The sequence below is a fragment of the Streptomyces sp. NPDC126510 genome (assembly GCF_040302345.1).
Taxonomy (GTDB): Bacteria; Actinomycetota; Actinomycetes; order Streptomycetales; family Streptomycetaceae; genus Streptomyces.
This window is the reverse complement of record NZ_JBEORR010000014.1, coordinates 56,692-112,898: the sequence shown is the minus strand read 5'-3', so window position 1 is coordinate 112,898 and position 56,207 is coordinate 56,692. Positions and strand designations below refer to the sequence as shown.

Here is a 56,207-nt window from a genome sequence, read left to right as displayed (position 1 = left end):
GCCCGGCGACCTGCAGCCAGCCCGCGTAGCCGCCCTGCTCACGGGTGCCCCATTCGAGCCGCATCTGCTCCGGCCGGGCACGCAACACGGCGCTGGTGTCCTCGTCGGTGCGGTCCTCGTGGACGGTGACGGCCGGCAGCTCTCCGGCCTCCACGTGCAGGTCCGCCGGCAGCCAGCTGTCCAGCCGCCCGACGTTCGCTGCCTGGTCGAAGACGTGCTCGGGCTGCGCGGGCATCGTGCGGGAACGTTCGTACTCGGTCATCGCCTTACCGGCCTCGCCTCGGGGTCCTGGCGCGCACCGTGTTCCCGGTCTGCCCGGGCCCAACCGCGAAGGGCCCCGCCCGCACGATCGCGGACGGGGCCCTTCGACACCGGTCAGAACCTGGGCTGGGGGGACTGCGCCTGGACGAGTTCCTCCGCCTCCGCCTGCGTCTCCACGGACGGCGGGGAGCCGGCCAGGGGCTGGTTGGCGGTCTCGCGCATGCACAACACGGCGATGACACCGATGGCCGCGGCGCCCATGGCGTAGTACGCCGGCATCAGCGTCGAGCCGAAGGTGCCGATCAGAGCGGTGATCACCAGCGGAGTCGTACCACCGAAGATGGAGGTCGCCAGGTTGTAGGCCACCGAGAGCGAGCCGTAGCGCACCTGCGTGGGGAAGATCGCCGGGAGTGCCGCCGACATGGTGCCGAGCATCGCCACGAGCGAGAGCCCCATCAGCAGCAGCCCCAGGGTGATGAGGATGACGCTGCCCTGCCGGATGAGCAGGAACGACGGCAGGGAGAGGAACAGGAATCCGAGCATCCCCGCCATCAGCAGCGGCTTGCGCCCGAAGCGGTCCGAGAGCCGCCCCACCTGGTTGATCACGCACATCTGCAGCACCATCACGACGAGCAGGATCAGCAACCCGTGGTTGGTGCCGTAGCCCAGCTCCTCGGACAGGTAGGTCGGCATGTACGACAGCAGCATGTAGTCGGTGATGTTGTACGCCGCGACCAGCGCGAGGCACAGCAGCAGCGGCCGCCAGTACCGGGTGAAGATCTTGCCGAGGTCGGCGGCCGCCGAGGTCTCCACGGCGTCGGCCGCCTCGCTCGCCTTGGCCTGGCCGCCCTCCAGCTTCTGGAAGGCGGGCGTCTCGTCCAGCTTGAGGCGCAGGTAGAGGCCGATGAGGCCGAGCGGGGCCGCGACCAGGAACGGCACGCGCCAGCCCCACGACAGCATCTGGTCGTCGCTGAGGAGCATCTGCAGGACGACGACGAGACCGGAGGCCCCGACGTAGCCGGCGAGCGTGCCGAGCTCCAGGAAGCTGCCGAAGAAGCCGCGCCGCTTGTCGGGCGCGTACTCCGCGATGAACGTCGAGGCACCCCCGTACTCACCGCCGGTCGAGAAGCCCTGCACCAGCCGGAAGAAGATCAGCAGGGCCGGGGCCCACAGGCCGATCGCGGCGTGCGAGGGGACCAGGCCGATCGCGAAGGTCCCCACCGCCATCATGATCATGGTGAGGGAGAGGATGCGCTTGCGGCCGACCTTGTCCCCGAGCGGCCCGAAGACCATGCCGCCGAGCGGACGCACCAGGAAGGCCACCGCGAACGTCGCGAAGGAGCCGAGCAGCTGGGCGGTGTCGTTGGTGGACGGGAAGAAGACCCGCCCGATGGTCGACGCCAGATAGCTGTAGATGCCGAAGTCGTACCACTCCATCGCGTTGCCGAGGGCGGCGGCCTTGGTGGCGCGCTTGACCGCCGCGTCGTCGGTCACCGTGATGTCACTGCGGCGCAGCTTCGGGTTGCGTCGTTTCTCGATCGCCCGGAACAGCACCCGGTGCCGTCTCACCGCCGCGGGATCCACCGACTCGTCGTTGTCGGTCTCCGCCATCACGTGGTTCCTTTCGCCGTTCGCATTCCCAAACACCACGCCTGCACAGATCTTGCGCGCTCAAACAGACCTCTTCGCGCGGCGTCCGCTTGATCACGGAACGTGAGGCACGGGTGCTCAGGGCGAGAGGCGGGTCGCCGCGCCGTCCGGGAGGATCTCCGGGACGGGTGTGTGCCCGCGCCCCGGCGGGGGAACCTGAGTCGCCGGGTGCGTTCCTGGTGAGAGGAGCCCAAGTGACGGCGTCAGCGGCGGGCGGCCACGACCAGGGTGCGCGGGAGGACGGGTACGAGCTCGACCCCAAACGGTGGCGGGCCCTGTGGGTCACGCTGGTGGCCGGCTTCATGAGCCTGCTGGACGTGTCGATCGTGGCCGTCGCACTGCCCACGATCCAGCAGCAGCTGCACGCCTCCGCGGCCGAGGTCCAGTGGGTGGTGTCCGGCTACGCGCTCTCCTTCGGCCTCGCCCTCGTCACCGCGGGCCGCCTCGGCGACGCCCTGGACCGGCGCCGCATCTTCCTCATCGCCCTCGGCGGCTTCGTACTCTTCAGCGCGGCCTGCGGAGCGGCCCCGAACATCACCCTGCTGGTGGTGGCCCGGCTCGCCCAGGGCCTGGCCGCCGGTTTCATGGCCCCGCAGAACTCCGCGCTCATCCAGCAGATGTTCCGGGGCGGCGAACGCGGCCGGGCCTTCGGCTTCTTCGGCGCCACCGTCGGCATTTCCTCCGCCGTCGGCCCCCTGACCGGCGGCCTGATCCTCGCCCTGGCCGAAGGCGCCCAGGGCTGGCGGTGGATCTTCTACGTCAACGTGCCCATCGGCATCCTCGCGGTCCTCCTCGGCCGCAGCCTGCTGCCCCGCACCCCGCGCTCCGGCCGGGAACACCTCGACCTGCCCGGCGTCGTACTTCTCGGCCTCGGCGTCCTCGCGCTCATGTACCCACTGGTCCAGGCGGAGACCGGTGGCCTCGCCCGGCTGTGGTGGATGTTCCTCGCCGGTGCCGGGCTGCTTTTCGCCTTCATCCGGTGGCAGCGCCGGCTGCTGGACCGCGGTACCCAGCCGCTGCTCGATCCGCGGCTGTTCACCACCGTGCGCGGCTATGCCGTCGGCGCGGGCGTCGGCACGCTCTACTTCATCGGCTTCAGCGGCGTCTGGCTGGTCTTCGCCCTCTTCTACCAGCACGGCCTGGGCTTCTCCCCGCTCGAGTCGGGCCTCGCCGTGACCCCCTTCGCCCTCGGCTCGGCCCTCGCGGCCGCGGTGTCCGGGCGGCTGGTGGACCGGCTCGGCCGGCTGCTCACCGTGGGCGGACTCACGGGCGTGCTCCTCGGGCTGGGCGGCACCGCACTGCTGCTGCGCTTCGCGCCCCTCGACATCGCGCCTTGGCTCGCCGCCCCGGTCCTGTTCCTCGGCGGCGTGGGCGGCGGGTGCGTGATCTCCCCCAACATCACCATGACGTTGCGCGACGTACCGGTGCACATGGCGGGAGCGGCGGGCGGCGCCCTGCAGACCGGGCAGCGCCTCGGTGCCGCGGTGGGCACCGCCGCGCTGCCCGGTCTCTACTACCTGGTCCTCGGCAGCAGGAGCGACGACTACCGCGGCGCCCTCTTCCTCGCGATGGCCGCCGGGCTCGTCGGCATGGCCGCGTCCCTGGTCCTCGCCGCCTACGACTGGCGGCGTGACCGGCGGGCCCCGCAGCCGCACCGCCCGTGCCCCGACGATGTCGCGCACAGTCCGGTGCACGCCCGGCAGACCTGAACCTCACGCCCTCACGAGACATGCGGCTGCGGCTCCTGCGGGGCGGACGGGCCGTCCAGCTCGCCGCGCAGCGCGCCGAGGGCGAAGGCCGCCATGGACGCCAGGATCAGCAGTGCGAGCGGCCCCCAGATCGCCGGAACGGCCCACAGCGGCCAGCCGTTGGCCGCCTGCGCCCAGAGCGTCAGGATCGCCGTGCCGCCCAGGCCGACGCCGTGCCACCGCACCATCTTCGCCGCCGCCACGTGACGAGGCTCGCCCCGCGCGAAGAGCGGCCACACTCCGCCCACCAGGCCCGCCAGGCCGAAGGAGAGGCCGGCCAGCGCACCGCCCAGCCGGTCCTCGGGCCGGCCCTCCGGCCCGTCGGACGTCTGCTGCCGCCGGCCTTCGGCGTCCCGCACCTCGACGATCCGCCCGTGCCAGATCACACCGACGACCTTCTCGTCCGGCTCCATTTCGGACATCACCGGCTCGGTGCGCGGGAACGTCACCTCCCACGGCTCCCCGGACGGCAGCACCAGCTCCGCCTCGGGGGACTCGCTCCGCTCGCCGCGGTTCAGGGCGGCGCTCCGTACGGTGAACTCCTGCTCCCACACGCACCCGGACGCCCGCACGGGAGCAGCGGAGCACGCCGGCGCGCCGCGGTACTGCCTCTCGCGTTCCAGTGCCCCGCGGACCTCGTGGGCCGACGCCGCTCCGACGGCGAGCGCCACGAGAGCGACCAGCACCCACAGCACGGACCGCATGACTCCGTCCCCCGACGACCCCACCGCGCGTCATCCCCCTCCGTACGCAGCGTCCCCGGAGCATTGGACCACGTTCAGGCGCCGCCGTGGACCCGCCGGCCCTCGACGAAGGTCTCCAGGACCCGGGTGGCGGCGATCTCCTCGGGCGGACCCGCGAACGGATCGCGGTCGAGGACGACCAGGTCGGCCGCCTTGCCCACGGTGATGCTGCCGGTGATGTCGTCGAGGTGGTTCACATGGGCGCTGCCCGCCGTGCAAGCGGCGATCGCGGTACCCAGGTCGAGGCGCTGTTCCGGGAAGAAGGCCGGGGTGCCGTCCGGGGCCTCGGGGGAGACGCGGTTGACGGCGACATGGATGGCCTGGAGCGGGTCGGGGCTGCTGACGGGCCAGTCGCTGCCGGCGGCGAGGGTCGCACCGGCCCGCAGCAGATCCCCGAAGGGGTACTGCCACGCGCCGCGTTCGGCCCCCAGGAAGGGCAGGGTCAGTTCGTCCATCTGCGGTTCATGGGCGGCCCACAGCATCTGCAGGTTGGCGCTCGCGCCCAGCGCGCGAAAACGCGGCAGGTCGGCGGGGTGGACGACTTGGAGGTGCGCCAGGTGGTGCCGCGTGTCGCGGTTGCCGTTGGCGTCCCGGGCGGCCTCCACGGCGTCCAGCGCCTCCCGCACCGCCCGGTCTCCGAGCGCGTGAAAGTGGACCTGGAAGCCGTGCGCGTCCAGTTCGGTGACGTACTTCCGCAGCTCACCCGGCTCGACGAAACTGATGCCGCTGTTGTCCGAGGTGCAGCCGCAGCCGGTCAGGTAGGGGGACAGCATCGCGGCGGTGTGGTTCTCGGCGATGCCGTCCTGCATGATCTTCACGGTGCCGGCCTGGAACCGGTCCCGGCTCAGCTCCTCCCGCCGGGCTACGAGTTCGCCGATCTGCTCGGCGCCCCGCTCGCGGTCCCACCACAGGGCGCCGACGACCCGCGCGGTGAGCAGACCCCGTTCCAGGGCCGTCAGGTAGGCCGGGGCCGGGTCGGTCAGGTTGGCGTACGTGCCGACGATGGCGTCCTGCCAGGCGGTGACGCCGTGGGAGTGCAGCACGGCCTGGGCGCGCAGCAGGCCGGCGAGCTGCTCCTTGGGCGTGGGGTCCGGCACCAGCCGGCCCACCAGGTGGACGGCGCCCTCCTGCAGCATCCCGGTGGGGTTGCCCCCGGCGTCGCGCTCGATCCTGCCGTCGGCGGGATCGGGGGTCCGGGCGTCGATGCCCGCGCGCTCCAGGGCCCGGCTGTTGACCCAGGCGCCGTGGTGATCGCGGTTGGGCAGGAAGACGGGGCGGTCCGGGACGACCGCGTCGAGGGCGGCGGCCGTGGGGGAGCCGCCGGGGAACGCCTCCAGCGACCAGCCGCCCCCCGTGATCCATTCGACGTCCGGGTGCTCCCGCGCGTACACCGCGATCCTGCGCAGGTACGCGTCCGCGTCGGTGGTGTCGCCGAGATGGCACAGGCCGAGTTCGAGGCCCGCGCCCATCGGGTGGACGTGGGCGTCCTGGAAGCCCGGCAGCAGCAGCTTCCCGGCGAGGTCGACGACCTCGGTGCGCGGCCCGATCAGCTCGCGCACCTCGTCGTGGCCGACGGCGACGATCCGCCCGCCGCGCACGGCCACCGAGGTGGCGCGGCTGCGGGCCGGGTCGACGGTGTGCACGGGACCGCCGGTGAGGACGAGGTCGGCGGATCCCGGGGCAGGGGGGTGCGACATGGGGGTGAGCTCCATGGAGGTCAGACCGCCGTGCGGTCCATCGGCAGGGTGAGGGCCTCGGCATCGGTGCCGCGCCCGGTGGTGAAGTAGGGGGAGCGCCGGACGTACTTGGCGACGGCGGCCATGCCGAGGCCTGCGAGCACGATCACGGCGGGCAGCGAGAACATGAACCACCCGTTGTCCGGGCTCAGTTCGAAGTGGTCGCTCATGGTGAGGTACGAGTATCCGAGGTAGCCGCCCAGGCCCAGCAGCACCAGCCCGGACGCGGCGGGCACGCCGACGGCGAGCAGCGCCTCGCGCGCGCCCTCGTGCCGTGCGGAGCGGAAGCGCACGGCGCAGGCGAGCGCGGTGAGGCCGTAGTAGAGGGCCACGATCAGGCCGATCGCGTTGACGGCGGCGAGCAGCATGTCGCTGAGCTTGGGGATGGCGAAGGCGAGCACGGCGATCATCGCGGCGACGGACATCACGACGGCCGTTCCCGCGGCGGGTGTGCCGTAGTGCGGGTGCACCCGGGTCCACAGCGGGCCCATGGTGCGGTCGCGGCCCATGGCGAGCAGGCCTCGCGCGGTGGGGATCAGCGTGGCCTGCACGGAGGCGACGGCGGAGAACATCAGGGCGACCAGGGGCAGGGTGGCCCACGGCTCCGCGGCCAGCTTCTCCCCGAGGTAGGGGAGGGCCTGCGGGCCGTTGCGGACGAGTTCGGCCAGGCTCATCTCCCGCTGGAAGGCGACCGAGGCGAAGAGGAACAGGCCGAGCATCGCGAACAGGGCGATGAGGCCGCCGCGGGCGGAGTCGCCCGGGTTCTTGGTCTCCTCGTTGACGCTGAACGCCGCGTCCCAGCCCCAGAAGAAGAACACCGCCAGGACCATGCCCTGGGCGAAGTGGGTGCCGCTGGAGATCTCGAACGGGTTGAACCAGGAGAGGGAGACTGCGTGGTCACCGGTGATCAGGGCCCAGCCGCAGAAGCCGAGCAGCACCGCGTACTCGAACACCAGCAGGGCGAACTGGAACCGGGTCGCGCCCCGGACCCCGGTGATGGCCAGGACGGTGAGGGCGAGCAGGATCACCAGCCCGACCGTCGTGCAGACGCCCGTGGACGTCGGGTCGAGGGTGATGCCGGCGAGGCTGCGCAGGCCGGCCTTGTTGGCGAAGGCCAGCACGACCGAGCCCATGATCGCGCTGGTGTAGGCGCAGAAGATGACCGAGCCGACCAGCGTGACCCAGCCGGTCAGGAAGCCCGGCCAGGGGCCGAGGGATCTGCCGACCCAGGTGTAGCCGTTGCCGCAGTTGGGTTCGGAGCGGTTGAGCCGGGCGTAGGCGAGGGCGATGCCCAGCACCGGCAGGAACGCCAGCAGCAGCAGCGCGGGTGCCTGGAGGCCCACGATCGTGGCGATCGTGCCCATGCCGATGGCGATGCTGGTGGTGGCCGCTGTGCTGGACGCGGCGATGGCGACGCCGTCGACCACGCCGAGGGAACGGCGCAGCGCGGGGCGGGACGGGGGAGGTGCGGACGACATGAAGGGCTCCTCGGGGGACGGGGTGGGAAGAGCCGCGCGGGACTGTGATGGAACCGCCGGGGACCACATTGGGTCAACCCTGTTGACGTAAGGCGGTGGGGGTCGTTCACTGCGGTGGGCGAGGAAACGGCCGGCGAGCGCGAGCCGTCGGCATGCGAAGTCGTCGGCGGGCGAGACCGCCGGTGCGTCCGGCCCTCGGTGCGTGCGAACCGTGGTCCGCGAGACCGCCGGTGTGCCGGACCGTCGGTGCGCGAGGAGAGGAGTGCCGGTCATGGCCACCCGTGTTCCGCAGGAACGCCGACGTCGGAGACCGACCCGTTCGGGGGTCCTGCTGTCGGAGGACCTGATCGTGCAGACCGCGTTGCGGCTCATCGGCGAGCACGGACCCGAGGCGCTGAGCGTGCGCCGGCTCGGCACGGCCCTGGGCTGCGACCCGACCGCGCTGTACCGCTACTTCCACGGCACCGACGACCTGGTGCTCGCCATCGCCGACCGGATCATCGGCGACGCCATGGCCGGCTTCGACCCGGGAGACGACTGGGTGGCGTCGCTGCGCGAGATGGCCCTCAGGGTCCGCGCGGGATACCTCGCCCATCCGCGAGCGGCGGCCATGGCGGCCCACCGCGTGACCCGGCGCGGGAACGAGATCTGTGCCGTCGATACCGGCATCGGCCTGCTGCTCACCGCGGGCTTCCCGCCGGCCGACGCCGCACGGCTCTACCTGGCCTTCATCGACACCGTGCTGAGCCACGCCGCCGCGGAAGCGGCGTTCCAGGCCCTGCCTCCGCAGCAGCGCGAGGCCGACCGCCGGTCGTGGCGCGACGTCTACCAGGACCTCGATCCGGCCACGTACCCGTCCCTGACCGGGGTACGGCAGGAGCTGCCCGCCATGGCGGACAGCTCCTTCGAGCAGGCGGTGGATCTTCTGCTGGAGGCCCTGGCGGCCCGGGCACGGGCCCTCGGACGGAAGTGAGCGAGCCCGCGCGCTACAGCACCTCGGCCCGCCCGGAGGTGTCGTCGAGGAAGCCGCCCGACTGGTGCTGCCACAGCTTCGCGTAGGCGCCGTCGATCGCGAGCAACTCCTGGTGGGTGCCCTGCTCGACGATCCGGCCGCGGTCGAGGACGACGAGCTGGTCCATGCCGGCGACCGTGCTCAGCCGGTGCGCCACCACCAGCGCGGTCCGCCCGTCCATGAGCCGCCACAGCGCCTCCTGAACCAGCAGTTCGCTCTCGGAGTCCAGGGCGCTGGTCGCCTCGTCGAGCAGCAGGATCGGCGCGTCCCGCAGGATCGCCCGCGCGAGAGCGACCCGCTGGCGCTGCCCGCCGGACAGCTTGACGCCCCGCTCGCCCACCATGGTGTCGAAGCCGTTCGGCAGCCCGTCGGCGAACTCCGTGACATGGGCCGCCTCGGCCGCCCTGAGGATCTCGGCGTCGGTGGCGTCCGGCCGGGCGAAGGCGATGTTGTCCCGCAGGCTGCGGTGGAACATCGCCGGGTCCTGCGGCACGTACGCGATCCGCCCGCGCAGATCGGCCTGGCGCACCCGGCTGATGTCCTGGCCGCCGATCAGGATGCGGCCGCCGTCTATGTCGGTCATCCGCAACAGCAGCCGGGTGAGCGAGGTCTTGCCGCCGCCGGACCGGCCCACGAGGCCGATCTTCGCCCCGCTCGGCACGGCCAGGTCGAGTCCCTCGAACAGCGGCCGGGCGCCCCGGTGGGCGAAGGTCACCTTCTCGAAGCGGACGTCGGCGGCCCGGGACCGCAGCGGCTCCGGGTCCGGCGGGTCGAGCACGGTCGGCGGCGTCAGCAGCAGCTCGGTGAACTGCGCGGCCTCCGTCATCGAGCCCTCCAGCCGGCGGTATATCTGGTTGAACTCGAACATGATCCGCGTCGCGTTGTTGTAGTAGGCGAAGGCGACCACGACCGCCTCCACCCCGTGCGTGCCGCCGCCCAGCGTCACCGCGAGGAGCAGGCCCATCGCGTTGGTCAGCACGGACATCGGCGCGACCACCGTGTCGATGCGCAGGTTGCCGTAGTCCCACGACCGCATGGTGAGCCGGCGGGACGTCGCGACCCGGGAGCGGTGCTCGGCGGCCTCGCGCCGCTCCGCGGCGAACGCCCGCACCGTGTCCATGTTCACCAGGCTGTCGGCGACATGGCCCGACACCCGGGCGATCGCCTCCTCACGCTGGTCCACGAGCGCCTGGCGGCGCCGCACGAGCGGCACGACCAGCACCGCCGTCAACGCGATCATCACCAGCAGGCCGACGACGAGCAGCGGCTCGTAGCGCCACAGCACCACCGCCCCGAACACCAGCGGCACGAAGCTCCCCACGACCTGGAAGGTCAGCGTGTCGACGAACTGCTCGAACCGGGAGGCGAAGCTGAGGACACGTTTGGTCAGCGAACCGGCGAAGTTGTCGTGGAAGAACGCGGCGTCCTTGGCGAACAGTTCGTCCATCCCGATCACGTACAGGTGCTCGATGCCCAGGGCGTCGAGTCGGGTGAGGCAGTGCAGCGCGACGCGCCACAGTGTCTCCGCGGCCAGCAGGACACCCGCGAAGCCGAGCACGTACGGCAGTGCCGAGCCGGCCGTGACGTCCTTGTTCCCGGCGATGTCGGCGACGAGCTTGGCGACGATCAGCGGCGCGACGTAGTTGATTCCGATGTTGCCCAGCGCCGAGAGCAGCATCGTCGGTGCCGTCCACCGGCGCAGCCGGGACAACTCCCGTCCGTAGTAGCGAAGTGCGAGAAGCACCGAGCGCTTCCCCGGTAATACCCTGTGTGTTTCCGGCGTTTCCATCCCACCCCTGTGTCGTTCTGTGGCTGCCCGCCACGCCGCGCGTGCGGGCAGGGGCCATCGCAGCAACGGATGTGTGAGGTTTCGGGTCGAGTCCGGAAGTGTCCCGCGATGCCGGCCGCGCAGTCCAAGCGTTTTCCGGCCGGGCGGAGGTGTCCGGGGAGCGCCAGGAGGCGCGGCGGCCGGGTGCCCGTACGCCGGGGCGAGCCCGCGGAGCCCTCCGGGGTGTGGTGGAGTGACTGTTACGGGCTCCTGCGAAGCCGGGGCGGTCAGTCGGTGATCGCGCCGAGGATGAGTGCCTGGAGCTGGGCGGCCGTGTGGTCCATCGGCTGCGTACTGCGCTTGGCGCGGCACATGGCCACCGTTCCCTCGACCGCCGCGACGATCAGCGTCGCGAGCTGGGCCGCCTGCTCGGTCTCGACGCCGTGCTCGCGCAGTGAGCCGGCCAGCAGGCCCTCCCACTCCTCGAACACCTCGGCGGCCGCCGCCAGGGCGGTGGGCGTCTCGTCGGCCGGGGGCTCCTCGATCGAGACGGCGAGGACCGGGCAGCCCGCCCTGAAGTCGCTGTCCACCACGATCGCGCGCCACAGGGCGAGGAAGGCCCGCAGTCCGGCGACCGGCCCCGCCTCCAGCTCCCTGCGCAGGCTGCGCGCGGCCCAGGCCCCCGTGAAGCGCACCGCCTCGGTGGCCAGTTGCTGCTTGCCCTCGGGGAAGTAGTGGTACGTCGAGCCCAGCGGCGCCCGGGCGTGCTTGGCCGTCTCGCGGATGCTCGTCGCGTTCAGACCGCGCCGGCTGATCATGTCGGCCGCACCGGCCACGATCCGCTCGCGCGCCGTCGGACTGGACTTGGTCACGTGCACGGTCCCTTCTGACCCCACTGGCTATAACAGCCGTCATAGTCTAGCGTGGCCGTGCTTTATAACGACTGTCATAGAGCGGCGTCGGCCGAGACGACGCACGAAGAGAGAGGTCTGCCCATGCCGATGATCCGGCTCACCGCTCCCGCCGGTGCCCTGACCGAGGAGGGCCGCGGCAGCGTCCGGCGCGACCTCGCCGCGACGCTGCTGCGCTGGGAGGGCACACCCGACACGGCGTTCTTCCGTTCCCAGGCGTGGAGCTACCTCGTCGAACTACCCGAAGGCGCCCAGACGACCGCCGAGGACGACGCGCTGCGCTTTCTGGTGGAGGTCACCGTCCCGCAGGGCGCCCTGTCCGAGCGCCGCACGGCAGGCCTGGTCGAGGAGGTGACGAAGACCGTCCTGGCCGCCGCCGGACTCGCCCCGGACGACGCCCCGCGCGTGTGGGTCCTGGTGCACGAACAGCCCGACGGCACTTGGGGCGCCGGCGGCTCCGTCGTCCGCCACGCCGACCTCGTCGCCCTCGCGAAGGGACAGAGGGCCGATGCGTGAACTGACCTACATCGCCCGGCGCACCGTCGAATGGCGCGAAGTGCCCGACCCGAAGCTCCGGTCCGACGGCGAGGCGATCGTGGCCCCGGTGGCCGCCACCCCCTGTGACGTGGACTCCGCCATCCTCGCCGGTCACGCCACGCGGCGGAAGCCGCACATCGGATACAGCGTGGAACCACCCTTCGCCCTCGGCCACGAGTGCGTCGCCCGGGTCGTGGAGACCGGCGACGCCGTCACCGCCGTGGCCCCCGGCGATCTCGTCGTCGTCCCCTGGTCCATCAACTGCGGCACCTGCGACCGCTGCCGGACCGGGCTGACCGCGCACTGCACCACCGTGCCCTACATGGCCATGTACGGCGCGCCGATCGGCGGCAGCTGGGGCGGCCTCTTCTCCGACCTGGTCCGCGTGCCCTACGCCGACGCCATGCTGGTTCCGCTGCCCGACGGCCTCGACCCCGTCGCCCTGGCCTCCGCGAGCGACAACTGGTCCCTGGCCTGGCGCCTGGTCGCCCCGCACCTCACGGCGCGCCCCGGAGCCAGGGTCCTGGTCGTGGCCCGCGGCAGCATCGGCCTCTACGTCTGCGACATCGCCCGCGCGCTCGGCGCCTCCGACGTCCTCTACGTCGACCCCGACCCCGAACACCGCGCCCTCGCCCGGGCCTTCGGCGCCACCACCGCCGAGACCCTGGAGCCCCTGCCGCACAGCTGCGACATCGCCGTCGAGGCGACCGGCCGCGTCGACCAGCTCGGCCTCGCCGTCAGGTGCCTGACGCCCGAGGGGATCTGCGAGAGCGCGGGCAACCACTTCCGTCCCGGCGAGCTGCCCCTGCTCGACATGTATCTCACCGGCGTCACCCTGCGCGTCGCCCGCGACAGCGTGCGCGCCCACCTCCCCGACGCCCTGGCACTCGCCGCCTCCGGCACGGTCGATCCCGGGAAGGTGGTGTCCCACGTCATCGACTGGGAGGACCTCCCGGCCGCGCTGCCGGAGAAACACCTCAAGCCGGTGTTCGTCCGGCCCGCCCTCCGGCACGGGTCATGACGCGGCGCTGGAGTCCGGGCACAGGGTGAAGACCTGGTCGAGGCCGACGAGGGTGAGGACGCGTAGCAGGTTCGCCGGTACGGCGGCCAGGGCGATGTCGGCGTCGGCGGCCAGGGCGTGCTGGCGGGCCGCGAGCAGGGCGGTGATGCCCGAGGAGTCGCAGAACGAGAGGCCCGACAGGTCCAGGACCAGGCAATGCCCGGGCGACAGGGGCAGATGGTCGAGCCGGCCGCGCAGGACGGGAGCCTGGTCGTAGTCCAGGTCGCCGGCCACGTGCAGAACGGGCCCCGTCGTGGTGTCGAGCTGTCTGATGGTGAGCGGGTTCATGAGGTGTGACTCGTTGTAGGGGCTGTGACGGAAGGGGTGGCGGGAACGCCGAGGGCGAGCAGCGCGGTGTCGTCGTCGAGACCGTCGCCGAAGCCATCGAGCAACCCGGTGAGGGCGGTGATCACCTCGTGCGGTGCGGCGGGAGCGTGATCGGTGGCGAAGGCGTGCAGGGCGTCCTCGCCGTACAGGTCGTCGCGGCCGGGGCCGACGCGGGCCTCGGTGAGGCCGTCGGTGTACAGCACCAGCGTCTCACCGGGCTCCAGGACGGTCTCGGCCGTGCCGATCGGCGCGCCGGGGACGACGCCGATGAGCAGGCCGCCGGGGGTCGGCAGGAATTCGGCTCGGCCGTCCGCCCGCAGGACGAGGGCCGGCGGGTGGCCGCCGGAGGCGAGGCGCACCACGGCGCGTCCGTGTTCGCCGCCCGGCTCGACCGTCCCGAAGATGCAGGTGCAGTACCGGGGGTTGCCGTCGCCGGTGTACCGCTCGTGCAGGACGGCGTTCAGCGTGCTCAGCGCCGACGCCGGATCCGGGTCGTGGTGGGCGGCGGCACGCAGGGTGTAGCGGGTCAGCGAGGTGAGGGACGCGGCCTCGGGGCCCTTGCCGCACACGTCGCCGAGGAAGAACGCCCACCGGCCACCGGCCACGGGGAAGAGGTCGTAGAAGTCGCCGCCGAGCTGGTCCGGCGACGCCGTGTGGTAGTGCACGGCCGTCTCCAGGCCCGGTACGGCGGGCAGCGAGTCCGGCACGAGGGAACGCTGCAGGACGGCGAGGGCGTCGGCCAGCCTGGCCCGGTCGGCCTCGGCCTGGCGCCGGGCCTCGTCCGCCTCGGCGCGGGCCCGCTCGGCCTCCTGGCGCCGGCGCAGGAGCTCCTTCTCGTAGGCGCGGCGGTCCGAGGCGTCGAAGACGGTGATCCGGTTCAGCAGGGGCTCGCCCTCGGTGCCGTACTTGATCACCGCCGAGACCAGCACCGGCAGCGGGCCGCCCTCCTGGCGCCGTATCTCCAGGGCGATGCCCCGCACCTCGCCCTGCATGCGCAGCAGCGGAGCGAAGTGCGTCTCGTGGTACAGCTTCCCGCCGATGGTGAGCAGATCCGCGAAGCGCTTGCGACCCGCGACGGCCTCACGCTCCAGGCCGAGCCAGTCCAGCAGCGTGCTGTTGATCTTGGCGATGGTGCCGTCCATCATCGTGGACAGGTAGCCGCAGGGGGCGGACTCGTACAGGTCCTCCGCGCTGTCCTCCAGCAGCGCGGTGAACGCCGCGTCCGTGCTCGCCTCGCCCCCTGTCCCGGTGGGTTCCGGCACGCCGCCCGTGCGACACATCACTTCAGGGAGTCCAGGAAGTCGAGGACCGCCGCGGTGGTGGCCTGCGGCGCGCTGAGCTGCGGGCAGTGCCCGGTGGCATCGAGCGTGACCAGGCGGGAGGCGGGGATCGCCGCGTGCACGTAGGCACCGACCTCACGGGGTGCGATGGCGTCCTGCTCGCACTCCAGTACGAGGGTCGGCACGGCCACGCCCTTCAGGTCCTCGCGGCTGTCGGTGAGGAAGGTCGTACGGGCGAAGACCCGGGCGATGTCGGGGTCGGTGGCGCAGAAGCTGTTCGTGAGTTCCTGGCCCAGCTCCGGCCGCTCCGGGTTGCCCATGATCACCGGGGCCATCGCGGACGACCAGCCCAGGTAGTTCGCCTCCAGCGAGGCGAGCAGCTCGTCGATGTCCTCCGTGCTGAAGCCGCCGCGGTAGCCCTCGTCGTCGATGTAGCAGGGCGAGGGGGTCACCATCACGAGCGCCCCGATCCGCTCCGGCGCGGCCTGCGCCGCCAGCACTCCGACCATGGCACTGACCGAGTGCCCCACGAACACCGCCTGCCGCAGGTCCAGCTCCTCGCAGACGTCGACCACGTCGGCGGCGTACCCCTGGAGCGAGGAGTACCGCTCCTCGCTCCACGCCGCGAGGTCCGAGCCGCCGGAGCCGACGTAGTCGAACAGCACCACCCGGTAGCGCTCGGCCAGCGCCGGTACCACCAGCCGCCACATGTTCTGGTCGCAGCCGAACCCGTGTGCCAGGAGCAGCACCGGCGCGCCGTCGGGGCCGATGACGTTGACGTTGTTCCTGCGGCGGATGTCCATGCGGCCATGCTCCCACCCCGGCCGGAGCCGTCCGACGGCGGCCCTGCGCACCACCCCTTCGCGACCGCGAAGTCAGCCCAGGTAGAGCGGCACCCTGGAGGCCAGGTCACCGAGCCCGGCCTGCTCCGCCCCGGTCGGCACGCGCCGCCCGGTGCCGATCAGCAGTGCGTCCACATCGGTGAAGGAGTCCGGGAACGGGCTCCCCGCGATCCGCTCCAGCATCTCCCGGGACCGGACGAGCCCCTCCGCGGGCGGCGGCTGCGCGCCCGGCAGGTGGGCGATCAGGTCGAGGTGGTGCAGCGTCCACTCCAGGACATAGGTGGAGAGGAAGTCGCCCACGGTGAGGATCTCGTCACGGGTGCCGACCCGGCCGGCCGGGTCGGCGAGCAGGGCCGCACGCCCGGCGGCGGAGCCCACGTCGTCCAGGTGGAACTTCAGCAGACCCGGATCCTCGTACGCGGCGGCCAGCCGGACGGTCAGCGCGTCGAGCGGGTCGTCACCGGTCGGCGGGGTGCCGGAGACGTCCCAGTACGTCAGCGCGTCACGGGTCGGTTCCCGGTCGGAGGGGGTGGCCAGGGTGATCAGGACGTCCTGGGCGTCCACGATCAGGTGGCACACCAGGTCCCGCACCAGCCAGCCCGTGCAGCCGGAGGGCCGCCCGAAGTCCTCGTCGGAGAGGTCGGCCACCGCCGCGCGCAATGCCGTCCAGGTGCGGGAGAAGAGATCCACCTCGGCAACGTAGTGCCGCGCGGCGGCACCGGACAAGCGCGTTTCGGCCGGCGCCGCGCCACGGCGGGAGGCCTGCCCGCGCCGGGACGGGCCGTGCTCACCGCCGCGGGACTCTCACCCGCCCGACGCCCCCAACCACCCTCCCGCGAGCACGGCGAGCTCGTCCGGTGTACGCGGACCCCGCTCCGTTTCGGTCAACAGCCCCTGGGACCGCAGAAGTTCCGTCACCGCGGCGCCCCACGGCAGACGCAGCCCCGCCTCCCGCAGGAGATCCGTGCGGGCCAGTGCCGTGGCCGCGGGCCCGGTGCGGACACCGGACGGCGTGAGGAGCGCCGCGTCGTCGGCCCAGCGCAGGGCGAGATCGACGTCGTGGGTGGCCATCACGACCGTGGTGCCGGCGGCACGGAGCCCGTCGAGGGTGGTGAGGAGCCGCTCCTGGCCGTCGGGGTCGAGTCCGGCCGTGGGCTCGTCCAGGACGAGGACGCGCGGTCGCATGGCGACCGCACCCGCGATGGCCGTGCGTTTGCGCTGTCCGTAGGACAGCAGATGGGTCGGCCGGTCGGCCAGGGCCGCGATGTCCAGCGCGGCGAGCGCCTCCGCCACCCGCGCCCGTACCTGCGTGTCGTCCAGGCCGAGGTTCAGCGGCCCGAACGAGACGTCCTGCTCGACGGACGCGGCGAACAGCTGGTCGTCGGGGTCCTGCACCACCAGCTGCACGGTCGTCCGCAGCCGGGTCAGCCCCCTGCGGTCGTACGCCACGGGCTGACCCTCGACCGTCAGCCGCCCCTCGTGCGGCTTCAGCCCGCCGCTGAGCAGTCGCATCAGCGTGGTCTTGCCGCTGCCGTTGCGGCCGAGCAGCGCCAGCGCGCGGCCCTCGCGGATCTCGAAGTCGAGGCCGCTGAGCACGGTCGGGCCGTCCTCGTAGGCGAAGGACGCGCCCCGCAGGGCGACGAGGGCGGGCTCGCTCATGTCAGCGGCCTTTCCAGTACGAGGGTGAGGACGGCCAGCGCGACGAGCAGCGCGCAACTGGCCGCCGTGAAGCGGACGGAGACCCGGGCCTCGGGCACCAGGACCCGCAGGGTGCCGTCGTAGCCGCGTCCGGCGAGCCCGGCCTGGAGCCGGCCGGCCCGGTCGAAGGCCCGGACGAACGCGGTGGCGCCGAGCCCGGCCAGGGAACGCCACTGAGCGCCCCGGCCGGTGTGCCCGAGCCGGGCCGCCTGGGCCTCCCTGATGCGCCGCATCGAGTCCAGCAGCAGGAAGCTCATCCGGTACGTCACGAGCGCGACGTCGACGACCGCCGCGGGAATCCCGGCCCGGACCAGTCGGGGCAGCAGGTCGGACATGGGCGTGGTGAAGGCGAACAGCAGCACGCCCAGGGAGGCCGCCGAGGTCCGCAGCAGCAACTCCCCGGCCCGCACCGGCCCGTCGTCGGCGAGGGAGGCGAACCCGCCTGGCCCGCCCACCTGGACGAGCAGCGTCAGCGCGCCGGTCACACAGAAGCCCAGCGGCACCCGGTAGGCCCGCCACAACCGCCGTCCGGGCACACCGGCCGGCCCCAGCAGCACCGCCAGTGCCGTCAGGAGGACCAGGGCGGCGCCCGGCCAGGGCGGCAGGGAGATCGCGAGCACGGTGAGACCGAGCCCGAGCACGGCCTTGTCCACGGGATGGCGGCGGCGCCAGCGACTGCTGTGCGCCGCCGCGTCGATCGGCAGCACCCGGGCTCAGTCCCGTTCCGCGGTGGACTTCCCGGCGGCGCCGGGAAGCGCGCTGTCGGCCTCCCGCTCCAGCGCCCGCTGCTCGCCCTGCCTGCGGCCCCGGCGCAGGCCGAAGTAGTAGGCGAGGACACCGGCGCCGAGGGCCGCCTGGAGGGAGAACAGGGCCGACTCGATCTCGCCGGACGGTGGCTCGTACAGCGGTGAGAACCACGGCTCGTAGTCCGGCTTGAGTTCGGTGATCGCCGTCTCGGCCTGGCCGTCGGAGCCCGTGAACGGCTCCTTCTTGTGGTCGCCGAGGCCGAGGGCCAAGGGCAGCACCGCGAGCGCCACCACGACGAACAGCAGCACCAGGTTGATCTTCGTGTTCCTGCTCATCGGGCCACCGCCTCCGTCTCGGTCCTGGTCTGCCTCTCGGCGAGGAGCACGCCCAGCCGGGTCAGTTCGCCCTTGCTGGACTGCACCAGCAGGCGCATCACGAGCACGGTCAGCAGGCCCTCGCTCACCGCGAGCGGGATCTGCGTGACGGCGAAGATGGCACCGAACTTGCCGAGCGCGCCCAGGAATCCGCTGCCCGGGTCGGGAAACGCGAGGGCCAGCTGCACGCTGGTGACGCAGTACGTGGACAGGTCGGCGACGAACGCGCCGGAGAACACCGCCACCATCAGCGGCGCGTTGGCGCGCCGCAGCAGCTTGTAGACGGCGTATCCGGCCCAGGGGCCGGCGATCGCCATGGAGAAGACGTTGGCGCCGAGCGTGGTCAGGCCGCCGTGTGCGAGCAGCAGCGCCTGGAAGAGCAGGGTGATGGTGCCCAGCACCGCCATGATGGGCGGCCGGAACAGGATGGCTCCCAGGCCCGTGCCGGTGGGGTGCGAGCAACTGCCGGTCACGGACGGCAGTTTCAGGGCGGACAGGACGAACGTGAAGGCGCCGGAGGCACCGAGGAGCAGTGTGCTCTCGGGGTGCTCGCGCACTTCACGGGTGAGCGACCGGACCCCGTGGACGACGAACGGCGCCGACGCGACGCCCCAGGCGACCGCGTGCGCCGGAGGAAGGAAACCCTCGGCTATGTGCATGGCTCAGCAGACCCTCTCCAGCACCTCGTGGATGGTTGACGCGCCTTGGCCGGTCTCCTGGCTGACGGGTACCACCGCCCGGACTCCGCCTTCCCGGGTCGCAAGGACCCAGTGGCTGCCCGTGAGGGCCGGAGCCGGACTTCCCGATTCACAGTGGCGAGGGCCGCACCGGCATCACACCGGATTTCCCGTTCACCAAGGCCTGGTGACAATAAGGCCGGGATAAGGGCGATGACAAGCCACCCAAGGGGCGCGCGAGGGGGCGCCCGTTCGCATACCGGCGCATCCCCGGCTGGTCCAAGCGATCCGCGCACGTGCCGCCGCGCGACGTCCGGGCCGTGTCAGTCGTCGTCCCCGCCGTCGTCGCTCTCCCCGTCGTCCCCGGCCTGGCCCGGCTTCTCCGGCTCCGGCTGCTGCGGGCCGCCGTCGACCGCTTCCTCCGTCGGAGTGGCGGCACCCGGCGCGGAGGCGGACGGCGTCGGGGAAGGGGGCGGCGTTGACGGAGTGACATCGGCCACGGTGCCGGTGGCGGGCGTGTCGGCGGCACCCGGTCCGGCCGCCGGGTCGGCCTGCGGATCGGAGGAATCGGGCGTGGCGGATTCGGTGGACGGCGTGGCGGCGGGGCTGCTCGCGCTCGGGGACGCGTCGGGTTCCGTGCCCTCCGCGGTCGTGTCGGGCGAGAACCAGCGCATGCCGATGAGCATCGCGGCGACGAAGAGGGCCGCGGCGGCGGCCGTCGCGGCCAGCTTCGACCGGTTGCCATGACCGCCGCGCGAGCGGCCCGAACGCCCCGCCTGGGCCGCCCGGGCGGCGGTGCGGTGGCCCGTGGTGGCGGGCAGCGCGTAGGTGGTCGGGCTGCCGGTCTCGGCGGTCGCGTACGGTCCCGGCCCGGCGGGCATCGCGCGGGACGCGGTGTTCGGCCGCGGCGGCGGCGAGACCTCCGGCAGCGGCTCGGGCAGGCCCCGCCAGGCGCCCTGGGCGAACCACTCGGCGGCCTGCTGCGCGGTGGGACGGTCCTCGGGCTGTTTGGCGAGCAGACCGAGGAGATAGCTCTCGAACGCCGGCGGAAGATTGGCGACACCGAGCTCGCGCGGCGGCACCGGAGCCGAGTCGAGGTGCTGGTGGAGCAGGGCGACCGCGGTGTCGGCCTCGAACGGCGGGCGCCCGCTGAGGAGCTGGTAGAGCACGCAGCCCAGGGAGTACATGTCGGAGGCGGGCCCCGCGGGCTTGCCCAGGGCCCGCTCGGGCGCGAGGTAGAGGCCGGTGCCGATGATCTGGCCGGTGGCGGTGAGCGCCGCGCCGGGGTCGTCGAGGAACCGCGCGATGCCGAAGTCCCCGATCTTGAGCGTGCCGCCCGCGTCCAGCAGCAGGTTGGCCGGTTTGACGTCCCGGTGCACGATGCCCTGCGCGTGCGCGGCGGCGAGCCCCGCGGACGCCTGCGCGGCGAGCAGGGCCACCCGCTCGGCGGGCAGCGCGCCGGAGCCGGTCAGCACCCCGGCGAGACTGTCGCCCTCGACCAGTTCCATCACCAGATACAGCCGGTTGTCGAACTCACCGAAGTCCAGCACACCGACCACGTTGGGGTGGTTGAGCCGTCCGGCGGTCTGAGCCTCCAGACGGAACCGGGAGGCCGCCGTGGCGTCGGTGTCCTGGGGCAGCAGCAGCTTGAGGGCCACTGCTCTGGCGAGCGTCTCGTCGTACGCACGCCAGACCTCTCCCATTCCACCGCGCCCGATCTCCACATCCAGCCGGTAGCGGCCCGCTAGCAGCACTCGTCCTCGTCTCACGCATAGGGGAAGGTCGTCGCCGCAGGCCGAACTCCCCGCTGCTGCGCGGGGATTGATGGGGGTGCCGCAGCCGACCCAGGATACTGGCGCGGCATGACCGCCGATCTCCGCAGCGGTGTCCTCGCACGGTCCGGCAGGGAAATCCCGGAGCGAAAGAGTCGCACGCCGGGGTGACACTCACGGCGCCCGGTCGCCCCGGAAGGCCGGCACGGTGTCAGACCGCCGCGCCCGTCCCCTTCTCCCGGTGCGGCAACAGGGCCACCGCCAGGGCCGGTACGGCCGCCAGGGCCAGCCACGGCACGGCGGTCGGCAGGCCCAGGTCGAGCAGGAAGCCGGTGGCCGCGCTGCCGGCCAGGACGATCAGGCCCGAGACGGACGACAGCGCACCCGTGTAGAGCCCGAGCCGGCCCTCCTCGGCGAGGTCGGGCACCCAGGCGCGGGCGGCGGGCACGACCAGCATCTGCCCCACGGTGAGCAAGATCACGAAGCCCGCGGCCGGGAGCAGCCCGGCCGTGCCCGTCCAGCCGGCGGGCCGGGCCGCGGCCACCACCGCGAAGCCGGACGCGATCAGCAGCAGCCCCGCGGTCATGGAGCGGCGCAGATCCAGCCGGTCGCCCGCCCAGCGGGTCACCGGCAGCTGGGTGAACACCACCAGCACCGAGGACAGCGCGAAGAGCCAGGACAACGGCGCCTGGGAGCCCGCCGCGCGCTGCACCTCGTCCGGCAGGGCCAGATACAGCTGGTTGTAGGCGAGCAGATAGGTGCCGTACGCACAGCACAGGGCGAGGAAGCGGCGGTCGCGCAGCAGGGTGCGGACCCCGCCCCGCTCCCGGACGCGGACCCGGCCGGGGATGTGCTGCGGCATCAGCCACAGGTGCCCGGCGAGGACGAGCACGAAGACGCCGGCCCCGGCCAGACACGCGGTGCGGAAGTCGACGCCGAGCAGCAGCGCGCCGAGCAACGGCCCCACGAAAGCACCCACCTGGCCCGCCACGCTGAACAGGGCGAGGACCCGGGTGCGCGGGCCGTGCCCGTCCTCCTCCCACACGACCGCCTGGCGGGCCACCTCGGACTCCACGGCGGGGGAGAAGAGCGCCGCGGCGAAACCGATCACCAGCACCGCACCGATCACGGCCCCGCTCGTCTCCGCGAAGCCGAGCCACGCGAACCCGGCGATCCGCAGGACGCAGCCCGCCAGTACGACCGGCCGCACCCCGAACCGGTCGACGAGTAGGCCGCCGACCACGAACAGCCCCTGCTGGCTGAAGGTACGCAGCCCGAGCACGAACCCGACCAGCCACCCCGCCATGCCGATCGCGGTGCCGAGATGCTCGGCGAGGAACGGCAGGACGGCGTAGAAGCCGATGTTGAAGGCGAGCTGGGTGAGGATCAGCAGCCGCGGCAGCGGCGACAGGCGTCTGATGAGACGCCAGGTGCTGTCGCGGCTTCCGGCGTGGATCGTACGGGGGGCCTTGCGGGCGGGCACCCGGGAGACGGGGTCGGTCATCGTTCGACTGTCTGTGAGGCGGACACGGGCGTCAGAAGGTCGTCGGGGCGATCCGGGTGCCGTCGCGGGGCCGGCACGTCCCGGTCCACGGGTGGCGCGACGGGACTCGCGGGCCGTGTGCGCCGCCGCCGCAGCCGTACCCCGCCCGCGGCCGTCACCGCGAGCGCCCCGAGCAGGGCGAGTGCGGCGGCCGGGAAGAGGACGGCCCACGGGGCCCGTTCGGCGTAGGGCTGGTTCTCGGCGAGCAGCAGGCCCCACTCGGGGGAGGGCGGCTGGGCGCCCAGGCCGAGGAAGCCGAGCGCGGCGAGGCTCAGCGCGACGCCCGGGAGCCGGAGCAGGGCGTGCCGGGCGACCGGGGGCACGACGGCGGGCAGCAGCTCGTGCCGGAGCAGGTACCAGCGGCTTGCGCCCAGCGCCCGGGTGGCGACCAGATGGGTCGTCGCACGCTCCTGCCGCAGCAGCGAGGAGGTGTGCGTGGCGAGCGGGGTCCAGGCCACGACGGCCACGGCGAGCGCGGGCGTCCAGGGCCCGCTCCCGGCGATGCCCGTGACGAGCAGCCCGGCCAGTACGGGCGGTACGGCACTGAGCGTGTCGGCCAGCGGCCCGGACAGCCGCGGCAGCAGCCCCAGCAGCAGCCCGGCCACGAGGGCGGCGGCGCTCACCGCGAGGGCGGTGCCGAGGGTGGTCACCGCCCCGTGGGAGATCCGGGCGAGGACGTCCCGGCCGAGCGCGTCCGTGCCGAAGGGGTGCTCCGGGGAGGGGGCTTGAAGCCGGGCGAGTGTGTCCAGGGCGAGCGGGTCGCGGGGAAGACCGGCCCCGATGACGGCGGCCAGCAGCCCTCCGTACAGCAGCGGGAGCGTCCGGGCTGCGGGGGGCCGGGGCCGGTGCAGGGACTGCAGGGCGCCGTCGCGCAGCGCCGGTCCGATCAGCAGCCGGGTGGCGGTCCGGGCGAGGAGCCCCGCGGCCGCCGCGAGCAGGACGAGGGCGAGTGTGCCGGTCTGCAGGGCGGGCAGGTCCTGGGCGAGTGCGGCGTGCAGGGTGAGCCGGCCGAGGCCCGGGATGTCGAAGACCTGCTCGACGGCGACCGATCCACCGGTCAGCCCGACCACGAACAGCCCCAGGTTCGGCAGCAGTCCGGGCACGCAGCGACGCACCGCCTGCCGGGCCAGCGACCTGGGCGGAACACCGCGCGCCGCGGCCGCCATGGCCCAGGGTTCCGCGAAAGCGCCGGGCAGCAGGTCGTCGAGCATCCGGCCCAGGACCGCGCCGGCGGGCAGGCCGAGGGCGAGCGAGGGCAGCACCATCCACTGCGGGCCGTACCAGCCCAGCGCGGGCAGCCAGCCCAGCTGCACGGCGATCACCGAGGCCAGCACCGAGGCGACCAGGAACTCGGGCAGCGAGGCCAGCACGGCCGTCACCGTCCCGCCGGGACGACGCGCACCGAGACGGCCCCGCGCGCCCAGCCGGAGGGTGGGGGCGCAGACGGCGGCGGTGGTACCCGCGGCGACCACCAGGGCCCCCGACATCAGCAGCAGCGAGACGCCGAGCGCCTGCACGACGCCCGGCAGCACCGGGGCGCCGGACACCCAGGACGATCCCGCGTCTCCGCGCAGCAGGCCGCCCAGCCAGCGGCCGAGCAGGACCCACGGCCCGTCTACCAGGCCGAGTTCGGCGCGGATCGCGCGCAGGGTCTCCGGTGCCGGATCGCGCTCCGCGGAGCGGGCCTTGAGGACGGTCAGCGCCGGGTCGGTGCGCGCCAGCCACGGAAGCAGGCCGATCGCGCCCACCAGGGCGGCCGTCAGCACGGCCCGCCATGCCAGCGTCGGGCCACCGCCCCGCGCGAGGACGCGCAGGGCGGTCGGACCCCGGGTCGGGAGGGAGGTCTCGGTGTTCAGGGCCGCGTCCCCACGCCGACGAACTCACGCTCGTACGGGTCGAGTCGAGCGCCCCGCACGGACGCCCGGACCCCTGTGACGGCCTTCAGATGCACCAGCGGGATCACCGCGTCGGTACCCAGGATCGCGGCCTCCGCCTTCATGGCGGCGTCCTGCCGCTTCGCGGGGTCGGACTCGGCCCGGGCGGTCGCGACGAGCCGGTCGACGTCCCGGTCGCACAGGAACGCCAGGTTGTAGGAGCCGTCGCAGGTGAAGTCGCTGTCGAGCACGGTGACCGGGTCGCCGGTGTCCGTCATCATGTTGCGGGCGACGACGGCGGCGTCGAACTTCCCGTCCAGCAGATCCCCTTCGAGGCGCGCGTACGTCCGCACCTCCAGCTTCACCTCGAACCCGGCCTTCTCCAGCTGCTGTTGCAGCACCTGGGCGGTCTCCGCCAGTTCGGGCCGGTCGTTGTAGCTGGCGATGGTGATGCTCTTGCCGTCGGGGTCGGTGGCCGCGGCCCGCCCGGACGGCTGGAGGCGCTTGCCCGCGGCCCAGGTCAGGGCCGGACCGTAGATGCCCTGCGCGGGTTCGGCCGACCCCTCGTAGACACCCTTGGCGACGGTCGCGCCGTCGACCGCCTCACGCGCGGCGGCGCGCAGTCCGGCGTTGGCGAAGGCGCCGGACCCGGTGTTGAGGTACAGGCTGGTGTTCCGGGCGGTGTCCGACGTGTGGACGGTGCCCTTGCCCAGGGAGGCGGCCTGGGCGACGGGGACCGCCTCGGCGATGTCGACGTCCCCGGTGCGCAGGGCGTTGGCCCGGGCCGTGCCGTCGGAGACGTACCTGACGTCGACGCCCGAGGCCTGGGCCCGGCCGCCCCAGTACCCGTCGAAACGGTTCAGCACGGCCGACCGGTCACCGGTGACCCCGGTGAGCTCGAAGGGGCCGGTGGCGGTGCCGACCGCGCTCACCACGCCCTTCTTCCCGTAGGCCTTCGGGGAGAACACCGCGAGGCTGGGGTTGGTCAGCCGCAGCGGCAGCACCGGGTCGGCTCCGCCGGTGGCGACCCGCACCCGGTTCCCGCCGACGGCCTCGGCGGTCAGCTTCACACCGGATATCGCGGTAGGCGACGGCTTCGCCGCGGCGGCGTGTGTGAGGGCGGAGGCGACGGCATCGGGGGTGACGTCCTCGCCGTCCTGGAACTTCGCGTCCCGGAGGGTGAACAGCCAGCTCTCGCCGCCCTTCTCGCTGCTCCAGGACTCGGCGAGCGCGGGTACCGCCGTGCCGTTGGCGTCCAGGCGGGTCAGCCCCTCGGCGACACCCAGCCGGGACAGGTTGTAGGCGTCGTACCCGTACGGCGAGTAGTTCTGCGTCGGGGGAAAGGCCAGGGCTACGCGCAGCCGTCCGCCGTCTCCGGAGCCGGAGGAGTCCGAGGTCTCGGCGGAGCCGTCACCGGCGGACGCGAAACAGCCGGAGAGCAGCGGCAGGAGCAGCAGACCGGCGGAGAGCCGGCGGCGGGGGATTCTCATAATGTATATGAATACCATTGTCGTTAAGCGAGCGGTATCTCGAAGTGCACGACGCCGGTGCCCCCGCCCGGAATCTCCGCGCGCTCGTCGCACAGCACCTTGCCCACCGCCCGCCACAGCCCCATCGCGCCGGGGGAATGCGGGTAGGTGTGCAGGTAGACGGACCGGTAACCGCCGTCGGCCCGGGCGAACTCCAGGAGGCCGTCCACCAGTTGCCGGGCCAGCCCGCGCCGCCGGTGCTCGGGGCGCACGTACACCCGCCTCAGCTGTGCCGTCTCGCCCGAGGGGAACCGCTCGGCCAGCCAGCGGGGATTCGGCGGGTGGGCCGGTCCGCGTGCGTCCAGTGCCGCCGTGGCCGCCACCGTCCCGTCGCGCTCGTCCACGGCGACCAGGAGGGTGTGCCGGGGCGGCGTGACGTAGAACGGCACCGGATCGATGATGTCGGCGTGCCAGTGCGGCACGTAACCCGTGCCGAAGTCGCGGTACACGGCGTCGAGCATCACCGTCCGGGCCCCGTCGATGTCGGCCGTCGTGGCTTCCCTGATGCTGTACTCGCGCATTTGCGCATCATATGCAAGAAGGTTTCGGCGGTGGCCGGGGGTCCCGGTGCCCGCTTCTGTCCGGGGTGGTCGTCAAGGCGGTGGGTGCCGGTGTTCAGCGGTCCGCGGCGCTGAAAACCGGCGGCGGCACGCCCGTCTGGGTGCCGGGCCGGGCGTGCGCGTCCCGGTTCAGCCCTCGGACGGGGCGAGCACCACGAAGTCCGCGTTCGCCGGGTCGAGGCAGACGGCGAGCCGGCCGACGCCCTCCATGTCCGCCGGACCCATCTGCACGCTGCCGCCGTGCGCGGTCACCTGGGCCACCGCGGCGTCGCAGTCGTCGACGGCGAAGACCGGGTGCCAGTACGGCCGCCCGCCCGTCAGCGCCAGGTCGTCCTTGCCGAGCTGCATGAGCCCGCCGTGCATCCGGTCCTCGGAGAGCCCCGAGGGGGTGATCAGGGTGTACGTGCCCGCGCCGCCCGGCAGCGGCATGTCGCTGAACTGCCAGCCGAAGAGGGAGCCGTAGAACTCCCGCGCGCCCGCGGCGTCGGTCGTGTACAGCTCGGTCCACGACAGCGAGCCCGGCTGGTCCACCAGCTCCAGGCCCTTGTTCGTGCCCGGCTGCCAGACGGCGAACTGGCCGCCCAGCGGGTCGCTGTACTGGGCCATCCGGCCCCAGTCGTCGAGGTCCATCGGCGCGACCCGTACGGTGCCGCCCGCCTGTTGCACGGCCTCCGTCGTGGCGTCCGCGTCGGAGACGCTGTAGTAGAGCATCCAGGCCGGTCGCGCGCCCTCCTCGGTGAGCTTGCCGAGTCCGGCGACGGTCTTGCCGTCCTTCTTGAACATCCCGCCCTCGAAGTCCTCGCTCTCACCCATGGACTCGTAGTCCCACCCGAGGACGGCGCCGTAGAAGCCGGCGGCGGCCCGGACGTCAGGAGCGCCCAGGTCGAGCCAGCAGGGAGAGCCGGGGACGTACTCCGTCGTGATCATGGCGATGTATCCCTTCCGAGGGGCCTGTGTGCCCAGCGTGACACCGGCCACCGGCCATCGCCCGTCGGCCGCTCTCCGTTCGGGGGACTCCGGCGGACGCGGAGGGAGGGCTCAGTGGACGGACAGTCCGCCGTCGACGAACACCGACTGCCCGGTGACGTAGGCGGACGCCGCGCTCGCCAGGAAGACCGCCGCGCCCGCGAAGTCCTCCGCGAGCCCGTTGCGCCCGATCATCGTGCGGGCGGCGAGGGCGCTCACCTTCTCCGGGTCCGACGACAGCCGCGCGTTCAGCGGTGTCATGACGAAGCCCGGCACGAGCAGGTTGCAGGTCACCCCGCGCGGCGACCACGCCTCGGCCTGGGAACGCGCCAGCGCCTCGAGACCGCCCTTGGAGGCGCCGTAGGCGCCGCTCCGGACGAACGCGCGGTGCGCCTGCTGCGAGCTGATGTGGATGATCCGCCCGTATCCGCGCTCCGCCATCGCGGGGCCGAAGCGCTGCCCCAGCAGGAACGGCGCCTCCAGGTTGACGGCCATGGTGGCGTCCCAGACGTCCTCGCCGAGCTCGTCCATCGTCGGACGCAGATTGATCCCGGCGCTGTTGACGAGGATGTCGGGCTCCCCGAACACCTCGACCGCCCGCTCGGCGGCCGTCCGCACGCCCTCGCGGTTGCCCAGGTCCGCGCTGACCCACGCGGCACGGCAGCCCAGGGCCGTCAGCTCCTCGACGGTCGCGGCCAGTCGGGCCTCGCCACGGGCCACGACCACCACGCTCGCCCCGGCGCGGGCGAGGGCGTCGGTGATGCCGCGGCCGATGCCGGAACTGCCGCCGGTGACGACCGCGACCCGGCCCTCCAGCGAGAACAGTCCGGAGAGGTAGGTCTGGGCCGCACGGGACGGCTCCGCGGGTGTGGAAGGGGTGGGGTGTGTCGTCATGGCGACCACTCTAAGTCGATCATCCGACCGCCCCTCGGGTGGTGATCACCGCCCGGCGCTCCCCGCGACACGAGCCCGGACCGAACGCTCGCGCCTATACCCCTGGGGGGTATACAATCCCGGTCATGGACCACACCGCTCACGAACCTGAGAAGCAGCCGCACGGGACCGCGTCCTGGGGGACCGCCGTGAAGGCGACGTTGCACTGCCTGACCGGCTGTGCCGTCGGCGAGATCCTCGGCATGGTGATCGGCACGGCTCTGGGGTGGGGCAACGTGCCCACCATGGTGCTGGCGATCGGACTCGCGTTCCTCTTCGGCTACTCGTTCACCCTGTTCGCGGTCCTGCGGGCGGGCCTCAGCCTCAAGGCCGCGATCCGGGTCGCCCTCGCCGCGGACACGGTCTCCATCGCGGTCATGGAGCTCGTGGACAACGCGATCATCGCGCTCACGCCGGGCGCGATGGACGCCCATCTGTCGGAGGGCCTCTTCTGGTCCGCGCTCCTCGGCGGTTTCGCCGTCGCCTTCCTGATCACCACCCCGGTCAACCGGTGGATGATCGGCCGCGGCCGGGGGCACGCCGTGGTCCACGCCCACCACTGACGCGACGTCACCACGCGCCCGCGCCGCGGGAACGGGCCGGAGCCACGGGCCGTTGTCCGGGGCATGAAATACACGGTGTTTGCGGGGCAGCTGCTGCCACCTCTGATCGTGGCGGGCGCGCTGGCGGTCGTCATGGGCCTCTTCGCCTGGCTCGCGTCCGTGGTCCGGCGCCGCGGCCTCGCCGGCTCCGGATTTCGCGCGGCCATGGCCTCGTACGAAGAGGCCTTCCGGGTGACGGCCCACGACGCCCACTACGAGATCCAGGCCCAGGCGCAGTCCCAGAGCCCCGCCGCAACCCCCGGCGACCCCTGGCGCCCCGCCCGGGACACCGCGGGCGGGGGCGTGCGAGCGCGGCGCCCCGGCCGCCGGAGCGGGGTGCGCCGCCGTCTCGGGGCGTGGCGGCGGAGGGGCGCCCGGGGAAGGTGACCGGCTCAGCCCCTGAGCAGGCGCACCTGGCCGTCGGGGAGTTTCGGCCACCAGTGGTGGTAGCGGCGATAGACCTCGGTGTCGCGGTCCGCCAGCAGCGCCGTCAGCGACGCGGCCTCCGCGGCGAGTCCGTCCCACACGGCGGTCGGCAGGTCGTGGAACGCCGTGGCCTCGACACCACCGTCGACCGCCCGCCACACACCGGCGACCCGGCCGTCGACCAGGAGCGTGGGGAGCACGTCGCCGTTCACCCGGATCACCAGGCGGCGATACGCGGGGGGAATCACGCGGCTGCGGTCGGCGTGGGCCAGCAGGACGCTGTCCCACATGGCCATGAGGCGGGGCGGTGCGGGTGTGTCGGCCGGTGGGCGCGAGGCACCCGGCACGTCGTACAGCAGGGTCTCCTCGGGCCCCCGGAGCTGCTCCACCGCGTCGCCGAGGTCGAGCAGGGCCTGGCGTACAGGTGCTCGCGGCACCATGGCGAACTGCGCGACGTCCGCCACCGACGCGGGCCCGAAACCCCCGAGATAGCGCAGGACGAGGTGGCGCAGAGCCTCCGGCGCCGTCGCCCGCCCCCGGGGCGTGGGGCCGGTCCGCGCGGCGACGAACGACGACCGGGAGCCGAACGACCAAGGCCCGCCGGTCGGGACGTGCAGCAGCGGCGCGTACGCCTTGAGCCCCCACCACGCCCCGGCCTTCTTCTCCGCCCCGACCCGCTCCTCCAGCCAGTCCTGCATCTCGGCGGCCGTCCGGGGCCGGTCCGCGAAGTCCAGCAATTCGGGGACGAGGGCCTCGCCGTCGGCCGGGGTGAGCCCCGCCGCGGCGAAGCGGTACCCGAGCCGTGCGGCGTACAGCGTCTGCTGCATCGCCTCGCGGAAGACCTGGTAGTCGTCCCCGTGGACCGCGTGCAGCGTGATCCGCATCAGCGTCGCCTTGACCACCGCACGCCCCGCGAAGGCGGTGTCGAGCTCTTCCGGTGCGAACCCGGCCAGCCGGTTCCACAGCGCCACGTACGGCGAAGCGGCATGCTGTGCCTGCAACGCCACCACGCGCCGCACCGCCTCGCCGGCGTGCATCGCCTCCCGCCCCAGCAGCAACTGGCGTGCCAGCGTGGCCCGATTGAGTTCCTGCGCGGTGATGTCCACGCCGGGATTCTGCCGTGGCCCCACCGGAGGCACCGGCTCCGTCGTTGTGTCCTGGATCACATGGCTTGGATTGAGTGCGCGACGGGGGAGATGCCCGTACTCATGGGTGTCGGGGTGGTCCCGGATGCGAGGATGAGGCGCCATGACGGTCGGGTGGTGTGCTCGCGCGATACGGGCCGCGGTGTTCGCGGCCGTCTGTGTCGTGCTCGCCGCCCTCGGGCACGTCATGATGTCCGGCGACCACGTGCCCCTGTCGACCCTGCTGGCCGGCTGGGCCGCGACGGGCGTGACGGGCTGGTGCCTGGCGGGCCGCGAGCGCGGACTCCGCCTTGTGGTCACGGTCGCCGTGGCCGTCCAGACGGCGCTGCACTCGGCGTTCTCGCTCGGACCGCCGACGCCGGCCGCGTCCGGATCCGACTCCATGGACATGCCTTCCACGAGTCACGCCATGAGCCACGGGATGAGCCCGAACTCCATGGGCTCCATGGGCTCCATGGGCCCGCATCCGGTTCATGTCCCCGGCGATGACTCGTCCCTCGGCATGCTCGCCGCCCACCTCCTGGCCGCGCTGCTGTGCGGCCTGTGGCTGGGCCACGGCGAACGGGCCGTCTTCCGGCTGCTGCGCGCCATGGGCAGCCGGCTCGCCGCACCGCTGCGGCTCCTGTTCGCCCTGATCGCTCCGCCGCCCCCGCCCGTGCGCGAACGGCGGCGGCTGTCGCACCGTACGCCGCGCCCACTCCTTCTCGTCCACGCGATCACCACCCGGGGACCGCCCGCGGGGACCGCTGCCGCCTGACGGCAGCCGGTGGCACACCGGGGCAGCCCCTGCGCGCCCCGGTGCGGGGTTGTACGTCCGTACCCGCGCGCCTTCGGGCGCCCACGCCTCACGCTGCGCGCTACAGGACGTTCACCCCCTCCCGCTCACGGGACCGCGCACGCACGCGCCGATGTCGGACCTCACGGTCTGCCCACCCGCGTCTCGTGGTCCCGCAATCCGAGAAGGACATCAGGTGATCACTCCTGCCGTGCCCCTTTCGCACGAGAGACCGGCGTCGGCCGACGAGTCGGCAACCGCCTGGGCGCTGGCCGCCCGCGGCGGCGACGCCGTGGCCGTCGACCGCTTCGTACGCGCCCTGCACCGTGACGTCACCCGGTACGTCGCCCATCTGTGCGCCGACCCCCAGGCGGTGGACGATCTGGCGCAGGACACGTTCGTGCGGGCGCTCGGTAGCCTGCACCGGTTCGAGGGCCGCTCCTCGGCGCGTACCTGGCTGCTGGCGATCGCCCGGCGCGCGGTGGCCGACAGCATCCGGTCCACCGCCGTGCGTCCCCGCCCGGCCGACCTGCCGGACTGGGAGCCGGCCGCCGAACTCGCCCAGCCGCGCGGCCTGCCCGGCTTCGACGACGGCGTGGCGCTGCTGGAGTTGCTGGCCGGACTGCCGCACGAACGCCGCGAGGCGTTCGTCCTCACGCAGCTGCTCGGTCTCCCCTACGCGGAAGCCGCAGCGCTGAGCGACTGTCCCGTCGGCACGGTCCGTTCCCGCGTGGCCCGAGCCCGGGCGACACTCCTCGCCCTGCTCGCCGCCGCGGAGGAACCGGACCCCGCTCGCGTCGCGGCCTGACAGCCGTCGAAGAGCGCACGGTGCCCGCCGCCGTCCGGCGGGCACCGGCCGGTGAACGGGACACCCAGGATGGTCAGTGTTGCCGGGCGGCTCCCCCGTCGGCCCGTGCCTCCTCCACCTCCCTCCAGAAGGCGCCGACCCGCGCGTTGAACACCTCCGGCACCTCCTGGAACGGCTGGTGCGCCTCCCCGGGCAGCACCTCGAACACGGCGCCCGGGATACTGTCCGCGACCGCCCGGCCGAGGCGCGGCGGTGTGGCGAGGTCGCGTTCACCGGCGAGCACGAGGGTCGGGACGCTGATGCCGCCGAGACGGTCGAGGGTGTCGTGACCGGCGAACGCCGCGAGCTGGCGCTGGAAGGCCTCCACGGACTGCGGATGCTCGAAGGCCAGGGTCTCCTCGATGAAGCGGTCCACCATGCCGTCGGCGTGGGCGCGCGGGGTGTAGACCCACAGGAAGAACGCTTCCAGCATGGCCCGTTCGTCCGGGGCGCGTTCGACCATCCAGTTCCAGAAGCGCGTCATGGTCCGGAAGTAGGGATCCGGGCGGGCCATCGTGCTCATGAGGACGAGGCTGCGGACCAGGCCGGGGTGGCGGAGGGCCAGCTCCTGTGCGATGAAACTGCCGCCCGAGAAGCCCGCGATATGAGCCGTCGGAACCCGGAGCGCGCGCAGCAGCGCCGCCGCGTCGTCGGCCATCCCCGTTACGGAGAGCGGGCCGTCGGGCAGCGGGCTGCGGCCCGCGCCGCGGTTGTCGAACGCGGTGAGCCGGTAGCGGCCCGCGAACCCGTCGAGCTGTGGCTGCCACGCCTCAGCGGGGTCCCCGAGCCCCGCGACGAGCAGGACGTCGGGTCCCTCGCCCCGCTGCTCCACCCAGAGTTGCACGCCGTCGGCGTCGACCATCCGGCCCATGGCCGTCACCCGCGCGCCGGCCGGATGTTCTGATTGGCGTGGAAGAAGTTCTCCGGGTCGTAGGTCCGCTTGATGCGGGCGAGTCTGTCGTAGTGGTCCCGGTACGTCGCCCGGACCCGTTCCTCGCCCTCGCCCGAGCCCATGAAGTTCACGTACGAGCCGCCCATCGAGTACGGGTGCAGCTCCTCCTGGTAGCCCACGCACCACTGCCTGATCGTCCCGGCGTTGGCCGGGTCGGGGTCGACGCCGGCGAAGACTCCGGACCAGAGCGCGTCCCGGTAGCTCCACGCGGTGTCGTCCGGGCCGACCCGGTGCGCGGCTCCGTCGATCGGGTAGAGGTGCATCAGCGAGAGCGGGGTGGGGATGTTCCGGCCGTACTCGAGGTGCACGTCCAGTGCGGCGTCGGGGATGTGGTCGAAGAAGTCGCCTCGCCAGTACCACTGGTAGCCGGTCGGGATCAGCTCGTCGAACATGCTCTGCAACGCGTCGTAGGGCATCGGCGTCGTGAAGTGGAAGGCGGGCCGGCCCGGTGCGCTCACCACCGACAGCGTCTCGTCGAGCCGGGCCGGATCGCTCGTGCAGCACCACACGATGGCGCACACCTTCCGCCCGTGGAGTTCCTCGGGGAAGGGCGGGCCGGGCGGGACGACGAGGACGGCGAAGAAGCCGTAGACGTCCTCGGGCGCAGCGGGGAGGAACTCGCGGTACCAGGCCAGCACTTCGCGCGTGCTCTCGACCGGCCAGACCGTCACCCCGGCCCCGACCGTGCCCACCGGGTGCAGCCGGTAGGTGAGGGAGGTCGCTATGCCGAAATTGCCGCCGCCGCCCCGCAGGGCCCAGAACAGATCCGCATGCTCGGTCTCGCTCGCGGTGACGAAACTGCCGTCCGCCAGCACCACGTCGGCGGCGATCAGGTTGTCCACGGTCAGCCCGTATCGACGGGTGAGGTAGCCGTGTCCGCCGCCGAGCGTCAGGCCCCCGACGCCCGTCATGGAGATGATGCCGGTGGGAGTGGCCAGGCCGAAGGCCTGGGTGGCGTGGTCGAGGTCGCCGAGGTGACTGCCGCCGCCGACCTCGGCGGTCCGCGCCTCGGGGTCGACCCGCACCCAGCGCATCGGCGACAGGTCGACCGTGACACCGTCGTCCACCAGGCAGAGGCCGGGGCCGCTGTGACCGCCGCCCCGCACCGCGAGTTCCAGGCCGTGGTCACGGACGTAGGTCACCGCGGCCATCACGTCGGCGGTGTCCGTGCACGGGACGAGAGCGGCGGGCCGCTTGTCGATCATCGCGTTGTAGATCTTGCGTGCCTGGTCGTAACCGGAGTCCGGCGGGCCGATCACCGGCCCCCTCAGCGCGGTCCGCATCTCTTCCAGGGTGGCTGTGTCCATGACGATCTCCCAGGAGGCGCGATCATGCCGACCCCACCAGCGTCCCGCCGACCACCGAGCCATGCACGTCCGCAGGATCCCTGCCGCCCAGTGAGTCCGCAGCTCCTAGTAACCGTATTCCGAAAATCCATCCGACCCGAAACTTTCAACGAAACTGGTCGATGCCGTGCTCTTGTGATTCTTGGGTAACGAGTCCTACGGTCCCGTAGCAAACGGTTACTGAAACACCGTTCCGTCCGTGGAGGACCGATGAGCACCATCCGCATGCAAGCCCTCGCCGGTACGGCCGCTGCCCTCTCCCTGTCCCTCGTCCTGGCAGCCTGCGGGGGCGGCGGCGACACGGCGGACAGGACGACCGAGGGGAAGGTGAGCCTTCAGTTCTGGAGCTGGACCGAGGGCATCGCGGACCAGGTCGCCGTGTGGAACAAGGAGCACCCCGACACCCAGGTGACGTACGTCAACGCGGCCGGTGACACCGTCTACCAGAAGCTGCGCGCCGCGATCACCTCGGGGAACGCGCCGTGCCTGTCGAAGATGGACGGGATGAACCTGGCGACCTTCGCCGCCGACGGCCTGCTCACCGACATCACGAAGACCGCGGCCCCCTACAAGTCCCGCTACACCGCCCCTGCTTGGAACGCGGTCAGCCCCGGCGGCGCCACCTACGGCATACCCGCCGGCTCCTCACCCCTGTTCACCGCCTACCGCGCCGACCTCTTCCGGAAGTACGGCATCGAGCAACCGAAGACCTGGGACGACGTCATCGCCGCCGGCAAGGCCGTGCGGCGCGAGGACAAGGACGTCAAGATCTTCAACATGGCAGGCGAGGACCCCTCCACCCTCGTGGACCTGTCCTGGCAGGCCGGAGCGCAGTGGTACGAGATCGACGGCGACCACTGGAAGATCGGCCTCACCTCGCCCGAGGCGCTTCGGGCCGCCGGCATCGTCCAGCAACTCGTGGACGACGGCCTCGCCTCCAACGCCTCCTACCAGGACCCGGGCGTCTTCAAGACCTGGGACCTCGGCCGGACGATCATGATGACGACGTCCACCTGGCAGCTGCCCATCTACGACACCAACTTCCCCAGATCGAGGGGCGAGTGGCAGCTCGCCGACGCGCCCCTCTTCGACCCCGCCGAACCGCGGACCTCCAGCAACTTCGACGTCACGGCCGTGCTCAAGGGCTGCAAGTACCCCGACCGCGCCGCCGAGTTCGCCGCCTGGCTGTCCAGCAGCGAGGAGTCGCTGACGGCTCTCACCGACCCGAAGTCCAAGTCGGGTCTGTTCCCTGCGGTCAAGGATGTCTCGCCGTACGTCGACAAGATCATTCCGAAGGAGATGTTCAACGGGAAGTCCGGCAGCGCGAAGGTCATCACCACGGCCGCCTCCCGTGTCGGCGGGCAGTGGCAGTACGGCCCGGACTACGCGGCCATGTACTCCGAGATGCAGAAGCAGTGGGGCCGGGTCATGAAGAGGCAGCTCACCGTCAAGGACATGCTGACCCACCTCCAGGACTGGGTCCTCGCCGACCTGAAGGCCAAGGGCGTCAAGGCCGTCGCCGCACACTGACCCTCCTCCGTACCGGGAGCCACGCGTGTCCACCCTGACGCGACCGCCGCAGGTCGCCCCCGCCCCGCCGGCCCGGCGGACCTCCCCCCGCCGGGCCGGGCGACGGGGAGCCCACAAGGGCGTGCTCTTCGCCCTGCCCTTCCTCGTGGGCTTCCTGTTCACCTACGTCCTGCCGATCGGTTACGCCTTCGGTCAGGCCCTGCACCGGAAGAAGACCAGCGGCATCGGATTCGGCCCGACCAGGATCGTCTTCACCGGCCTCGACAACTTCCGGGCCGTCCTCACCGACGGCGCCTTCTGGGCCGGGGTACTGCGCACCCTGCTCTTCGGCACCGCGCAGATCGCCGTCATGCTCGGCGTGGCGCTGCTGCTGGCCCTGCTCCTGGACGGCGTCGCGGCCCGGGCCGTGCGCTTCTTCCGGGCGGGCCTCCTCGTCCCGTACGTCATCCCGGGTGTCGTCTCCACGCTCATCTGGCTGTTCCTCTACAGCCCGACGGCCAGCCCGATCATGGACCTGGCCGACCGCACCGGCGCGCACTTCACCTTCTTCGGCGGCCTGAACACCTACCTCTCACTGGGCAATCTGCTGACCTGGCAGGGCATCGGCTTCAACATGATCCTCATCTCCGCCTCGCTGCAGGCGCTGCCCCGCGAGCTGTACGAGGCGGCCCGCCTGGACGGGGCGCGGGAGTGGCGGATCGCCTGGTCGGTCAAGGTGCCGAACATCACCGGCATCCTCGTACTGACCGGGATGTTCTCCCTCATCAGCCGGCTCCAGCTGTTCGCCGAGCCGCTGTTCCTGCGGTACGTCGCCCCGGAGTCGATCAGCACGGACTTCACCCCGATGCTGGAGATCTTCGACCGGGCGTTCAAGACCGGCGACTACCAGTACGCCGCGGCCGAGTCCCTGGTCCTCGCCGTCATCACCGGCATCCTCGCCTTCGTCTTCTACCGCGCCACGAACAGGAGGATGTCATGAGCGGTTCCGCGGCTCAGGCTCCCGCTCCGGGCGGCGGCGTACGCCCCACCCGTCGAGCGATCGCCCTGACCTCCGGCCTGCTGATCGTCTTCCTGCTCTACTCGCTGGCCCCCACCTGGTTCCTGCTGGTCGCCTCGACGAAGAACCAGTCGGACCTCTACTCCACGTTCGGCCTGTGGTTCTCCTCCAACCACCTCGCCGACAACATGCAGGCCATCTGGGAGTACCACGACGGAGTCTTCGGCCGCTGGCTCGTCAACTCGGTCTTCTACTCCACTGCCGGGGCGGCGGGTTCGACGCTGATCTCGCTCGCCGCCGGGTACGGACTCGCCAAGTACGGCTTCCGGGGGCGGGGTGCCCTGTTCGGGGTCATCGTCGGCGCCTCCCTGCTGCCGAGCACGCTGCTGGCGTTCCCCCTCTACCTCGTCTTCGCCGAGATCGGGCTCACCGACACCGTCTGGGCGGTCCTGATCCCGTACTTCATCAACCCGTTCGGGGTCTACCTGGGCAAGGTCTACGCCGACACCTCGGTGCCCGGGGAACTGCTGGAGGCGGCCCGCATCGACGGCGCCGGCGAGTTGAGGATCTTCCTCTCGGTAGCCCTGCGCCTGATGCGCACCGGAGGCGTCACGATCTTCATGCTCGACTTCATCAGCATCTGGAACAACTTCTTCCTGCCGCTGTTCATGCTCAACGGCGAACGCACCTTCCCCGTGACCCTCGGTCTCTTCTCCTGGGTCCAGCAGGCGCAGACCTCCCGGGACATGAACACCCTCGTCCTCACCGGATCACTGCTGTCGATCGTCCCGCTCGCCGTGTTCATGTTCGCGCTCCAGAAGTACTGGCGCAGCGGAATCCTCATGGGCAGCCTCAAGTAAGGAACCCCGATGCCCGACATCCCAAGACGCCGTGACGTGCTGAAGTACGCGGGAACGGCCGGCGCCACGGTCGCCGTCCTCGGTCTCCCGGCGGCACCGCAGGTCCTCGCCGCGACGACCGCGCAGCCCTCGGTCGAGCGCCCGCCCGCCCCGCTGGACGTCATCGTCTTCGGCGATCCGGACTCCGAGACCCGCCACCGGCTCACCGCCACCCTCTCCGACACGGTCACCGGCGGCCTCGGCCAGAGCGCCCGCGTCCTCAACCCGACGGCACCGCCCTCCTATTGGGGCGGCACGCTGAAGTTCGACATCGCCGTCAGCCCGGCCGGAACCACGTACGTCACCGTCCGCCTGTGGGGCGACGACCACGACGACACCTCCGACGAGGCCGCGGCCGGTACGAACATGTGGCGCCTCCAGCTGTTCTGCGAGGGCGAGCAGGTGGGCTACCAGGACCAGGGCGCCGTCGACAGCCTCGACATCCTCGACACCGCGCCCCGCACCCCGGGCCGCTTCTTCTTCCACACCCTGCCCCTGCCGGAGAAGATGACCGCCGGGAAGAAGAAGGTGACGCTGGAGATCCGATCGATGGGCCGCATCTGGTCCTACGGCCAGGACGCCTCCCAGCTCTACCGCACCATGACCACGCCGTCCCGCGGCATCTACCGCCTCTACACCCACACCGACCCCTGTTTCGTACCGCCCAAGGGCGAGGTCCAGGGCACCGCGCCCACGCCGACCGCCCGTACCGGCGGTGAGGAGGTCCTGGACGCGATCAGGGCGAGGGTGCGGAAGGACCAGCAGAACCTCCTCACCACCGCCAACCCGGCCACCCTGGACGGCTGGGCCATGCAGTCGCTGGCCGAGGGCTACCTGTGGTCCGGCAGCCCCGCCTACCAGAACCCGCAGGCTCTGGACCGGGTGCTGCAGGCCATCGACGGCCGCTACATGGCATGGAAGGCCGACAGGACCGTCCTCACCGGCTCCGACCAGCAGTGGCAGGGCTTCGGCCGGGTCGGGCTGGTGCTGGCCCTGCTGTGGGAGCACCTCGGCGACCGCCTCGGCACGCAGGTGACCGGTTCGCCGTACGCCCTCGCCAACCCCGGTTTCGAAGCGGGCGGCAGCGCCCCGCAGGCCTGGTCGGCACCCGCCTGGGCGCTGAGCGCGGACGCGACCTGGACCCGCGACACCACGGTCGCCCGCAGCGGATCGGCCTCCCTGAAGCTCACGGCCACCGCGTCCGACGGCAAGGTCTACGTCTACCCGGACGCGAAGACGAAGATCGGCTCGGGCACGTACACCTACGGCGCCTGGATCAGGACCGAGGGCGTCACGGGCGTCGGCGCCCACATCGACCCGCTGTTCTACGACGCGAGCGGCAAGCTGGTCGGCAGCGACCACAAGGTGTACGCGACCAAGGGCACCCACGACTGGGAGTTCGTCCAGTTCGTCTTCGACACCCCGGCCGGCGCGACCCAGATGCAGATGACCCTGCGCCTGAACGGCCCCGGCACCGCCTGGTTCGACGACGTCACCCTCGTCGCCCCCGCGCGCACGACCACTCCCGTGCCGCCGGTGCGCGAGGACGCCTACATCGACATGCTCAAGTCCAGCCGCGACTACTGGCGCCGGCACTTCCCGCACTACAGCAACCAGGCCCAGATCTGCGCCATCGGCCTCTACCAGGCCAACCGGGGGCTGAAGCTCCTCGCCCCGGACCTGGCCCTGCCGGAGGACAAGGCCCGCGACTACCTGTACCAGTCGATCGGCATGGTTCCCTACCTTGGCCCCGAGGGCGCGGACGGCAAGCCCACCAAGCCCCTCGGCGACGGCTACTTCCAGGTCACCAAGGCCGGCCTGACCCGCGAACTCGGCTACGTCGGCAGCTACGGCGAGGTCGTCGACTGGCTGGTCATGATGTACGAGTCGGTCACACGCGGCCACCAGGGCCAGGAAGCGCCCGAACTGCGGGACCAGATGGTCATGATGACCAAGGCACGCGGGAGGTTCCGTGTGATCGACGTCGACAAGGACCACCACCGGATCTCCCGCATCGAGACCGTCATCGGCTGGCGCAACGAGGTCTACCCCGGCGAGACCGCCTACGCCTCCCGCACCGCCTGGGACTCCAACCCCGTCATGTCGGCAGCCGTGTTCAAGGACCCCGAGATCGTCGGCTGGACGCAGGAGATGATCGCCGACGGCCAGCTCTACCCCCAGCTGAACCTGCAGGCCACCCACCCCTGGACCCGCGTCGGCCTGAACGCGCTGCGGTTCCTCTCCCGCGACTGGCCGGACTTCCGGTCCCTGGCCTCCCGCCCGGGCCGCATACCCACCGGCTCGGACCAGCCCGACTTCGTCCTCACCGACGAGGAGAACGGCTGCGTGGCCGTCAAGAACGGCGACGAACTCCTCTTCGCCTCTCTCTACTTCCGCTCCCGCCAGGGCGTCAACAACTACGCCCGCATCCACCACATCACCCCGATGGAACAGCGCTCGGCCACGATCCGGGAGCGCTCGGGCGGCACCACCGACCAGACCTTCACCGCCCGGGACTGGGTCCTGTGGGACTACGCCATCAACGACCCCGGCGCCGGGCACATCCCGCCCGGTGGTTTCCCGCCGCCCGGAGACACCCTCCACCAGGCGCTGGAGGGAGACGTCTACCGCCTCGCCCCGGTCCCCGACGACGTCCCCGACCCCACGCTCGGCGTCCACTTCGACGGCGTGGAGACCATGCTGGTCGGCCGCGCGCCCTTCTACCTCTGCGAGTACGGCGACTACCTCGTCGCCATGAACACCAGCACGGACCGGACGTACACCCTGCCCGCCCGGCACGACTTCGGGCCGGCCCGGGACCTCGCCACCGGCCGGAAGGTCGGCCCGGGGCTACGGCCGAAGCTGCGGCCGGGCACCACGCTCGTGCTGTACCGCGGCGCGTGACGGAAGGTATGCGCTCGGCCCGCATCCGCCTCTTCCACGCCCGGCTCGGTGCCGCCGACGCCCCCGCCGTGCTGCTGGTGCACGGCTGGGGCGGCGACGGCCGGGAGTGGTCCCCGCACGCCGAGGCCCTGGCCGGCCGCTTCCGGGTGATCGTGCCCGACCTGCGCGGGCACGGCCGCTCGCCGGTGCCGGACGAGGGCAACACCCCGGTGGAGATGGCGGACGACCTGGCCGCGCTGCTGGACGGGCCGGTGGTGGCAGTGGGCCACTCCATGGGCGGGCAGGTCGTCAACCTGCTCGCCGTACGGCATCCGCACCTCGTCCGCTCGGTCGTCGCCCTCGACCCGGCCCACGGCGCCCACGGCACCGAGGTGGCGGACATCCCCGCCCGGCTCGCCGGCTATCGGGCGGACGGCGCCCGCGCCGCGGCGGCCTTCGTCGCGGCCGCGTTCGGCCCGAGCGCCCCCGCCGGACTGCGCACCGCCCATGTCCGCACCATGCTCGGCACCCCGGACCACGTCATCGCCCAGTCCTACGCCGGCATGTACACCGACCCGGGCGCGGTCGGTGTCCGCCCGCACAGCGAGCGGTACCTGCGCCTCCGCACCAGGCCCGCCCTCACCGTCTGGACCTCGGCGGAGGCGGCCGACTGGGAAAGGGGCACCCTTCTCGTGCCCGGCTCCCGCGTCGACCACTGGCCGGACAGCGGGCACTACCTGCACGAGGAGCACGTCGCACGGACGGTCCGGCTGCTGCGCGCCTGGGCGGACCCGGAGAAACCTGATGGCGGTCGGCGCCGAGGCGTGTGACGGTACGGTCCATGGGCAACTCCACGGCGTACCCCGTTCTGCGCACCGACGACGCGAGGCTGGCATACACGCAGGCCAGGCATCTGTGCGCGCTGCTGGAACGGGAGGACGAGGTCTGGCTCACCGCCGAGCTGCGCACGGCCGGGGAAGTGCGGCGGATGGCCGCCCTTCTTCCCGGCGGGACCTTCGAGCACGTCAGAACCCGCACCGATCCGGTGACCGGCCGGCATGCCGAGTTCGACCTCGACGTGACGACGGCGGACGACGCGGCTCTGGAGGCGCACCTGCCGCTCGACATCATCGGGGAGGTTCCGGCGGGGAACGTCGTGGCGCGCTTCGCGACGGCCCTCGGCCGGGGCGCTGCCGCCATCGAGTGGCACGGCAGATGGCCGGACGAACCGGCGGCGGGCCGCTGCGGATCACCCCCGTACGACGGGGTCCAGGTCGCCTTCCACGGTGACCGGGCCCAGCGGGGCCGCTGGACCGAGGAGCACACCGTCTTCGTGCACGTGACCAAGTACGGTGACCTGTCCCGCGCCCGGAAACTCGCCGCGCACATCGGCAGCGAGGTCCTGGGCGAACCGCAACTCGGGTGGTGATCGCGGGGGTCAGGCGAGGGTGACCTCCACCGGCAGCTTCTTGATGCCGTTGACGAAGTTGGAGCGCACCCGGGGCACATCACCGGTCAGGCGGATGTCCGCCAGGCGCGGGATCAACTCCTCGAACATGATGCGGATCTCGGTGCGGGCGAGCAGGTTGCCCAGGCACAGATGGGGGCTGCCCTTGCCGAAGGTGACGTGGTCGTTGTCGCGGCGGGCGACGTCGAAGTCGTAGGGGTTGCCGAAGACCTCCTCGTCGCGGTTGCCGGAGGCGAACCACATCACGACCTTGTCGCCCTCCTTCACCCGCTTGCCGCCCAGCTCCACATCGCGCGTGGCGGTGCGGCGGAAGTGGTAGACCGGGGAGGCCCAGCGCAGGAACTCCTCGACCGCGACCGGGATCAGCGAGGGGTCCTCCCGGAGGCGGGCCAGCTGCTCGGGGTGCTGGAGGAGGGCCAGCATCGAGTGGGAGATGGTGTGCCGGGTGGTCTCGTTGCCGGCGACGACCAGCAGCAGGAAGTAGTTGTCGAAGTCCTGCGGGGAGAGCGGGACGCCGTCGCGGGGCGTGGTGTTGACCAGGCGGGAGACCAGGTCCGTGCCGTCACCGCCCCGGCGCTGCCGGGCCAGCTCCCGGCCGTACTCGAAGACCTCCAGCGAGGCGGGGGAGCGGAAGGGCAGGTCGCGGTAGCGCTCGCTCTCCTCGCTGTGCAGCAGGACGTCCGCGTAGTCGGGGTCGGTGTGGCCGATGATGCGGTTTCCCCAGTCGATGAGCCGCTGGTTGTCCTCCGGCGGCACGTCCAGCAGCCGGGCGAGCACGTTGATGGGGAAGTCCGCCGAGACGTCCTCGACGAAGTCGAAGCGGCCCTTGGCGAGGGCGGCGTCGAGGGTCTTCGCGGTCAGCCCGCGCAGGAAGTCGGTGTAACCGCCGATCACGTTCGCGCCGAACTGCCGCTGGATCAGGCTGCGCAGGGCGCGGTGCCGCACCCCGTCCAGTTCCAGGATCGAGGCGCGCTTCTTGATCTGGTCGTCGTCGACCTCTTCGAGGTTGACGAACCTCGTCGACGTGAACGTCTCCGCGTCGCGATCGACCCGCACGATGTCCTCGTGCCGGGTCAGCGCCCAGAAGCCGGAGTTGGGCGCCTCCTCGGGCTGCCAGTGCACCGGGTCCTCGTGGCGCAGGGTGTGGAACATCCGCCACGGCGTGACACCGTCGGTGAAGCGGTCCAGGTCGGCGAGGTTCACCTCGGCCAGGGGCAGTGGCTCGCGCACGGCGTCGGTCGGGGTCTCGGTCGTCATCGGCATGCTCCTCGGCGTCACAGGTGGTAGGCGTACTCGGTGAACTCCCAGTCCGTGACGTGCCGGTGGAAGCGTTCGACCTCGTCGCGCTTGTAGGTGAGGAAGGACGTGGTGAATCCCTTGCCGAGCAGGTCGGTCAGGGCGGTGTCCGCCTCCAGCGCGTCCAGCGCGGCGGACAGGGTCTGCGGCAGGACGGCGGAGCGGGCGGTGTCGTAGCCGTAGCCCTCCAGCGGGGCGGGCGGCTCCTCGCCGGCCAGCACGCCCAGCAGCGCGGCCGCGACCGTCCCGGCGATGGCCAGATAGGGGTTGGCGCTCGCGTCGCCGAGGCGCAGTTCGAGCCGGGCGCCGGTGCCGCGCTCGGGCGGGATGCGCACCATGGCGCTGCGGTTGTCCAGCCCCCAGTCGATCAGCCAGGGCGCGAGGGTGTCCGGGCCGAAGCGTTTGTACGAGTTGACCGTGGGGTTGAGCAGCGCGGCCAGAGCGGGCGCGTGGGCGAGGACGCCGGCGACGGCGTGCCGGGCGGTGGCGGACAGGCCGTACGCGCCCGACGGGTCGTCGAAGGTGTTGCGGCCCTCCTCGTCGTCACAGGAGAGGTGGAGGTGGAAGCCGGAGCCGCCCGCGTCGTTGAACGGCTTGGCCATGAAGGTGGCCAGCCGGCCCTCCTTGCGGGCCAGTTCCTTGATGGCGGCCTTGAAGCGGAAGGAGCGGTCGGCGGCCGACACGGCCTCCGAGTGGGCCAGGTTGATCTCGATCTGGCCGCCGTCGAACTCGTGGTTGCCGCTGATCGCCCCGACTTTCAGATCGCGCACATGGCGCAGGGTGCGCAGCAGGTGGTTGTCCGGGTCGGCGCGCAGGCCGGCGGTGTAGACGACCCCGGGATCGGGTGCGTAGCGGCGCCAGCCGCCCGACGGGTCCGGCTCGCACAGGAAGTACTCCAGCTCGGGTCCGACCACCGGCCGCAGCCCGTGGTCGGCACACCGGGCGAGGACGGACCGCAGCAGGTCGCGGGGCGATTCGGGCGCGGGCGCGCCGGTCGCCGGGTCGACGACCTCGCCCAGGCAGGCGGCCACCCCCGGCTCCCAGGGCAGGGGCACCAACGTGTCGAGGTCCGGCCGGACGCAGATGTCCGGCAGCCCCGCGTCCAGCCCGCCGCTGACCGGGACCACGTCCCCCTGCGGGCTGGTGTGGTAGACGGCCCGGCAGAACGCCAGGCCGTGCTCACAGGCCCGGGGCAGCTCCTCGAGCAGCACGTCACGCGCCCGGTCGGTGCCGATCAGGTCGGGATAGGTCACCCGGACCACGTCGATGCCGTCGGCGGCGAGCCGGTCCATGTGGCGGCGGACTTCTTGGGAATCGTGAGCGCTCACCGTTGTCTCCTCGGGCGGACGTCGGGACACCTCCGGGACACGGGGCCGGGGAGGCGGGTGGCGTGAGAGCGAGCCTCCGGGCGCGGCGGAGCCACGACCGCCCGGTGCTTGTTTGATGCCAAACGGTAGGGGTGGGTGCGGGGCCCCGCAAGAGGGCCGGGGCAAGAATTTATCCATCCGGATAGCTCTTGACCAGACCCCTGCCCCTGCCTACCTTGTTTGAAGCCAAACGAGTTCGGGGTGCGTTCGACCGCATCCCGTTGGCCGGGGCCCGGCCCTTTCCGGCCGGGCCCCTCTTTTCCTTCCGCTTCGACGCCCTCACATTCAGGAGGACCGGCCATGAAGGTCGTCGTCGACATGAACAAGTGCCAGGACCACGGCCAGTGCGTCTTCTCGGCCCCGGACGTCTTCCGGATGGACGAGGACGGTCGCCTGGCCTACGTCCCCGACCCCGACGACGCCCTGCGCGACGAGGTCGAGGAGGCAGCGGACGTCTGCCCGCTGCAGGCCATTCGGATCGAGGACTGACATGAGCGGGCGCATCGTCGTCGCCGGCGCCTCCCTCGGCGGACTGCGCGCCGCCGAGCAGCTGCGCGCCGCGGGCTGGACCGGCGGCATCACGGTGATCGGCGACGAGCCGCACCCGCCGTACAACCGGCCCCCGCTGTCCAAGGAGGTCCTCGCGGGCAAGGCGGCCTTCGACTCCCTGGCCTTCACGCCGAAGGCCTCCGCGACGGATGTGGAGTGGCGGCTCGGCACGAGAATCGTCTCCGCCCGGCTCGCCGGGCGGACCGTCGCGCTCGACGACGGCTCCGTGCTCTCCTACGACGGTCTGGTCGTCGCCACCGGGATGCGACCCCGGCGGCTGCGGTGCCCCGGGCCCCTCGCCGGCCGCCACACGGTCCGGACCATCGACGACGCCCAGGTGCTGCGGGACGAGCTGACCCGGCCCGGCGCACGGGTCGTCGTGGTCGGCGCCGGGTTCATCGGCTGCGAGGTGGCCGCCACGGCGGTCGGGCTCGGTGCGGCCGAGGTGACCGTGATCGACCCGCTGCCCTTGCCGATGATCGGGCCGCTCGGGGAACCGCTCGCACGGGAACTGCGCGGACGGCACGAGCAGCGTGGGGTTCGCTTCGTGCTCGGTGCGGGTGTGGCCGGGTTCGAGGGCGGGGACCACGTCACCGGTGTCGTGCTCGGTGACGGGTCCGTCCTGCCCGCCGATGTGGTGGTGGAGTCCGTGGGATCGGTCGCCAACACCGAGTGGCTGGAGGGCAACGGGCTCGACCTGAGCGACGGCGTGCTCACCGACGAGCACCTGCGCGCCGGCGGCCGGCCCGACGTCGTCGCGGTCGGCGATGTCGCCCGCTTCCCCAACGCCCGCTACGACGGTGTGCCCCGGCGGGTCGAGCACTGGTCCGTGCCGACCGACTCGGCCAAGCACGCGGCGAAGGTGCTGGTGGGTGACCAAGCCGGTCTGCCGTCCTTCGCGCCGCTGCCCACCTTCTGGAGCGACCAGCACGACTTCCGGTTGCAGTCCTTCGGGGCGCCCGGCCTGGGCCTCGGCGACGTCCGGGTCCTGGACGGCGACCTCTGCGGGGACGTGCTGGTCGGTTATCACCGCGACGGGCTGCTCGTCGGTGTCGTCGCCCTCGGTGGGCCCACCGCGGCGCGGGCCGCCGCCCGATATCGCGCCGATCTGCTGAAGCAGTCCGCCCTCACTGCGCAAGGAGCCCTCTCGTGACCGGACTTCGTGGTTACTTCCACCCCAAGACGGCGACGGGCGCGTCGTCGCTGATCCCCTCTCCGCCCTGGCGGTACTCCGGAGACCTGCTCACCGTCGAGTACCGGACGGATCCCGCACGCGTGCGCGAACTGCTGCCCGAGCCCTTGGAGCTGGCGGAGGAGGATCCGGGGGCCGTCGCCCTGATCTGGGCCGACTGGCAGTCGTGCTCGGCGTCGGGGGAGGAGCTGCTGGATCCCGTGCGGGCGCAGTACAAGGAGGCGTTCGCGGTGGTGCGGTGCCGGTTCCGGGGGCGGACGTACTCGCGGTGCGTCTACATCTGGGTGGACAAGGACTTCGCCATCGCGCGGGGGCTGCACCAGGGCTATCCGAAGAAGCTCGGCTCCCTTCACCAGACGCGGCCGCATCCCTACGGGCCCGCTCCGCGGATCGAGGCGGGGGCGCGGTTCGGGGCGACCCTGGCGGCCGCGGACCGGCGTCTCGCGCAGGCCGTGGTGACGCTGCGGGAGCCGTCCGAGAGCGGTGGGTTCGTCAACGCGCATCCCATGGCGCATCACCGGTGGCTCCCGTCGGTCGAGAAGGACAAGGGGCTTGCTCTCGATGAGCTGATCGAGTCCGGGGCCGCGTCCTTCGAGGGTGGTCAACCGTGGCTGGGCGATGCGGAGTTGGAGTTGTTCGAGGCGCCGACGGAGGAGTTGGCGCGGCTGGAGGTGCGGGAGCCGATCGCCGCGTACTACCGGCAGGTCGGGGTGGTCTGGGACGGGGGGCGGCTGCTGGAGAGTGGTACGTCCGGAGCGTCTGCCGAGTGAGGTCTGTGGGTGGGTGCGGGTTGTGTGTGGCTTGTCGCGCAGTTCCCCGCGCCCCTAGGTGAGTGCGATTCCCCTCGTTTGAACGGAACTCTTCTTATGCCTGACACCATCACCGTCGCCGGTGTTTCCGTCGATACCCGACACTGGATCGGCGGTCGGCGCGTTGCCTCCGCCCGTACTTTCCCCGACCATTCGCCCATCGACGGCAGCGCGCTCGGCGAGATCGCCCGGGGCGGGCCCGCCGAGGCCGAAGCCGCTGTTGCCGCCGCCCGGGACGCATTCCCCGGCTGGGCCGCAACCCCCCGCGCCGAACGCGCCCGCATCCTGCACGCCATCGCCGACGGTGTCGAGAAGCGGATCGAAGAGCTGGCGATCGTCGAGACCACGGACAACGGCGCCCTGCTCCGTTCCCACCGGCGGGGCGTCATGCCCCGGGTCGCCCACAACTTCCGGTTCTTCGCCGACTGGCTGCTCGGACTCGGTCACGAGGACTTCGACACGCGCGGTCACACCAACCACGTCAGCTGGGACCCGGCCGGGCCCTGCGTGCTGATCACACCGTGGAACGCGCCCCTGATGCTGGCCACCTGGAAGGTCGCCCCGGCCTTCGCCGCAGGGGACACCGTGGTCCTCAAGCCCGCGGAGTGGTCGCCGCTGACCGCCTCCCTGCTGGCCGACATCGCCGCGGAGGCCGGGCTGCCCGCCGGAGTCCTCAACGTCGTCCAGGGGTACGGCTCCGAGATCGGCGACGCGCTCACCTCCCACCCCGACGTGCGCCGCGTCAGCTTCACCGGGTCGGTGCCGACGGCCAAGCGGATCGCGGAGTCCGCCGCAGTGAATCTCACGCCTCTGAGTCTCGAACTCGGCGGCAAGTCGCCCCTGTTGGTCTTCGCCGACGCAGACCTCGACCTGGCCGTCGACCTCGCCGTGGAGCAGTACGACAACGCCGGGCAGGTCTGCCTGGCGGCCACCCGGCTGCTCGTCGAGGAGCCGGTCGCCGAGGAGTTCACCCGCCGGTTCGTCGAGAAGGCGGCAGCCCTGCGGCAGGGCGACCCGCGTGACGAGAGCACCGACCTCGGCCCCAACATCCACCCCCGCCAGCTGGAGAAGATCGACGGCTTCGTGCAGCGGGCCCTCGCGACGGGGGCGCGGGCGGTCATCGGCGGGCATCGCAAGGACGGGCAGTACTACGCCCCGACCCTGCTCACCGACGTGGCCCAGGACTCGGAGATCGTGCAGGAAGAGGTCTTCGGGCCGGTCCTGACCCTCCAGACCTTCGCCGGCGAGGACGAGGCAGTACGGCTCGCCAATGACACCCGGTTCGGGCTGGCCGCCACCGTCGCGACCGGCGACCGGGAGCGGGCCGAGCGGGTCACGGCCCGGCTCGTCGCCGGCACGGTCTGGGTCAACTGCTTCTTCGTGCGCGACCTCCAGGCACCCTTCGGCGGCTCCCGGCAGTCCGGGGTCGGCCGCGAGGGCGGTACCTGGAGCTTCGACTTCTACTGCGACCTGAAGAACACCGTCACCGCCCCGAAGGGATGGAACCGGAACCATGGGTGAGATCGTCGGGGCCGGGCTGCTCGCCCACGTGCCCACCATCGTGCTGCCCGAGGCAGACCGGCTGGAGCTCAACGAGGGCAAGGAGATCACCCTCGTCACCGGGCTGCGGGAACTGCGCCGGGACGTCTTCGAGCGGGATGCCGCCGACGATTACGACACCGTCGTCGTCCTGGACTCGCACTGGGCGACCACCGTCGAGTTCGTCGTGACCGCGCAAGCGCGCAGGGCGGGGCTCTTCACCTCCGAGGAACTGCCGCGCGGCATGTGCAGGATGCCGTACGACTTCCCAGGCGACCCCGAACTCGCCCACAACGTTGCCGCTTTCGCCGACAAGCACGGCACCTGGATCACGCCGATCGACGACGAGTACCTGCCGATCTACTACGCCACCCTCAACCTCTGGAAGTACCTGGGGGAGGGCCTGCCCGACAAGCGGTGGGTCACCATCGGGGTCTGCCAGACCGGAGACATGGAGGATCATCTGCGGCTCGGACGGGCCCTCGCCGACGGGATCGCCGCGACCCCCGGCCGACGGGTCCTGGTCATCGCCTCCGGCGCCCTGTCGCACACGTTCTGGCCGCTGCGCGAACTGCGCGACCACGAGGCGAGCGACCCGGTGCACATCCGCACCCCCGAGGCCCGTGCAGCGGACTACGAGCGCATCGCCTGGTTCAAGGAGGGCCGTCACGACAAGGTCCTCGACACGATGGACGCATTCTGGAAGCTCAAGCCCGAGGCGAAGTTCTTCCACTACCTGATGATGGCCGGTGCCCTCGGCGAGCGGCGCTGCGTCGCCCGGGCCCGTCAGTACGGCGACTACGAGAACTCCGTCGGCACCGGCCAGGCCCACCTCTGGTTCGACCGCCCCGCCGGCGGCTGGACCGCAGACCACCCCACCGCGCAGGAGTCCGCCCATGCCTGAGTACCGCCGCATCCTCCTCGACGGCGCCTCCGTCCAGGTCACCGTCGACGGTGACGAACTCGTCGCCGGGGACGGCCGCCGGGTGAAGGCCGGCGACGCGCGGCATCTGCCGCCCGTCCTTCCGTCCAAGGTCATCGCCGTTCACCTCAACCACCGCAGCCGGGTGGACGAGTTCGGCATAGGGCTTCCCGGCACCCCCACCTACTTCCACAAGCCGACCTCCGCCCTCAACGCCCACCAGGGCGCCGTCGTCCGCCCCGAGGGCTGCAAGTGGCTCAACTACGAGGGCGAGGTCGCCATCGTCATCGGGAAGACCGCGCGGAACATCGCGCCGGCCGACGCGGGGGAGTACATCGCCGGGTACACCGTCGCCAACGACTACGGGCTGCACGACTTCCGCGACACCGACGCCGGGTCCATGCTCCGCGTGAAGGGCTCCGACACCCTCTGCCCGCTCGGCCCCGGACTGGTCACCGACTGGGACTTCCACGGCAAGCGGCTGCGGACGTACGTCAACGGGGAGGTGGTGCAGGACGGCTCGACCGACGAGATGACCTGGGACATGCACTACCTCGTGGCCGACATCGCCCGCACCATCACCCTGTGCCCCGGGGACGTCCTGCTGTCCGGCACGCCCGCCAACTCGCGGCCCGTCCAGCCGGGCGACGTGGTGGAGGTGGAGGTCGAGGGCCTCGGGCGGCTCACCAACCACATCGTCACCGGGCCGACCGCCATCCGCACGGATGTGGGCGCCCAGCCCACTGAATCGGAGGAGGTCCTCTCGACCGCCCTCGGCGGCGACTGGGAGTTCCGTGGCATCCGGCCGCCGCGCCGCTGACGCAGACTCCGGGAGCCCTGGTGCCGACGTGCTCCCCGGCCGGCCCCTCGTCGGGCAGGACCACCCCGGTAGGGTCACGGGCATGACCGAGCCCGCCGGGCGCCGCCCCCGCAAGCGCGTGAACTACGGCACGGGCCGTGAGGCCCTGCTGGAGGCCGCCGTGCGGGTCGTGGCCCGGGGCGGGCTGCGCAGGCTCACCTACCGGGCCGTCGCGGAGGAGGCCGGCGTCACCCACGGCCTGGTCGTGCACCACTTCGGCTCCCGGGACGCCCTGATCGAGGAGGCAGTGGCCCACGCCATCCGCTCCTCGCTCAACAGCAGCGCCCTCGAACCGGGCACCGGCAGGGCCGCCGACTTCTCGGTGGGGCTGACGGACATGGTGGAGGCCGGGCCGGACCTGCAGGCGTTCCAGTACGAACTCCTCCTGGAGGCCCGGCGCCGCCCCGAGCTCCTGGCCCACCTGCGGTCGCTGTACGACGAGTACTTCGACGCGACCCGGCGCGAACTCACCCAGATGTTGCCAGGCCCGGTCGGCGAGGGCCTGTCCCGGATGGTGTTCGCCACGCTGGAGGGACTCGTCCTGCACCAGCTGGTCTTCGGAGAGCGCGAGGTCATCGACGAGGCCCTGGACGAGCTGCGCTCGGTCCTGCGGCTGCTCGCCGAGCGGCCCGGCGACGAAGCCTGACCAGCTGCCGGACCCCTGCCGTCCCGCGGCGCGGGAATTCCTCGTCCCTCACCCCTTGCCAAACGGATAGTTCCGCCCCACGATGAGGCAACTCGTTTGGCCTGAAACGATCCTTCCTCCCCTCTGGCAGGTGATCCGAGTGGACAGTCAGACGGTCTCCCGGCACACGGCGGAACCGGACGCGCCCACCGCAGGCACGCTCAAGCCCAACGCCCTCGGCGTCCTGGGCATCCTCTTCTTCGTCCTGTCCGCCCAGGCCCCGCTGACCGGCATCGCCGGCGCGGCCCCCATCGCCGTGGCCCTCGGCAACGGCCCCGGGGTACCCGCCGCCTATCTGGTGGCGGGCCTGGTGATCCTGCTGTTCTCGGTGGGGTTCGTCGCCATGGGCCGCCACGTGGTGGACGCGGGCGCCTTCTACACGTACATCGGCAAGGGCCTCGGCCGCACCACCGGCACCGGCAGCGCGGGCCTCGCCCTCTTCGCCTACTGCACCATCCAGGCCGCGATGTACGGCCTCTACGGCGCCATCGTGAGCGGCCTCGTCGCGAGCCACACCGGCCTCGACCTGCCGTGGTGGCTCTGGACGCTGGCCACCATGGCCGTCGTCCAGGCACTCGGGGCGGCCGGCGTCGAGATGGGCGCCAAGGTCCTCGCCGTGTTCGTCCTCGCCGAGTTCAGCATCCTGTCGGTCTTCGCCCTGGTCACCCTCTTCAAGGGCGGCGGCCCCGAGGGACTCGGCCTCGCCGACAGCTTCTCGCCGTCCGCCGCCCTGGACGGCGCCCCCGGCGTGGCCGTGATGTTCGCCGTGGCCTCCATGTTCGGCTTCGAGGCCACCGCCATCTACGGCGAGGAGGCACGCGAGCCCAGGAAGACCGTGCCGCGGGCCACCTACCTCGCGGTCGCCGTCGTCACGGGCTTCTTCGCCCTGGTCTCCTGGATGCTGATCTCGTCCTACGGCGCCTCGAAGGCCACCGCCGCCGCGGGCAAGGCCCTGGAGGGCGGCGACGGCGCCGGGTTCGTCTTCGCGCCCATCGCGGCGGACTTCGGCGGCTGGGTCGGCGACGTACTGCCGGTCCTGCTCGCCACGTCGCTCTTCGCCGGCATCCTCACCTTCCACAACTCGGCCAACCGCTACCTGTTCTCCCTCGGCCGCGACCGGCTGCTGCCGCTGCGGATGTGCCGGCTCAACCGCCGCCACGCGCCCTGGACCGCCGGGTGCGTCCAGACGGTCCTGGCCGTCCTGCTGGTGGTGCCCTTCGCGCTGGCCGGCAAGGACCCGGTGCTGACCCTGTTCTCCTGGTTCAGCGGCGTCGCCGTCCTGGCGATGATGCTCCTGTACCTGCTGACCTCGGTGTCCGTCGTCGTCTTCTTCCGCCGCGCCCGCCTGGACACCCGCCCCTGGAACACGCTGATCGCACCCGCCCTGGGCGCGCTCGGCATCGCGGGGGCGATCTGGCTCATCCTGGCCAACTTCACCACCCTCATCGGCGGCGAACGCACCACCGCCCTGTGGCTCACGCTGTCCGTCCCGGTCGTCATGGGACTCGGGCTGGTCGCCGCACGGGTGCGGGGGAGGGGCGTCGCGGCTGCCGACGGCTGACCGCGGGCACGGCCGTCCGCGAGCACACCGTCCGCGAGCAACGGCCGTCCGCGCACAGCCCCGCCCATATCGTTTGAGATCAAAGGAGAATTCCTCATGCCGGCCGTCCCCCACGTCGAGTGGCTGCGCCGCGCCAAGGCGTTCCAGCTCCCCGGTGCCCACCACATCGACGGCACCGACGAGGCCGGGGGAGGGGCGGCCTTCCCGGTCGTGTCCCCGCGCGACGGCCGGGTCCTCGCCGAGGTCGCGGACGGCGGCGCCGCCGAGGTGGACGCGGCCGTCGCCGCCGCCCGGCGGGCCTTCGACACCGGCCCGTGGCCGCGCCTGGCACCCGCCGAGCGCGGCCGGACCCTGCTCCGCCTCGCCGACCTGCTGGAGGAACGCCGCGAGGAACTCGCCCTCACGGTCAGCCTGGAGATGGGCAAACCGATCGCGGACGCGTACGGCATCGAACTGCGCGCCGTCATCACCACGTTCCGCTGGTACGGCCAGCTCGCGGACAAGCTGACCGACGAGTCCCCGCACACCGCCCCGGACGCCCTCGCCCTGGTCACCAGGGAACCCGCCGGGGTGGTGGGGGCGGTGGTCCCCTGGAACTTCCCGCTGACCCTGGCCGGCTGGAAGGTCGCCCCGGCCCTGGCGGCCGGTTGCACGGTCGTCCTCAAGCCCTCGGAGAACTCCCCGCTCTCCGCCCTGCTCCTCGGGCGGCTCGCCACCGAGGCCGGCCTCCCGCCCGGTGTCCTGAACGTCGTCACCGGCGACGGCCCGACGGCGGGCCGTGCCCTCGGCCTCCACCCGGACGTCGACGTCCTGGCGTTCACCGGCTCCACCGCCGTCGGCCGCCACTTCCTGCGCTACGCCGCCGACTCCAACCTCAAGCGCGTCTGGCTGGAACTCGGCGGCAAGTCGCCCAACATCGTCCTGCCCGACGCCCCCGACCTGGACAAGGCCGCCGCCACCGCCGCCTGGGGCATCTTCTTCAACCAGGGCGAGATGTGCACCGCCCCCTCCCGGCTCCTCGTGCACTCCTCGATCGCCGAGCGGGTCACCGAGGCCGTGATCCGGCGGGCCCGCGAACTGAGGGTGGGCGACCCCCTCGACCCGGAGACGGAGATGGGCGCCCTCGTCGGCCGGGCGCACCTGGACCGCGTGCGCGACCACATCCGCCACGGCGTCGACGAGGGCGCCCGCCTGCGCACCGGCGGTGAGCGGGTCCTCATCGAAACGGGCGGGACCTACCTCGAACCCACCGTCTTCGACCGCGTGGACCCCGGCTCGCGACTGGCCCGGGAGGAAATCTTCGGCCCCGTCCTGTCCGTGCTCGCCTTCGACGACCTCGACGAGGCGGTCCGCCTGGCCAACGCCACCGAGTACGGCCTCGCCGCCGGCCTGTGGACCTCCGACCTGTCCACCGCCCACCGGGCGTCGCGCGCCCTGAAGGCCGGAACGGTCTGGGTCAACTGCTACGAGGAGGGCGACCTCACCGTGCCCTTCGGCGGCATGAAGCAGTCGGGCAACGGCCGCGACAAGTCCGCCCACGCGCTGGAGAAATACACCGAGCTGAAGACCACCTGGATCCAGCTGTGAACCGCCCCCTGATCGCGATCCCCGCCCGCTTCGCCGCCACGACCTCAGCCCTCCGGTACGCCGCCGAGGTCAACGCCCGCGCCCTGATCGAGGCCGTGTGGCGGGCGGGTGGCGAACCGGCGAGCATCCATCCGGCGCAGACGGGCACCGCCGCCCGGCTGGCCCGCTTCGACGGCGTCCTGCTCCCCGGCGGCGGTGACCTCGCCCCCTCCCGCTACGGCGCCATCGACACCCACGACACCGTCTACGACGTGGACACCCTCCAGGACACCTTCGACCTCGACGTCGCCCGGCACGCCCTGGAGTCGGGCCTGCCCCTGCTCGCCGTCTGCCGCGGCCTCCAGGTGGTCAACGTCGCCCTCGGCGGCACCCTGGAGCAGGACATGGGCGGCCCCGAGCACGAACACCGGCATCTCGTGCACCCCGTCGCCCTGGAACCCGGCTCGCTCGTGGCGGAAGCAGCGGGCGCCGAGAAGACCGACGCGTCCTGCTACCACCACCAGCGCGTCGACCGCCCGGGCGCGGGCCTGCGCGTCACGGCCCGGGCGGCCGACGGCACCGTCGAGGCCCTCGAACTCCCCGGCGCCCACGGCTGGTTCACGGCCGTCCAGTGGCACCCCGAGGACACCGCGCACGAGGATCCCGCCCAGCAGGGCCTGTTCGACGCGCTCGTGCGGGCCGCGACCCGGTGAGGCCGCGGCGGTTCTCAGGCCCGGGGCCGCCGCCCGCTGCGCCGCGGGGCGGGCTCGGCGCCGCCCAGCAGGGACTGCCGCCGCTCCTCGCCGTGCTCCTCCACCTGGAGCACCACGCTGCGCAGCCCCTCGGCGAGGCTGCGGCACTCGGCGTCGCTGAGCCCGGCGGTGACGAAGGCCTCCTCCTCGTTGAACGCCGGGAACACCCGCGCCATGAACTCCTCGCCCTCGGCGGTGAGACTCAGCAGCACCAGACGCCCGTCGCTCGGATGGCCGTCGCGCCGCAGCAGGCCCCGGGACTCCAGCGTGCGCACCACACCCGTGAGCGTGCCCTTGGAGATCCCCGCCTCCTCGGCCACGTGCCGGGTCTCCGACTCGCCCCACACCCAGACCACCCACAGCACCACGAAGGCCGTCCAGGTCAGGTCGGAACCGCGCAGCACCGAGTTCTCCAGGTGCTGCCGCACGGCGGACGCCGCCCGGTAGATGTTCGCCACCGCCGCCATCTGCTCCCGGCGGATCGCAATGCCGCCGAGCTTCGCCGCGGCGAGTTTCTCGGCTTCGGTGATGGATCGGTGCCCCGGCACGAGCGGCTCCTTCGTATGGTCGCGATTCCCATGGCCGGGTCGCGACGCGTCACACACGGGCGGCTCACCGCCGCCCGATCGTTCGGACTCAAATTGTACGAAGCCGAAAGGAAGAACCCGTCATGCCCAGCCCTCCCCGCATGCTCCTCGTCCTCAGCGAGAACTGGACCCTCACCGGCGGCCGGGCCGATCTGCCCGCCGCGGTCCGCTGGGCCCGCGAGGCCGAGGACGCCGGCTTCGACGCCGTCATGGTCAGCGAGCACATCGTCCTCGGCCCCGACGCGGCGGCCGCAGGCATCATGGGAAACCCCCGAGACTACGCCCTCCCGGGCAACCAGGACCCGTACACCCCCTGGCCGAACTCCCTGCTGCTGCTCGCCGCCATCGCCTCCGTCACCTCCCGGCTGCGCCTGGCCGCCGCGGCCGTCCTCGCCCCGCTGCGTCACCCCCTGCTGCTCGCCCGCGAACTCGGCACCCTCGACCTGATCAGCGAGGGGCGTCTCGTCGTACAGCCCACGGTGAGCTGGAGCAAGGACGAGTACGACGCCCTCGGTGTGCCGTTCGCCCGCCGCGGGCGGCTCCTCGACGAGCACCTGGAGATCTGGGCGAAGGCCTGGGGCCCGTCCCCGCTCTCCCACGAGGGACCCCACTACCCCTTCCGGGACG

General features: G+C 72.3%; 53 protein-coding genes and 1 riboswitch (2 of these 54 only partly in view). Of the genes, 25 read left to right on the top strand and 28 right to left on the bottom strand.

Going from position 1 to position 56,207, the window contains the following annotated elements:
• Positions 1-262, bottom strand: partial view of an SRPBCC family protein gene (locus ABTX60_RS21490; protein ID WP_352098603.1) — the 5' portion only. Its footprint begins 152 nt before the window's first position; the window shows 262 of its 414 coding nt (coding positions 1-262); the start codon lies at positions 260-262; its stop codon lies off the left edge, out of view.
• Between the two features lie 113 nt (positions 263-375).
• Complete coding sequence (gene proP, locus ABTX60_RS21485; protein WP_352098602.1) at positions 376-1,872, bottom strand: glycine betaine/L-proline transporter ProP; 1,497 nt, start codon at positions 1,870-1,872, stop codon at positions 376-378.
• Between the two features lie 233 nt (positions 1,873-2,105).
• Between proP and ABTX60_RS21480 the strand changes: the two genes are divergently transcribed.
• Complete coding sequence (locus ABTX60_RS21480; RefSeq protein WP_352098601.1) at positions 2,106-3,620, top strand: MFS transporter; 1,515 nt, start codon at positions 2,106-2,108, stop codon at positions 3,618-3,620.
• Positions 3,621-3,631: 11 nt separating this feature from the next.
• Here the strand turns inward: ABTX60_RS21480 and ABTX60_RS21475 are convergent, their stop codons facing one another.
• The 3 genes from ABTX60_RS21475 to ABTX60_RS21465 form a co-directional block, all read right to left on the bottom strand.
• Positions 3,632-4,363, bottom strand: coding sequence for a hypothetical protein (locus tag ABTX60_RS21475; RefSeq protein ID WP_352098600.1), 732 nt, complete (start codon positions 4,361-4,363; stop codon positions 3,632-3,634).
• A 74-nt stretch (positions 4,364-4,437) separates the two neighbouring features.
• Entirely contained in the window at positions 4,438-6,099 is a 1,662-nt protein-coding gene (locus tag ABTX60_RS21470; protein ID WP_352098599.1) for an amidohydrolase, read from the bottom strand.
• Positions 6,100-6,119: 20 nt separating this feature from the next.
• Positions 6,120-7,616, bottom strand: coding sequence for an APC family permease (locus ABTX60_RS21465; protein WP_352098598.1), 1,497 nt, complete (start codon positions 7,614-7,616; stop codon positions 6,120-6,122).
• 271 nt (positions 7,617-7,887) lie between these two features.
• Between ABTX60_RS21465 and ABTX60_RS21460 the strand changes: the two genes are divergently transcribed.
• Positions 7,888-8,589, top strand: coding sequence for a TetR/AcrR family transcriptional regulator (locus tag ABTX60_RS21460; protein ID WP_352098597.1), 702 nt, complete (start codon positions 7,888-7,890; stop codon positions 8,587-8,589).
• Between the two features lie 13 nt (positions 8,590-8,602).
• On the opposite strand, the gene ABTX60_RS21455 is transcribed toward ABTX60_RS21460, so the two are convergent.
• Positions 8,603-10,417 (bottom strand): ABC transporter ATP-binding protein, encoded by a 1,815-nt coding sequence (locus ABTX60_RS21455; RefSeq protein WP_352098596.1) that lies wholly within the window; start codon positions 10,415-10,417, stop codon positions 8,603-8,605.
• Between the two features lie 266 nt (positions 10,418-10,683).
• Positions 10,684-11,268 carry a TetR/AcrR family transcriptional regulator gene (locus ABTX60_RS21450; RefSeq protein WP_352098595.1) on the bottom strand — a complete coding sequence of 195 codons (585 nt, stop codon included), beginning with the start codon at positions 11,266-11,268 and terminating at the stop codon, positions 10,684-10,686.
• A 123-nt stretch (positions 11,269-11,391) separates the two neighbouring features.
• Between ABTX60_RS21450 and ABTX60_RS21445 the strand changes: the two genes are divergently transcribed.
• Both ABTX60_RS21445 and ABTX60_RS21440 read left to right on the top strand, forming a co-directional pair.
• Positions 11,392-11,823, top strand: a complete 432-nt coding sequence (locus tag ABTX60_RS21445) for a tautomerase family protein (RefSeq protein ID WP_352098594.1) — start codon at positions 11,392-11,394, stop codon at positions 11,821-11,823.
• Positions 11,816-12,865, top strand: a complete 1,050-nt coding sequence (locus ABTX60_RS21440) for a zinc-dependent alcohol dehydrogenase (protein ID WP_352098593.1) — start codon at positions 11,816-11,818, stop codon at positions 12,863-12,865. The genes ABTX60_RS21445 and ABTX60_RS21440 overlap by 8 nt, the downstream gene beginning before the upstream one ends.
• Here the strand turns inward: ABTX60_RS21440 and ABTX60_RS21435 are convergent.
• The 15 genes from ABTX60_RS21435 to ABTX60_RS21365 all read right to left on the bottom strand — a co-directional run bounded on the left by ABTX60_RS21435 (position 12,860) and on the right by ABTX60_RS21365 (position 27,987).
• Positions 12,860-13,192, bottom strand: a complete 333-nt coding sequence (locus ABTX60_RS21435; protein WP_352098592.1) for an STAS domain-containing protein — start codon at positions 13,190-13,192, stop codon at positions 12,860-12,862. The genes ABTX60_RS21440 and ABTX60_RS21435 overlap by 6 nt on opposite strands.
• Complete coding sequence (locus tag ABTX60_RS21430) at positions 13,189-14,511, bottom strand: PP2C family protein-serine/threonine phosphatase (RefSeq protein WP_352098705.1); 1,323 nt, start codon at positions 14,509-14,511, stop codon at positions 13,189-13,191. The genes ABTX60_RS21435 and ABTX60_RS21430 overlap by 4 nt, the downstream gene beginning before the upstream one ends.
• Positions 14,511-15,314, bottom strand: coding sequence for an alpha/beta fold hydrolase (locus ABTX60_RS21425; RefSeq protein WP_352098591.1), 804 nt, complete (start codon positions 15,312-15,314; stop codon positions 14,511-14,513). The genes ABTX60_RS21430 and ABTX60_RS21425 overlap by 1 nt, the downstream gene beginning before the upstream one ends.
• Before the next feature lie 72 nt (positions 15,315-15,386).
• Positions 15,387-16,043, bottom strand: coding sequence for a maleylpyruvate isomerase N-terminal domain-containing protein (locus ABTX60_RS21420; protein ID WP_352098590.1), 657 nt, complete (start codon positions 16,041-16,043; stop codon positions 15,387-15,389).
• A gap of 114 nt (positions 16,044-16,157) precedes the next feature.
• A complete protein-coding gene (locus tag ABTX60_RS21415) occupies positions 16,158-17,012 on the bottom strand; it encodes an energy-coupling factor ABC transporter ATP-binding protein (RefSeq protein WP_352098589.1) in 855 nt (284 codons plus the stop codon).
• Positions 17,009-17,758, bottom strand: coding sequence for a cobalt ECF transporter T component CbiQ (gene cbiQ, locus ABTX60_RS21410; protein ID WP_352098588.1), 750 nt, complete (start codon positions 17,756-17,758; stop codon positions 17,009-17,011). The genes ABTX60_RS21415 and cbiQ overlap by 4 nt, the downstream gene beginning before the upstream one ends.
• Before the next feature lie 6 nt (positions 17,759-17,764).
• Positions 17,765-18,133, bottom strand: a complete 369-nt coding sequence (locus ABTX60_RS21405) for an energy-coupling factor ABC transporter substrate-binding protein (RefSeq protein WP_352098587.1) — start codon at positions 18,131-18,133, stop codon at positions 17,765-17,767.
• Positions 18,130-18,831, bottom strand: coding sequence for an energy-coupling factor ABC transporter permease (locus tag ABTX60_RS21400; protein WP_352098586.1), 702 nt, complete (start codon positions 18,829-18,831; stop codon positions 18,130-18,132). The genes ABTX60_RS21405 and ABTX60_RS21400 overlap by 4 nt, the downstream gene beginning before the upstream one ends.
• Before the next feature lie 30 nt (positions 18,832-18,861).
• Positions 18,862-19,046, bottom strand: a riboswitch (cobalamin riboswitch).
• 126 nt (positions 19,047-19,172) lie between these two features.
• Positions 19,173-20,618 (bottom strand): serine/threonine-protein kinase, encoded by a 1,446-nt coding sequence (locus tag ABTX60_RS21395; RefSeq protein WP_502992362.1) that lies wholly within the window; start codon positions 20,616-20,618, stop codon positions 19,173-19,175.
• A 214-nt stretch (positions 20,619-20,832) separates the two neighbouring features.
• Positions 20,833-22,125 (bottom strand): MDR family MFS transporter, encoded by a 1,293-nt coding sequence (locus ABTX60_RS21390; RefSeq protein ID WP_352098585.1) that lies wholly within the window; start codon positions 22,123-22,125, stop codon positions 20,833-20,835.
• Positions 22,122-23,930 carry an ABC transporter permease subunit gene (locus ABTX60_RS21385; protein ID WP_352098584.1) on the bottom strand — a complete coding sequence of 603 codons (1,809 nt, stop codon included), beginning with the start codon at positions 23,928-23,930 and terminating at the stop codon, positions 22,122-22,124. The genes ABTX60_RS21390 and ABTX60_RS21385 overlap by 4 nt, the downstream gene beginning before the upstream one ends.
• An 86-nt stretch (positions 23,931-24,016) precedes the next feature.
• Positions 24,017-25,528, bottom strand: a complete 1,512-nt coding sequence (locus tag ABTX60_RS21380) for an ABC transporter substrate-binding protein (RefSeq protein WP_352098583.1) — start codon at positions 25,526-25,528, stop codon at positions 24,017-24,019.
• A 23-nt stretch (positions 25,529-25,551) separates the two neighbouring features.
• Positions 25,552-26,088 carry a GNAT family N-acetyltransferase gene (locus ABTX60_RS21375; RefSeq protein WP_352098582.1) on the bottom strand — a complete coding sequence of 179 codons (537 nt, stop codon included), beginning with the start codon at positions 26,086-26,088 and terminating at the stop codon, positions 25,552-25,554.
• Positions 26,089-26,256: 168 nt separating this feature from the next.
• Positions 26,257-27,054: a VOC family protein gene (locus tag ABTX60_RS21370; protein ID WP_352098581.1), complete on the bottom strand. Its 798-nt coding sequence runs from the start codon at positions 27,052-27,054 to the stop codon at positions 26,257-26,259.
• Positions 27,055-27,165: 111 nt separating this feature from the next.
• The gene (locus ABTX60_RS21365; RefSeq protein ID WP_352098580.1) at positions 27,166-27,987 is read right to left on the bottom strand and encodes an SDR family NAD(P)-dependent oxidoreductase; all 822 of its coding nucleotides are present in this window, start codon (positions 27,985-27,987) and stop codon (positions 27,166-27,168) included.
• 125 nt (positions 27,988-28,112) lie between these two features.
• Here ABTX60_RS21365 and ABTX60_RS21360 point away from each other — a divergent pair, with 125 nt between their 5' ends.
• Together ABTX60_RS21360 and ABTX60_RS21355 are read left to right on the top strand one after the other, a co-directional pair.
• Positions 28,113-28,589, top strand: a complete 477-nt coding sequence (locus ABTX60_RS21360; RefSeq protein WP_352098579.1) for a DUF4396 domain-containing protein — start codon at positions 28,113-28,115, stop codon at positions 28,587-28,589.
• A gap of 63 nt (positions 28,590-28,652) precedes the next feature.
• Positions 28,653-29,015: a hypothetical protein gene (locus tag ABTX60_RS21355; protein ID WP_352098578.1), complete on the top strand. Its 363-nt coding sequence runs from the start codon at positions 28,653-28,655 to the stop codon at positions 29,013-29,015.
• A 5-nt stretch (positions 29,016-29,020) separates the two neighbouring features.
• Here the strand turns inward: ABTX60_RS21355 and ABTX60_RS21350 are convergent, their stop codons facing one another.
• Complete coding sequence (locus tag ABTX60_RS21350) at positions 29,021-30,160, bottom strand: winged helix DNA-binding domain-containing protein (RefSeq protein WP_352098577.1); 1,140 nt, start codon at positions 30,158-30,160, stop codon at positions 29,021-29,023.
• 142 nt (positions 30,161-30,302) lie between these two features.
• Here ABTX60_RS21350 and ABTX60_RS21345 point away from each other — a divergent pair, with 142 nt between their 5' ends.
• On the top strand, positions 30,303-30,956 hold the full coding sequence (locus ABTX60_RS21345; protein ID WP_352098576.1) for a hypothetical protein: 654 nt from the start codon (positions 30,303-30,305) through the stop codon (positions 30,954-30,956).
• A gap of 214 nt (positions 30,957-31,170) precedes the next feature.
• Positions 31,171-31,782: a sigma-70 family RNA polymerase sigma factor gene (locus ABTX60_RS21340; RefSeq protein WP_352098575.1), complete on the top strand. Its 612-nt coding sequence runs from the start codon at positions 31,171-31,173 to the stop codon at positions 31,780-31,782.
• Between the two features lie 73 nt (positions 31,783-31,855).
• Here ABTX60_RS21340 and ABTX60_RS21335 read toward each other — a convergent pair whose 3' ends face one another.
• Together ABTX60_RS21335 and ABTX60_RS21330 are read right to left on the bottom strand one after the other, a co-directional pair.
• Positions 31,856-32,692 carry an alpha/beta fold hydrolase gene (locus ABTX60_RS21335; protein ID WP_352098574.1) on the bottom strand — a complete coding sequence of 279 codons (837 nt, stop codon included), beginning with the start codon at positions 32,690-32,692 and terminating at the stop codon, positions 31,856-31,858.
• Between the two features lie 5 nt (positions 32,693-32,697).
• Positions 32,698-34,080, bottom strand: a complete 1,383-nt coding sequence (locus ABTX60_RS21330) for an FAD-binding oxidoreductase (RefSeq protein ID WP_352098573.1) — start codon at positions 34,078-34,080, stop codon at positions 32,698-32,700.
• 249 nt (positions 34,081-34,329) lie between these two features.
• On the opposite strand from ABTX60_RS21330, the gene ABTX60_RS21325 reads away from it, so the two are divergent.
• Genes ABTX60_RS21325 through ABTX60_RS21300 form a run of 6 tightly spaced genes read left to right on the top strand, consistent with a single transcriptional unit; the run spans position 34,330 to position 41,857 of the window.
• Complete coding sequence (locus tag ABTX60_RS21325) at positions 34,330-35,649, top strand: ABC transporter substrate-binding protein (protein ID WP_352098572.1); 1,320 nt, start codon at positions 34,330-34,332, stop codon at positions 35,647-35,649.
• 25 nt (positions 35,650-35,674) lie between these two features.
• The gene (locus tag ABTX60_RS21320; protein WP_352098571.1) at positions 35,675-36,628 is read left to right on the top strand and encodes a carbohydrate ABC transporter permease; all 954 of its coding nucleotides are present in this window, start codon (positions 35,675-35,677) and stop codon (positions 36,626-36,628) included.
• A complete protein-coding gene (locus ABTX60_RS21315) occupies positions 36,625-37,506 on the top strand; it encodes a carbohydrate ABC transporter permease (RefSeq protein ID WP_352098570.1) in 882 nt (293 codons plus the stop codon). The genes ABTX60_RS21320 and ABTX60_RS21315 overlap by 4 nt, the downstream gene beginning before the upstream one ends.
• A 9-nt stretch (positions 37,507-37,515) precedes the next feature.
• Complete coding sequence (locus tag ABTX60_RS21310) at positions 37,516-40,449, top strand: Tat pathway signal sequence domain protein (protein ID WP_352098569.1); 2,934 nt, start codon at positions 37,516-37,518, stop codon at positions 40,447-40,449.
• Between the two features lie 8 nt (positions 40,450-40,457).
• Complete coding sequence (locus tag ABTX60_RS21305) at positions 40,458-41,258, top strand: alpha/beta fold hydrolase (RefSeq protein ID WP_352098703.1); 801 nt, start codon at positions 40,458-40,460, stop codon at positions 41,256-41,258.
• Between the two features lie 11 nt (positions 41,259-41,269).
• Entirely contained in the window at positions 41,270-41,857 is a 588-nt protein-coding gene (locus ABTX60_RS21300) for a hypothetical protein (RefSeq protein WP_352098568.1), read from the top strand.
• A gap of 9 nt (positions 41,858-41,866) precedes the next feature.
• Here the strand turns inward: ABTX60_RS21300 and ABTX60_RS21295 are convergent, their stop codons facing one another.
• Together ABTX60_RS21295 and ABTX60_RS21290 are read right to left on the bottom strand one after the other, a co-directional pair.
• On the bottom strand, positions 41,867-43,153 hold the full coding sequence (locus ABTX60_RS21295) for a cytochrome P450 (RefSeq protein ID WP_502992361.1): 1,287 nt from the start codon (positions 43,151-43,153) through the stop codon (positions 41,867-41,869).
• 17 nt (positions 43,154-43,170) lie between these two features.
• A complete protein-coding gene (locus ABTX60_RS21290) occupies positions 43,171-44,520 on the bottom strand; it encodes a glutamine synthetase family protein (RefSeq protein WP_352098566.1) in 1,350 nt (449 codons plus the stop codon).
• A gap of 339 nt (positions 44,521-44,859) precedes the next feature.
• Here ABTX60_RS21290 and ABTX60_RS21285 point away from each other — a divergent pair, with 339 nt between their 5' ends.
• The 10 genes from ABTX60_RS21285 (at position 44,860) to ABTX60_RS21240 (ending at position 54,954) form a co-directional block, all read left to right on the top strand.
• Complete coding sequence (locus ABTX60_RS21285) at positions 44,860-45,048, top strand: ferredoxin (protein ID WP_352098565.1); 189 nt, start codon at positions 44,860-44,862, stop codon at positions 45,046-45,048.
• A 1-nt stretch (position 45,049) separates the two neighbouring features.
• Complete coding sequence (locus tag ABTX60_RS21280) at positions 45,050-46,261, top strand: NAD(P)/FAD-dependent oxidoreductase (protein ID WP_352098564.1); 1,212 nt, start codon at positions 45,050-45,052, stop codon at positions 46,259-46,261.
• Complete coding sequence (locus tag ABTX60_RS21275; protein WP_352098563.1) at positions 46,258-47,070, top strand: acetoacetate decarboxylase family protein; 813 nt, start codon at positions 46,258-46,260, stop codon at positions 47,068-47,070. Before ABTX60_RS21280 ends, ABTX60_RS21275 begins: the two co-directional genes overlap by 4 nt.
• Before the next feature lie 96 nt (positions 47,071-47,166).
• Positions 47,167-48,630, top strand: a complete 1,464-nt coding sequence (locus ABTX60_RS21270; protein WP_352098562.1) for an aldehyde dehydrogenase — start codon at positions 47,167-47,169, stop codon at positions 48,628-48,630.
• Positions 48,623-49,552 (top strand): 3,4-dihydroxyphenylacetate 2,3-dioxygenase, encoded by a 930-nt coding sequence (locus ABTX60_RS21265; protein ID WP_352098561.1) that lies wholly within the window; start codon positions 48,623-48,625, stop codon positions 49,550-49,552. Before ABTX60_RS21270 ends, ABTX60_RS21265 begins: the two co-directional genes overlap by 8 nt.
• On the top strand, positions 49,545-50,390 hold the full coding sequence (locus ABTX60_RS21260) for a fumarylacetoacetate hydrolase family protein (protein ID WP_352098560.1): 846 nt from the start codon (positions 49,545-49,547) through the stop codon (positions 50,388-50,390). Before ABTX60_RS21265 ends, ABTX60_RS21260 begins: the two co-directional genes overlap by 8 nt.
• An 82-nt stretch (positions 50,391-50,472) precedes the next feature.
• Complete coding sequence (locus ABTX60_RS21255) at positions 50,473-51,075, top strand: TetR/AcrR family transcriptional regulator (protein WP_352098559.1); 603 nt, start codon at positions 50,473-50,475, stop codon at positions 51,073-51,075.
• 139 nt (positions 51,076-51,214) lie between these two features.
• On the top strand, positions 51,215-52,675 hold the full coding sequence (locus ABTX60_RS21250; RefSeq protein WP_352098558.1) for an APC family permease: 1,461 nt from the start codon (positions 51,215-51,217) through the stop codon (positions 52,673-52,675).
• A gap of 96 nt (positions 52,676-52,771) precedes the next feature.
• Complete coding sequence (locus ABTX60_RS21245; RefSeq protein WP_352098557.1) at positions 52,772-54,262, top strand: aldehyde dehydrogenase; 1,491 nt, start codon at positions 52,772-52,774, stop codon at positions 54,260-54,262.
• Positions 54,259-54,954, top strand: coding sequence for a gamma-glutamyl-gamma-aminobutyrate hydrolase family protein (locus ABTX60_RS21240; protein WP_352098556.1), 696 nt, complete (start codon positions 54,259-54,261; stop codon positions 54,952-54,954). The genes ABTX60_RS21245 and ABTX60_RS21240 overlap by 4 nt, the downstream gene beginning before the upstream one ends.
• Positions 54,955-54,968: 14 nt before the next feature.
• Here ABTX60_RS21240 and ABTX60_RS21235 read toward each other — a convergent pair whose 3' ends face one another.
• Positions 54,969-55,541 carry a MarR family winged helix-turn-helix transcriptional regulator gene (locus tag ABTX60_RS21235; RefSeq protein ID WP_352098555.1) on the bottom strand — a complete coding sequence of 191 codons (573 nt, stop codon included), beginning with the start codon at positions 55,539-55,541 and terminating at the stop codon, positions 54,969-54,971.
• A gap of 122 nt (positions 55,542-55,663) precedes the next feature.
• Here ABTX60_RS21235 and ABTX60_RS21230 point away from each other — a divergent pair, with 122 nt between their 5' ends.
• On the top strand, positions 55,664-56,207 hold the 5' portion of the coding sequence (locus ABTX60_RS21230) for an LLM class flavin-dependent oxidoreductase (RefSeq protein ID WP_352098554.1). Its footprint extends 398 nt past the window's final position; 544 of the gene's 942 nt are visible here — the first part of the coding sequence; it begins with the start codon at positions 55,664-55,666; its stop codon lies off the right edge, out of view.

Coding starts and splice junctions, on each gene's coding strand:
- ABTX60_RS21315 (WP_352098570.1), top strand. CDS start 36,625: ATGAGCGGTTCCGCGGCTCAGGCTCCCGCTCCGGGCGGCGGCGTACGC.
- ABTX60_RS21360 (WP_352098579.1), top strand. CDS start 28,113: ATGGACCACACCGCTCACGAACCTGAGAAGCAGCCGCACGGGACCGCG.
- ABTX60_RS21440 (WP_352098593.1), top strand. CDS start 11,816: ATGCGTGAACTGACCTACATCGCCCGGCGCACCGTCGAATGGCGCGAA.
- ABTX60_RS21310 (WP_352098569.1), top strand. CDS start 37,516: ATGCCCGACATCCCAAGACGCCGTGACGTGCTGAAGTACGCGGGAACG.
- ABTX60_RS21300 (WP_352098568.1), top strand. CDS start 41,270: ATGGGCAACTCCACGGCGTACCCCGTTCTGCGCACCGACGACGCGAGG.
- ABTX60_RS21335 (WP_352098574.1), bottom strand. CDS start 32,692: ATGGGCCGGATGGTCGACGCCGACGGCGTGCAACTCTGGGTGGAGCAG.
- ABTX60_RS21435 (WP_352098592.1), bottom strand. CDS start 13,192: ATGAACCCGCTCACCATCAGACAGCTCGACACCACGACGGGGCCCGTT.
- ABTX60_RS21280 (WP_352098564.1), top strand. CDS start 45,050: ATGAGCGGGCGCATCGTCGTCGCCGGCGCCTCCCTCGGCGGACTGCGC.
- ABTX60_RS21390 (WP_352098585.1), bottom strand. CDS start 22,125: ATGACCGACCCCGTCTCCCGGGTGCCCGCCCGCAAGGCCCCCCGTACG.
- ABTX60_RS21430 (WP_352098705.1), bottom strand. CDS start 14,511: ATGTGTCGCACGGGCGGCGTGCCGGAACCCACCGGGACAGGGGGCGAG.
- ABTX60_RS21415 (WP_352098589.1), bottom strand. CDS start 17,012: ATGAGCGAGCCCGCCCTCGTCGCCCTGCGGGGCGCGTCCTTCGCCTAC.
- ABTX60_RS21365 (WP_352098580.1), bottom strand. CDS start 27,987: ATGACGACACACCCCACCCCTTCCACACCCGCGGAGCCGTCCCGTGCG.
- ABTX60_RS21375 (WP_352098582.1), bottom strand. CDS start 26,088: ATGCGCGAGTACAGCATCAGGGAAGCCACGACGGCCGACATCGACGGG.
- ABTX60_RS21330 (WP_352098573.1), bottom strand. CDS start 34,080: ATGGACACAGCCACCCTGGAAGAGATGCGGACCGCGCTGAGGGGGCCG.
- proP (WP_352098602.1), bottom strand. CDS start 1,872: ATGGCGGAGACCGACAACGACGAGTCGGTGGATCCCGCGGCGGTGAGA.
- ABTX60_RS21470 (WP_352098599.1), bottom strand. CDS start 6,099: ATGTCGCACCCCCCTGCCCCGGGATCCGCCGACCTCGTCCTCACCGGC.
- ABTX60_RS21425 (WP_352098591.1), bottom strand. CDS start 15,314: ATGGACATCCGCCGCAGGAACAACGTCAACGTCATCGGCCCCGACGGC.
- ABTX60_RS21445 (WP_352098594.1), top strand. CDS start 11,392: ATGCCGATGATCCGGCTCACCGCTCCCGCCGGTGCCCTGACCGAGGAG.
- ABTX60_RS21305 (WP_352098703.1), top strand. CDS start 40,458: ATGCGCTCGGCCCGCATCCGCCTCTTCCACGCCCGGCTCGGTGCCGCC.
- ABTX60_RS21370 (WP_352098581.1), bottom strand. CDS start 27,054: ATGATCACGACGGAGTACGTCCCCGGCTCTCCCTGCTGGCTCGACCTG.
- ABTX60_RS21325 (WP_352098572.1), top strand. CDS start 34,330: ATGAGCACCATCCGCATGCAAGCCCTCGCCGGTACGGCCGCTGCCCTC.
- ABTX60_RS21460 (WP_352098597.1), top strand. CDS start 7,888: ATGGCCACCCGTGTTCCGCAGGAACGCCGACGTCGGAGACCGACCCGT.
- ABTX60_RS21260 (WP_352098560.1), top strand. CDS start 49,545: ATGCCTGAGTACCGCCGCATCCTCCTCGACGGCGCCTCCGTCCAGGTC.
- ABTX60_RS21270 (WP_352098562.1), top strand. CDS start 47,167: ATGCCTGACACCATCACCGTCGCCGGTGTTTCCGTCGATACCCGACAC.
- ABTX60_RS21345 (WP_352098576.1), top strand. CDS start 30,303: ATGACGGTCGGGTGGTGTGCTCGCGCGATACGGGCCGCGGTGTTCGCG.
- ABTX60_RS21465 (WP_352098598.1), bottom strand. CDS start 7,616: ATGTCGTCCGCACCTCCCCCGTCCCGCCCCGCGCTGCGCCGTTCCCTC.
- ABTX60_RS21245 (WP_352098557.1), top strand. CDS start 52,772: ATGCCGGCCGTCCCCCACGTCGAGTGGCTGCGCCGCGCCAAGGCGTTC.
- ABTX60_RS21295 (WP_502992361.1), bottom strand. CDS start 43,153: ATGACGACCGAGACCCCGACCGACGCCGTGCGCGAGCCACTGCCCCTG.
- ABTX60_RS21285 (WP_352098565.1), top strand. CDS start 44,860: ATGAAGGTCGTCGTCGACATGAACAAGTGCCAGGACCACGGCCAGTGC.
- ABTX60_RS21255 (WP_352098559.1), top strand. CDS start 50,473: ATGACCGAGCCCGCCGGGCGCCGCCCCCGCAAGCGCGTGAACTACGGC.
- ABTX60_RS21265 (WP_352098561.1), top strand. CDS start 48,623: ATGGGTGAGATCGTCGGGGCCGGGCTGCTCGCCCACGTGCCCACCATC.
- ABTX60_RS21400 (WP_352098586.1), bottom strand. CDS start 18,831: ATGCACATAGCCGAGGGTTTCCTTCCTCCGGCGCACGCGGTCGCCTGG.
- ABTX60_RS21475 (WP_352098600.1), bottom strand. CDS start 4,363: ATGCGGTCCGTGCTGTGGGTGCTGGTCGCTCTCGTGGCGCTCGCCGTC.
- ABTX60_RS21455 (WP_352098596.1), bottom strand. CDS start 10,417: ATGGAAACGCCGGAAACACACAGGGTATTACCGGGGAAGCGCTCGGTG.
- ABTX60_RS21405 (WP_352098587.1), bottom strand. CDS start 18,133: ATGAGCAGGAACACGAAGATCAACCTGGTGCTGCTGTTCGTCGTGGTG.
- ABTX60_RS21380 (WP_352098583.1), bottom strand. CDS start 25,528: ATGAGAATCCCCCGCCGCCGGCTCTCCGCCGGTCTGCTGCTCCTGCCG.
- ABTX60_RS21355 (WP_352098578.1), top strand. CDS start 28,653: ATGAAATACACGGTGTTTGCGGGGCAGCTGCTGCCACCTCTGATCGTG.